Origin of the sequence: Quisquiliibacterium transsilvanicum, assembly GCF_014202215.1 — a bacterium.
Taxonomy (GTDB): domain Bacteria; phylum Pseudomonadota; class Gammaproteobacteria; order Burkholderiales; family Burkholderiaceae_E; genus Quisquiliibacterium; species Quisquiliibacterium transsilvanicum.
On the sequence record NZ_JACHGB010000007.1, the window covers coordinates 171,889 to 226,412 of the forward strand.

The following is a 54,524-nucleotide window of genomic DNA, read 5'->3' on the forward strand; positions in this document are numbered from 1 at the left end:
TCAGCCCGCGGGCGGGTCGGCGCGAAGTCCGCGCCGCCGTCCTGCGGCGCCCAGGAGCGCCGTTGCGCCCAGCGCGAACAAGGCCAGCGAACCGGGCTCCGGGACGCTCGAGGGCCGCAGGAAACCGCGGATCTCGCCCGCCAGAAACAGGTTGGTGTGGATGTTGAAGTAGGCCCTGCCTTCGGCCACGCCGGTGAACAGCGCGGCCGTGGCAGATCCGGGCGTTCCGCCGCTCGCCGTGAGGTAGGCGGGATTGAAGCTCGACGCCAGGGTCAGGTCGAAGGTCTCGTCGTAGCTGCCCGCGGTCACTCCGCTGGGGAATCCGGTAAACGTCGGTGTCGTCGTCGCGACGCCCGCGGTGCCGGTCATCGGAACCACGGTGCAGCAGTGGATGTGGGCAGCCGTGACCACGCCCAGCAGCCCGCTGAACTGCGCCTCGACGCGCATCGTCAACGCCGTGTCGTCATAGGTGACGGTGGCCCAGCCGGTGCCAGGCGAAGCGTTGGGCGGCTGCTCGTTCGGGCCCGACAGCGCAGCTTCGTAAACGAAGACCGCCGCGTGTGCGGCAGGGGTGGCGAGCAGCAAGGGGACCGTTGCCGCGAGCGCGGCGACCAGGGAACTCGGCTTCATGATCTTCCTCCAGGGGGCGGCTGCCCGGTCGGCCGTGTGCGCCGGGATTCGTCGGTGCTGCCCGGGAGCGCATGCACGAAGCGGGCCGCTGCAGAGCATTGGCTGCAATTTCAACGGCTTGCGTGCTTGCCGCGCAGGCGCCGGCCGCGCGGCTGTAAAGGGGGGCGACAGCGTTCGGCCGCTGCGCGGCCGGCAGCGGGGGCGGGCACCAGCCGTGACGGGATGGCTCGCCCGATCACGCTGCGCCGTCGTGCCCGCTCAAGCCCCGCGCCGCGTCCGGCGTGCAAGAGCCGTCATTGCGCCGAACACCAGCACCGCCGCCACCAGCCCCAGCACGTCGGCCAGCAGGTCGGCCCACTCGGGCTGACGCCAGCCGGTCATGCCCTGCAGCAGCTCGACCGCACCGCCGTAGGCGACCAGGCCGACAAGCACCGCGCCCTTGCGTTGCGGCCAGGCGAGCATTCCCAGCAGGCCCAGCGCCAGCCAGGCGAGCGCATGATCGGCCTTGTCCCAGCCGGTCTGCACCGGGGGCAGCGAGGACGGCGGCAGCAGCGAGAGGAGCAGCACCGCGGCCAGCGCGGCGATGAATCCGATGCGCAGGGCGAGCGTGCCCCGGTCGATGGAAGCGGACGGGTCGGGCATGGCGAGAGTCGATCGTGGGCGTGGGCGGATCGGAGGCGTGGGCGGATCGGAGGCGTGGGCGGATCGTGGGCGCGTGTCCGGAACGCAGCGCCCGGAACCGGGCCCGGGGCCCGGGGCAGGCCGCTGCGGTAGCATCACGGCGGAGCCCGGGTCCGGCACGCGCCAACGCAGCGCCGCGCCCGGGGGCGCGTTTCCCACAACGGATCACAGGGTAGAAGAAATGAAGACTCGCATCACCGAAATGCTCGGCATCGAACATCCCATCGTACAGGGCGGCATGCACTTCGTCGGCTTCGCCGAGCTCGCCGCGGCGGTGTCCAATGCCGGCGGCCTGGGCATCATCACCGGCCTGACGCAGAAGACCCCCGAGCTGCTGGCCAAGGAGATCGCGCGCTGCCGCGAGATGACCGACAAGCCCTTCGGCGTCAACCTCACCTTCCTGCCCACCTTCGCCACGCCCCCGTACCCGGAGTACATCCAGGCGATCATCGAGGGCGGCGTCAGGGCCGTCGAGACCGCGGGCCGCAACCCCGAGGCCTACATGGCGCAGATGAAGGCCGCCGGCATCAAGGTGATCCACAAGTGCACCTCGGTGCGCCACTCGCTGAAGGCCGAGGCGATCGGCTGCGACGCGGTCAGCGTCGACGGCTTCGAGTGCGGCGGCCATCCGGGCGAGGACGACGTGCCCAACTTCATCCTGCTGCCGCGCGCCGCCGAGGAACTGAAGATCCCCTTCATCGCCTCCGGCGGCATGGCCGACGGCCGCAGCCTGGTGGGCGCGCTGGCGCTGGGCGCCGAGGGCATCAACATGGGCACGCGCTTCATGGCCACGAAAGAGGCGCCGATCCACGAGAACGTGAAGAAGGCGATCGTTGCCGCCAGCGAACTCGACACGCGCCTGATCATGCGCAAGCTGCGCAACACCGAGCGGGTGCTGAACAACTCCGGCGTCGACCGCCTGCTGCAGATCGAGCGCGAGAAGGGCGACGCGCTGAAGATCGACGACATCGTCGACCAGGTCGCAGGCATCTACCCGAAGGTGATGATCGACGGCGACATGGAAGCGGGCGCCTGGAGCTGCGGCATGGTCGCGGGCCTGATCCACGATATCCCCAGCTGCAAGGAACTGGTCGACCGGATCATGTCGCAGGCCGACGAGATCATCAACAAGCGCCTGGCGGGCATGAGCCGCGGCTGATCCCGGCATGGCCGGCGTAGGCGCTGGCAGGGCGGGGCGGCCCGTCGTCCTGTTCGGCGCCTTCGACCGGCACAACTTCGGCGACCTGCTGTTCCCGCACCTGGCGGCGGCGATGCTGCTGCCGCCTGGCGAGGCCGCCCATGTCATCCCCTACCTGGAAGCACGGCCGGCGGTACGGCGCGCCTGGGTGCGCCGGACCATCGGCGCCGGCTCCGCCGTTCCCTTCCTGGCGCCGCGGGCACTGCTGCCGCCCGGCTCGCGCGTGCTCTACCACGCGGTCGGCGGCGTCGATCTCCCGCACTGCGCCGCTGCACTCCGCAGCCAGGCGGCAGCCCGGCTCGCTGAGGCCGACCTCGTCACGGTGCGCGACTCCCGGACACTTGCCTGGGCGCAGGCCGCAGGCGTCGACGCCCGCCTGGCGCCGGACGGTGCGCTGCTCGCCGCCCGTCTCTTCGGTCCGCGGATCCGCCGCCACGCCCTGCGGGGCGAGCTGGCGCGGCTGCGCGAAGCCGTCCCCGGCGGTTACCTGTCGGTGCAGTTCGCCGCCGAAGCGGGCGACGACGCCTCGCTGGATGCGCTGGCCGCGGTGCTGCGGCGCGTGGCGTCTGCCACCGGTCTCGGCATCGCCCTGTTCCGCGCGGGCATGGCGCCCTGGCATGACGAGCTTTCAGCACTGCACCGGCTGGCCTTGCGCCTGGCAGGGCTGCGCGTGCGGGTGTTCGAAGGCGCGGGTCTGTGGGACATCTGCGCGCTGATCGCGTCCAGCCGCGGCTACTTCGGCAGCAGCCTGCACGGGCGGATCCTGGCGATGGCCTTCGCGCTGCCGCGGGTGGGGCTGGAGCCTGGCAGCGCCCGGCGCCCGGGCAAGCACGCATCCTTCGCGCGCACATGGGAGCCGGCGCCGCTCGACCGTGTCGCTGACATCGACGCAGCCGGCGACGCCCTGCTGGCCGCGCTGGGCGAGGCTCCCGCGCTTCGCAGCCGTACGGCCCGCCGGCTCGCGGCGGAATGCGCGCGGGGCTACGCGGCGCTGTCCGCGGCCGCCTGAGCGGCGCGCGGCTGGCCCCGCCAGCGCATCCCGCGCCCGGGGGCGCAGCAGGCGAGCCGGCGCCGCGGCCGGAAAACGGCCAGCCTCAGCCGGCGCGCCCGACGATCTGCGCGGTCGCCACCAGCTCGCGCAGCAGCGCCAGCGAGGCCTGGCCCGACACCGCGAACGGGTCGAGCTGCGGCTTCTCCGAGTACTTGAGCAGCAGCGAGGGGTTGATGCGGTCGAGCCGCACATGGCCCATCGTCCAGCTGCCGAAGCGGCGCTCCGGAAGTTCCTCGTAATGCAGCAGCATCACCTGCCGGTGGCGCGGATCGCGCACGATCGCGTTGTAGAGCTCGTTGACCTGCGTGCGGCCGCCCTCGAGTACCTGCATGAAGACGTCGCCCGCGTGGCAGAGCACGCCGGTGATGCCGATGCCCGGGTTGCGGGCGAGCGACTGATGGAGGATGGAATCGATGGTCGCGGCAGTGACCGGCGAGGCGGCACGGCTCGCGTAGAGCAGGTGGACGAGCATCGGCGCTCTCCTCAGTCTTGGTTGCGCTTGAGCAGCGAGAGGAACTCGCGCCGCAGGTTCGCGTCCTTCAGGAAGGACCCGCGCATCACGCTGTTGATCATCTTCGACTCGGTGTCCTTCACGCCGCGCCAGTGCATGCAGAAGTGGTCGGCTTCCATCACGATCGCCAGCCCGTCGGGCTGCACGCGCTCCAGCAGCAGGTCGGCCAGCCGGGCCACCGCTTCTTCCTGGATCTGCGGGCGGCTCATGATCCAGTCGGCGAGCCGCGCGTACTTGGACAGGCCGATCAGGTTGGAGTGCTCGTTGGGCAGCAGCCCGACCCAGAGCCGGCCCATGATCGGGCACAGGTGGTGCGAGCAGGCGCTGCGGATGCGGATCGGCCCCACGATCATCAGCTCGTTGAGGCCCTCCACGTTGGGGAACTCCGTCACCGGCGGCATCCGTTCGTAGCGGCCGGCGAACACCTCGCGCAGGTACATCTTCGCCACCCGGCGCGCGGTTTCCTGCGTGTTGTGGTCGCTGTCGGTGTCGATGACGAGGCTGCGCAGCACCTCGAGCAGCTTCTCCTCGACTTCGGCCTGCAGCAGCGGCACCTCCTCCGGCTCGATGAAGTCGGCGATGTTGTCGTTGGCATGAAAGCGCACGCGGGCGGCCTGCAGGCGCTCGCGGATGCGCTGCGAAAGCGGCACGCCGGGATCCTCGTCGGATCGCTGCGCAGTCGGTATGGGGTCGGTCATGTCCTGCCCTGTCCAATGGTCCGGCGACATCGTAGAGGGTTTCGGGGCCGGCTGCCGGGGCGGGCGCAGGGCCGGCAGGGGAATCGGCACTCGCCGGCCGGCGCCCGCACGCGCGCGGCGTTCCGCGCCGGGGCCGAGCTTCGCCGCCAGCGCGGCCACGGGCGCCCGCGCGCGCGGCGTTCCGTTGCGGGTGCTGTCGACATCGACAAGCGCCGCCCGGCGCTCTACGGTGCAGGGACGTGCAATCCGCCCGGCCAGCCGCCGACGCGCACGAGCTCCTGCGCGCCGGACGGCAGCCGTCCGCCGGGGGCTCGGGCCGGGCCCACCGAGGATCCCCGATGCGCAGCTACCTGAACCTTCGACAGATCGCCCTCGCCGCGCCGGCGCTGCAGCCCGCGGAGGAGGCGGTGCGGGCGGTGTTCGGCCTGGAGGTCTGCCACCGCGATCCCGGGGTCGCCAAGTACGGGCTGGAGAACGCGCTGTTCGTCTTCGGGCACGCCTTCCTGGAGATCGTGGCGCCGACCCGCGAGGACACCGCCGCCGGCCGCTTCATCGAGCGCACGCGCGGCGTGGGCGGCTACATGGCGATCTTCGACTGCGACGATCCGCTGGCGCGCCGGGCCCGCGCCGAGCGGCTGGGCGTGCGCATCGCGCATGTTCTCGACTATCCGGGCTTCGTCGGTTCCCAGTTCCATCCGCGCGACTGCCGCGCCACCATGCTCGAATTCGATCACAGCGACGGCGGCGAAGACCTCGACGGCCCCTACTGGCCCGCGGGTCCGCACTGGCGCGATGCCCAGCGCCTGGACCGTGTGCAGGGCATCCCGCTGGTGGAGGTCGAGGGTCCGGACCCTGCGGGCCTGGCCGCGCATTGGTCGAGCCTGATGGATGTCCCCGTCAGCGACGACGCGGGCCGGCCCCGGCTGGACTTCGACCTGGGCGCGGTGCGCTTCGTGCCGGCGCCGGCCGGCGCCGTCGAGCACCTTGCCACCGCCTGCGTGCAGGTCGCCGACCCCGCGGCCGTGCTCGACGCGGCCGCGCGGCACGGGCTGCCTGCCGACGGCCCGGGCTTCCGGATCGCGGGCATGCGCTTCATTCCGGTGGCGTCCGCCCCCTGAATTTCGCTGCGGCGGGTCCCGGCCCGCCGCGGCCGCGTTGCCGGCTTCACGCCTGGACCACCCGGAGGCAGTTTCGCTGCCTCCGCAACCACGAGACACAGAGTCGAGGAGAGCAAGGACGATGGAGACGAACGCAGCGAGCGCAGAGACCGTGGAGGTCCGCCGCGCATCGGAGGTCGAGCATTTCGACGTGCTGATCGTGGGCGCGGGAATTTCCGGCATCGGCGGCGCGTACCACCTGAGCACGCAATGCCCCGGCAAGCGCTTCCTGGTGCTCGAGGCGCAGGACGACTTCGGCGGCACCTGGCACACCCACCGCTACCCGGGAATCCGCTCCGACAGCGATCTCTACACCTTCGGCTATCGCTTCAAGCCCTGGACCGGCGCGCCGATCGCCACCGCCGCCGAGATCCGCAAGTACATGGGCGAGGTCATCGAGGAGAACGACCTCGCGCGCCATATCCGCTACGGCCACCGGATCAGCGCCGCCAGCTGGTCCGGCGAGGACCGCCGCTGGACGATCGAGGCGACCCGCGCAGCCGATGGCGCGCAGGTGCGCTTCTCGGCGAGCTTCCTCTGGATGTGCCAGGGCTACTACCGGCACGACGCGGGCTATGTGCCGCAATGGCCGGGGATGGAGCGCTTCGGCGGACGCATCGTCCACCCGCAGGCCTGGCCGGAGGACCTCGCGCTCGAAGGCAAGCGGGTGGTGGTGATCGGCTCCGGCGCCACCGCTGCCACACTGTTGCCGGCGATCGCCGGCGCCTGCGCCCACGTCACCATGCTGCAGCGCTCGCCCACCTATTTCATGACCGGGCGCAACGCCAACGAGCTGGCCGACACGCTGCGCGAGCTCGAGATCCCGGAGGAGTGGATCCATGAGATCGTGCGGCGCAAGATTCTCAAGGACCAGGCCAAGCTCGCCAGGCGCGCGTTCGAGGAGCCGGAGGCGCTCGCCAGGGAACTGATCGCAGGCGTGCGGGCCCACCTGCCGGCCGACTTCGACGTCGAGCGCCACTTCACGCCGCGCTACCAGCCCTGGCGGCAGCGGATCGCCTTCGTGCCGGACGGCGACCTGTTCCGCGCGGTCCGCGAGGGCAAGGCCTCGGTGGTCACCGACGAAATCGAGGCCTTTACCGAAGCCGGCATCCGGCTGAAGTCCGGCGCGACGCTCGAGGCCGACGTGGTGGTCGCCGCCACCGGCTTCGACCTGAGCGTGCTCGGCGACATCAGCGTCACGATCGACGGCCGTCCGCTCGACTTCGGCGACACCGTGACCTGGCACGGCACGATGTTCACCGGGGTACCCAACATGGCCTGGGTGTTCGGCTATTTCCGCGCCAGCTGGACGCTGCGCGCAGACCTCATCTCGGACTTCGTCTGCCGGCTGCTGCGGCACATGGACGAGCGCCACGCAACGCGGGTGACCCCGACGCTGCGTCCGGCAGAGGCGGGCATGCCGCTCAAGCCCTGGTTCGACCTGGACAACTTCAACCCGGGCTACGTGCTGCGCGGCGCGCACCTGATGCCCAGGCAGGGCGACCGGCTGCCCTGGCGGCACACCCAGGACTACTGGACCGACCGGGGCGACCTGCCGGCCGCGGACCTGAACGACGGCAGCCTGGCCTTCGACTGAACCGGCTCAGGCGTTGAAGAGCACGCTGCCGCAGCCGGCCACGTCGTAGCCGGTCAGCGCCCGGGCGTGCCGTGCGAAGGCGCGGGTGCGGGTGAAGGCCAGCAGGGCCTGCATCGGCGGCTCGAAGACGCTGCGCCGCCAGACGACGAGATCGGCGCTCTCCCAGGCCAGCGGCACGAAGCCAAGGTCGTCCCGGTGCGCGGCGGCGCGGATGCCGAAGCCGGCATCCGCCAGGCCCGCCTTCACGGTCTCGGCCACCTCGGTCTCGGTGCTGGCCAGCGCCGCGCGCCCGCGCAGGCGGGCGGCGTCGATTCCCGCCTCGCGCAGCATCTTCGCCAGCAGCAACTGGCTGCCGGCGCCCGGTTGGCGCAGCACCAGCCGGTGCCTGCGGCGGGCCAGATCGGCCAGCGAGCCGATGCCCAGCGGATTGCCCGCGGCGACGATCAGGCCCTGCTCGCGCCGGGCCCAGTGCAGGCATACGACCGGCATCCGGCCGAAGCGCTGCCGCACCACTTCGCCGTTGAACCCGTCGCCTGCGCTGTCGGGGACGTGGAGCAGCGCCGCGCAGGCGCCGCGGGCGGCGAAGCGTCCGAGGCCCTCGAGGCTGCCCACCGTGGCCAGCGCCAGGCCGGAGCCGCTGTCGCGGACCGCGCGCTCGAGCAGCGGGTCGTGGCTGCCGGCGATGGTCGCGGGGGGCTCCGCGCCGCCGGGGTCCGGCGTGCCGGCGGACCGGGACGCCAGCCACGCGTGCAGCTGCGCCGGGTCGAAGAGCAGCCGGCCGTGCGCGCGGGCGTGCGGCACCAGGCCCTTCTGGACCAGGTGGTAGAGCGTGCGCGGCCGCATCCGCATCAGCTCGGCGGCTTCGCCCGTGGTCAGCCATCGCTCCTGCGTCATGCGCACCAGTATGCAGAATTTCCGCGCATTCCGCGGTGCCTGCCAGGCTTGCTAGATTCGCGGCAATGAACGATCTGAGCGAAAGCCTGCGGCTCGCCCTCGACCTGCTCGCGGGCGCCGACCCCAGCTTGTGGGGCATCGTCCGGCTGAGCCTTGCGGTGAGCGGGACCGCGACCCTGCTGGCTGCCGCGGTGGCGCTGCCGCTGGCCGCCTGGCTGGCGCTGGCCCGTTTCCGCGGCCGCGGCGCGGTGGTGGCGACGCTCGACGCGCTGATGGGCCTGCCATCGGTGGTGGTCGGTCTGCTGGTCTACCTGCTGCTGTCGCGGGCCGGCCCGCTTGGCGAGCACGGCCTGCTGTTCACGCCGGTGGCGATGGTGATCGCGCAGACGGTGCTGGTGCTGCCGCTGCTGACCGCGCTCGCGCGCCAGACCCTGGAGGACGTGCTGGCTGAAGTTGGACCCTACCTTCGCTCGCTGAAGGCGGGGCGCGTGCGGACCGTGGCCACGGCGCTGGTCGAGGCGCGCTGGTCGCTGCCCACCTCGCTGCTCGCGGGGTTTGGCAGGGCCACCGCCGAAGTGGGCGCGGTGATGATCGTCGGCGGCAACATCGATGGCGTGACGCGGGTGATGACCACCGCGATCGCGCTGGAAACCAGCAAGGGCGACCTGCCGCTCGCGCTAGGTCTGGGCCTGGTGCTGGTGCTGGTGGTGCTGGCGGCGAACCTGCTCGCGCATGCGGCGCGGCACGTGGCGATGCGGCACGCCGACCCCGGGCCCGCCGGTGCGTGACGCGGACCTGCTTTCCCGCGCCGGGTCCGCTGGCGCCGGCGGGCCCGCGCCGGCAGGCACGGCCAGCTCCGCCGCTGCCAGCCTCGCAGGCGTCGACCGGCTGGAGTTCAGCGCCATCCGCCTGCGCCGGGGCGCGCACGCCCTGCTCGACGGGCTGGACCTGCGGCTGCCGGTGCGGATGCGCACCGCGGTCCTGGGCGCCAACGGCGCCGGCAAGACCACCCTGCTGCAGCTCGCGCACGGACTGATCGCGCCGGATTCGGGCGCGATTGCCGGGCGGGATGCAGCCGGCGCGGCGGTCGCCTGGCGCTTCGGTTTCGTCTTCCAGAAGCCGGTGATGCTGATGCGCAGCGCCCGGGCGAACGTGGAGCACGCGCTGGCGGTGGCCGGCGTGCCGCGGGCGCGGCGCCGGGCCCGCGCGGACCGGGCGCTGTCCGAGGTGGGCCTGCTGGACGCGGCTCAGCGCCCGGCGCGCCGGCTCTCCGGCGGCGAGCAGCAGCGCCTGGCGATCGCGCGGGCCGACGCCGCCGCTCCCGACTGCCTGCTGCTCGACGAACCCACCTCGAGCCTCGATCCGCATGCTGCCGCAGCCATCGAGCGCCACCTGCTGGCGCTGTCGGCCGCCGGCCGGGGCATCGTCTTCGCCACCCACGACTTCGCGCTGGCCCGCCGGCTCGCCCAGCGCGTCGTCTTCATGCACCTCGGCCGCGTCCTCGAGTCCGGCGACGCGGCCACTTTCTTCGCCGGGCCGCGCAGCATCGAGGCCCGACGTTTCCTCTCGGGAGACCTCCTGCAATGACCCGCATCCGCCGCGCCGCCGCCGCGCTCCTCCCGTCCTCAGCAGTCTTCGCCGCCTTCGCCGCCTTCGCATTGTTCGCCGCGGCGTTGCCGTCCTCCGCGTTCGCGCAGGCGGCGCGCGCCGGCGCTCAGGTCATCGTGATGGCTTCGACCACCTCCACCGAGCAGTCGGGGCTGTTCGCGCACCTGCTGCCGGCCTTCGGCGCCGAGACGGGGATCGAGGTCCGGGTGGTGGCGCAGGGGACGGGGCAGGCGCTCGAGACCGCGCGCAGGGGTGACGCCGACCTGGTGTTCGTGCACGACCGGGCCGCGGAGGAGCGCTTCGTCGCCGAGGGCTTCGGGCTCGCGCGTCGCGACGTGATGTACAACGACTTCGTGCTGGTCGGCCCGAAGCGGGATCCGGCTGGCGCCGGCGCAGCCACCGACGCGTCGCAGGCGCTTGCGCGCATCGCGCAGGCAGGCCAGCCCTTCGTCTCGCGCGGCGATCGCAGCGGCACGCATGCGGCCGAGCTTCGGCTGTGGCAGGGCGCCGGCGTCGACGCCCAGGCGGGCAAGCGCGCCGGCTGGTATCGCGAGAGCGGTTCAGGGATGGGGGCGACGCTGAACATCGCCTCGTCGATGGATGCCTACACGCTGACCGATCGCGGCACCTGGCTGGGCTTTCGCAATCGCGGCGGGCTGGCGATCCTCTTCCAGGGCGATCCGCGGCTGTTCAACCAGTACGGCGTGATCGTCGTCGATCCCGCCCGCCATCCGCACGTCAAGGCCGCGGCGGCGCAGCGCTTCGCCGACTGGATCGTGTCGCCCGCAGGGCAGCGGACCATTGCCGCCTTCAGGACCGGCGGCGAGCAGGCGTTCTTCCCGAATGCGCGGCCCTGAGCGCGGCCCTGAACGCGGCCCTGAACGCGGCCCTGAACGCGCCCCTGAACGCGCCCCTTGGCGCGCCGCCCGTCCGCGCATGCATGGGCGCGGCCCACGCCGCCGCGTGATAGATTGAAGCTTCAATGGTTGCCCGCCACGCCCACTCCGGCCCGCCCAGCACGCTGTTCTCCGCGATGGAGGTCCGCGCGCTGGGCGAGGCTGCGCTGCTGCCCTGGGCGCTGCCGATGCTGATGTCCGCGCCGCGCGGCGACGGTCATCCGGTGCTGCTGCTGCCCGGCTTCATGGGCGACGAGAAGTCGCTCATCGGGCTGGAGGTCTTCCTCAAGTCCCGCGGCTATCAGGTCGAGAGCTGGGGCTTCGGGCGCAACGTGGGCTTCCAGCGAAAGCATGCCGAGGCACTCGAGCAGAAGCTGCGCTACGTTCATCACCGCTCCGGGCGCAAGGTGAGCCTGGTCGGCTGGAGCCTGGGCGGCGTGTTCGGCCTGTACGCGGCGCACCGGGCGCCGGAGTGCGTGCGCACCCTGATCACCCTGGGCAGTCCCGTTTCGGTCGACCCGACCGGCAGCGCATCGCCGGCGCTCGTCAAGGCGCTGTACCGGCTGGTCGCCCACCCGATGGGGCCGTCGGCGCATGCCGCCCAGCCCCGCGCGAAGCAGCTGCGCGAGCGCCCGCCGGTGCCGACCAGCTGCCTCTACTCGCTGAGCGACGGCGTGGTGCCGCCCCAGGAGGCCACGCTGGACGGCGATCCCGCGATGCACGAGAACATCCGGGTGCCCGGCAGCCACATGGGGCTGGGCTTCAACGCGATGGTGCTCCGGATCGTCGCCGACCGGCTCGCTCAGCCGGAGGGCGAGTGGCGGCCGTACGTGCCCGAGGGCTTCGCCGGGATGCTGCATCGGGCGCTGACGCACCAGGTCTTGCCGATCTGAGCACACGGTCGGGCGGGGCTTCGGGCCCGTCCGTCGGCGCAGCCGCGCGTCGCCTCGGGCGGCGCGGCTTCGCATCCGCCAGTTCCAGCAGTTCCTGGAAGCTGTCGCGCAGGCACTGGGCGAACACTTCCGGATCCGGCATCTGCTCGCGGCAGGCGGTCGGGGAGATCACGATCTTCCCGTCGTAGCTGGTCACCGCGAACACCAGGCCCATCCCGTCGCTGATCGGCATGATCGCCGAGAAGTAGGTCATGCGCGCGCCGTCCAGATACAAGGGGCGCGACGGCCCGGGCACATTGGTGATCGCGCAGCTGGCCAGTGGCGCGCGCCGGCCGATGCCCTGCGCCGCCCGCGCCAGCATCCGGCTCGCCACGGCCAGCGCTGCGGCCGGCGCGTGCATTCCCGTGGCCGCGAATTCACGCACGTCCAGCGCCTGGGCCAGCGTCTCCGACGAGGCGGTCTGGCCATGGATGAAGGCCAGCCGCTCCACCGGGTCGGCGATCTGCGTTCCGAGCCTGATCCGCAGCCAGGACATCTCCGGGCGCTGCTGCCTGGGATCGCTCTCGCGCATCAGCACCGGACCCATCGCCGACAGGCTCTCGCCGGGCAGCTCGTCATGGGACTGCAGGTAGCGCCGCAGGCCGCCCGCGCAGACCGCCACCACCGCGTCGCTCACCCGGGCGCCCGGCACCAGCCCGCGGATGCGGCGGAACGATTCCAGATCGAAGCGCCGGGTCTCGAAGACCCGGTGCGGCGTGACCACGCTGTTGAAGCGGGTCACTGGCAGCCGCTCGGGGCGCAGCATCGCCTCGCTCGCGAGGGTCCAGGCCGCCGGCGCGAGGCGGGCGACGGCGCGCGCCAGCGGCCCTGCGATGCGCAGCGGCGAGCGCAGCGAGTGCAGCGCGCCGCGGGCGGCCAGCGCCAGGCGGATCGGTGGCCGCTCCGGGAACCAGGGCGCCGGCGGCCCTTCGTCGACGGGCTCGGGGCTCTCGTCGTGGAGCAGCCGGGTGATCTCGTTGCCGCCTTCGACGTCCACCGCGGCATGGTGCACTTTCGCGAGCACCGCGAAACTGTCCGGTGGCAGGTCCAGGAAGGAGTCGAGGCGCTCGATGACGTACAGCTCCCAGAGCGGCCGGCTCAGGTCCAGCGGCCGTGCGTGGATGCGTGCAGCCTGCAGGCAGAACTGCCGCCAGTCGCCGGGAGCGGGCAGTGCGATCTGCCGGACGTGGTATTCGAGGTCGAAATGCTCGTCCTCGACCCACCAGGGGTAGTCGAGTTCCAGCGGAACCCTGAGCAGCCGCTGCCGGAACACCGGCGAGCGCTCCAGCCTGCGCGCGACGTGGGCGAGGATCCGCTCGAAGCTGACCCGGCCGCCGGGCGCCGTCGACGGGTCGTAGATGTGGAGCAGCGTGACGTTGGAGTGGGCGTGCGGGCTGTCCGCGTAGATCAGGCTCGCGTCATGTCCGTTCAGTTGGCGCATTGGTGGGTCCTGGGCAGGGCTCGCGCGTCGGGAGTGCCCGAAGGGCATCTCTTGAAGCATGACACACGGCCTCGCGCCGTGGCGATCCGTGTTTCCGTGTGTAACAGGCCTGCGCATCTGTAACAGCTGCGGCCGCCGGGCCGGCTTCCTGCGAAAATGGACTGTTCGCGCAATGCACGCGCGCATGCGTCCGGAGTCGATAATGCATACCCTCATCGGCAGGCGTCTGCTGGTCGCGGCGGCGCTGGCAGCCGCGTGTGCCAGCGGCGCCGCCTGGGCCGACGGTCGCCGCGGCTCGGTCGGCGTCCAGGTCGCCGTTCCCGGCGTCGCGGTCGAGTACCGGTCGTCCCCGCGCGCCTATCCGGCCCCGCGTCATTACCGTGCGCCCTCCTACCAGCATTACGCGCCGCGGCTACGCTACGTGCCGCCGGCGGTCTGGGTGTCACCGCTGCCCTACTGGGGACCGACCATCCACTACGGGCCTTCCTGGTACGGCGGCTACTACTACGGCCCGGCCTATCCGCGCATCGACCCCGAGCCTTCCGGGCCCCAGGTGTGGATCGAGCGCGCGCCTGACGAAGGCGCACAGGCTGGCGGCGGCGCAGGCGCCGGGTCAGCGCCGCAGGGCTGGTGGTACTGGTGCGAAGATCCGCAGGGCTACTATCCCGATGTCCGCGAGTGCTCCGGCGCCTGGGTGCCGGTCGCGCCGCAGCCGGCGCAGCAGCGCTGAACCACGAGGATGAAGATGAACTCGAACACCCGCCTCCGCGCCCTCGGCGCCCTCGGCGCGCTCGCAACGCTGGCCGCGTGCTCCTCGATCCCGGAGGGGCCGAGCATGCTGGTGCTCCCCGGCACCGGCCGGACCTTCCAGCAGTTCCAGGCGGACGACGCGATGTGCCGGCAGTACGCGCTGCGCCAGTCCGGCGGTTCGCCGCAGCAGGCGGCGGACGCGAGCGGCGTGCGCAGCGCCGCGCTGGCCACCGCGGTCGGTGCGATTGCAGGCGCGGCGGTCGACGGCTCGCGCGGGGCGGCGGTGGGCGCCGGCAGCGGGCTGGTGCTCGGCACGATGTCCGGGACCGGGTCGGGCCAGGCCTCGGGCTCGGCCCTGCAGCGCCGCTACGACCACGCGTACGTGCAGTGCATGTACGCTCAGGGTCATCGGGTGCCGGTTTCAGGGCAGCTGGGCGGGCAGTCCTATCGCTCCTCGTCCTCCCAGTACTACCAGTCGGGGCCCGCTGTGCCGCCGCCGGCCGGCATTCCGCCGCCGCCGCCGCCTGGCATCTACGGCCGCTGAAGCTGGCGGCCGCGGGTCGCGGCCGCGGCACGCAGACGCCGGCGCGGTCGGCCCGCCGGGCCGTGCCGCAATCAAATACACTGCGGGAATGACCGGACAGGCTTCCCTCTGGCGAGCCGAGCATGCCGCCTTCCGCATGCTGCTCTCGATGCTCGAGCGCGAACTCGCCGCCTTCGAGCGCGGCGCCGTGCCCGACCACGGCCTGATGGCCGACGTCGTCACCTACCTGGAACAGCACGCAGAGCATGCGCATCGCCTGCGCGAGGAGGCAGCCTTCGAGCGCCTGGTCGCGCACGATCCTTCGCTGTCGATCCTGCTGGGCCGGCTGCGGCAGGAGCACCGGGTGCTCGCTGCCTGCGCCGCAGAGCTGCTCGCGCGTCTGGGTGAGCTCGAGTCGGAGGTCGTGGTCAGCCGGGAGCCGGTCGAGTCCGCGGCGGCCACCTTCCTCGTCTACTACCGTCACCATCTTGCAGTCGAGGAGCGCGACTTCCTGCCGCGCGCGGAGGTCTTGTTCACTCCTGACGACTGGGCGGCAGTGTTCGCCGCTGCCGGGTCCGAGGCCGACCCGCTGTTCGGCGATCCGCCCGGACATCGCTTCGCCGAACTGCGCCGCCGGATCGACCGCGAAGCCGGCGCAGGCTGATGCATCCGGACTGCCGGGTCGAGGCGGACGCCGGGGGCTGGCGGCTGCATCTGGAGGGCGTCTGGCGCCTGCCGCGACTGGTCGAGCTGCGTCGCTCGCTCGAGGCCCTGCCGCTGGCAGCTTCCCGGGCTGCCTCGGCCCGCGTTCGCGCGGGAGCGGGAGCGGGAGCGGGAGCGGGAGCGGGAGCGGGAGCGGCCGAAGGTGCGGGTGGCGCAGGGCTGGCGCTGGACGGCAGCGGGCTGGAGGCGATCGACACCGCCGCCGCGCTGCTGCTGCTGCGCCATCTCGAGGACGCCGGAATCGCCGCTGACGCGATCCTCCTGGAGGGGTTCTCGGACAGTCACAGGCGCATCGTCGAGGTGGTGCGGGAACGGCTCCCGCTGGCAGGCCCGCAGCACGCGCTGGTGCCCCGCGGGCTGCTAGGCCAGTTGGGCGCGGCCAGCGTTGCGGTCGGCCGCCTGATCGGCGGGCACGTCGCCTTCCTTGGCCTGGTGACCGTCGAGGTCGGGCGCCTGCTGGTGCGTCCGGCGGCGCTCCGGCCCAGGGAGCTGGGCTCGCAGCTTCGCCAGGTCTGCGTGAGCGCGATCCCGGTGGTGGTGCTGGTCACCTTCCTGATCGGCACCATCGTCGCCTATCTGCTCGGCCAGCAGGCCGAGAAGTTCGGCGCCAACATTTTCGTGGTGGACGGTGTCGTGCTGGGGATGGTGCGGGAGTTTGCGCCGATCATCGTCGCCACCATCGTGGCCGGCCGCTCGGGCGCGGCCTTCACCGCGCAGCTGGGCACGATGAAGCTGAACCAGGAAATCGACGCGATCCGCACGCTGGGCCTGTCGGCCGAACAGGTGCTGGTGGTGCCAAGGGTGCTCGCGCTGATGATCGCGCTGCCGCTGCTGGTGTTCGCCGGCGACGTTGCCGGGATCGCCGGCGCGATGACGGTCGCCGACCTGATGCTGGGGATCACTCCCACCACCTTCCTGGAGCGGATGCAGTCGGCGCTGACCGAGCGCCATTACCTGATCGGTCTGGCGAAGGCGCCGGTGTTCGCGCTGGTCATCGCGGTGATCGGCTGCCGGATGGGGCTCGACGTCAGCCGGGACACCCGCTCGATCGGCCTGCACACCACCTCGACGGTCGTCCAGTGCATCGTCGCAGTGATCCTGCTCGACGCGCTGTTCGCGGTGCTGCTGCAGGAGCTGCGCCTTTGAGCGCCGAGGCGGTCATCGAGGTCGAGGGGCTGCGCACCCGGATCGGCTCGCAGCAGATCCACGACGGGCTCGACCTCCGGGTGCGCCGCGGCGAGCTGGTCGCCCTGATCGGCGGCAGCGGCACCGGCAAGACCGTGCTGCTGCGCGAGATGATCGGGCTGATGCGGCCTTCCGGCGGCACGGTGCGGCTGCTGGGCACCGATGTCTGGTCCGCCTCCGAGCCGCAGCTGCGCGCGCTGCGGCGGCGCGTGGGGGTGATGTTCCAGGACGGCGCGCTGTTCTCGTCACTGGACGTCGCGGCCAACGTCGCGACCCCGCTGCGCGAGCACACAGACCTCCCGGAGGATCTGATCGACGACCTGGTCGGGCTCAGGATCGCGCTGGCCGGACTCCCGCCGGATGCCGCGCACAAGATGCCCAGCATGCTGTCGGGCGGCATGAAGAAGCGGGCAGCGATCGCGAGGGCACTGGCGCTGGAGCCCGAGCTGCTGTTCCTGGACGAGCCGACCTCCGGGCTCGACCCGGTCACTGCCCGTTCGCTGGACCGGCTGCTGCGCTTCCTGTGCGACGACCTGGGGATCACGGTGCTGCTGGTCACGCACGACCTGGACACGGTGACCGGGATCGTCGACCGCGTGATCGCCCTCGGCAAGGGCAGGGTGCTGGCCGACGGTACACTGGACGAGGTGCGCGCGGTGGACGACCCGTGGATCCGCGACTGGTTCGCGGGCACGGGCATTCGCGCGGCGCACGGAGGTTGACAGCATGGAACCGGAAACCCGCTACCCCGTGATCGGCGCGATCGTGCTGCTGCTGGCGCTGGGCGCGGCGTTCGCGTTCACCTGGTGGGCACGCGATGGCGCCGCCGACGCGCCGTACTACGTGGTGGTCTTCGATCGGCAGTCGGTCGAGGGCTTGCAGGTGGGCAGCGACGTCAGCATGCGCGGAGTCAAGGTCGGCAGGGTCGAGCGCTTCACGCTGGGCAGCGAGAACATCAACCGGGTCAAGGTGCTGGTGCGGGTCGACCGGCAGACGCCCGTGAGCGAGAACAGCTCGGCGGTGGTGGCGCGCAATTTCCTCACCGGGCTGGCGCGGATCAACCTCGTGACCCCCGGCGAACCCGGGCCGCAGCTCACCCACGTCCCGCCTGGCGAGGACTACCCGGTGATCCCCGAGGGCACGTCCGGAATGGACCAGATCGCAGAATCCGCCAACCGCCTGGCCCTGTCCGGCGAGGAGGCGCTGGCCAACCTGAACCGCCTGATGACGCCGGAGAACCGCGAGGCCTTCGGACAGACGCTGGCGGCGACGCGCGACATCGCCGTCGGCCTGAGCGAGCGCCTCGACGGGCTCGACCGCACCCTGGCAGGCGTCGACGCATCGGTGCGCGCCTTCGGCGAGACCAACCGCAGCATCGCCGCCGCCGCGCAGCAGGCGAACGTCCTGATGCGCGACGCGGGCACGACGCTCGGCGAGGCGCGGACCACGCTGTCGGAAGGCACGGTCGCCATTCGCGATGCCCGCGGCAGTCTCGCCGAGTTCACCCGGCTGGCCCGCACCCTGGAGCGCGAGGCCGGCGAGTTCGGCGCGCGCGCCAGCGGCGCTGCGGACACCGGCCTGCTCGAGCTGCGCGCCACTGCCCAGGAGACCCGGCGGGCCGCGGAGCTGCTGTCCCAGGCGCTCGAGCGCCTGTCCGAGCCGCGCTCGGCGCTGATCGGGCCGGGCGCCCGCGAACTTGGGCCCGGGGAGCGGCTGCCATGACTGCAATTTCCGCGCGCAAGGCCCGCAGGGCTGTGGTGACCGGGCTGCCGGCGCTGGCTGCGATGCTTGCCGGCGGCTGCGCCGTGCTGGGCGGCAACCCCGAGCCGCGCCAGTGGCATCGGCTCGAGGACCTCGCAGCGCTCGCACGGGCGCCGGGGCCGGCGATTCCCCGCGTGCTGCTGGTGGAGATGGTGTCGACCGCCTCGCTGCACGACGGCGCCGCGCTGGTGTACTCCAGGGATCCGGGACTGCTGGCCCACTATCGCTTCGCGGACTGGGCCGAGCCGCCGGCGCGGCGAATCGCGCACCTGGTCGAACGCCGGCTCGACGGCCGCGGGCGTTTCCGGGCGGTTGGCCAGTCCACTGCCGGGCTGGGCGGCGACCTGCTGTTGCGGGTGGGGCTGGACGAGTTCTTCCACGACGCGTCCACCGAGCCAGGCGTGGCGCGGCTGGCGCTCGACGCCGACCTGATCGACTGGCGCGCCCGCACCCGCGTTGCGCGGCGCCGCTTCGTGCGCACCGAAGCCCTGGCCTTCGCGAACGCTGCCGGCGCGGCCGCCGCGCTGAGCCGGGCGCTCAGTGCCGCACTGGACGAACTGGCCCCCTGGGTGGAGGCGGCGGCCGCAGGCTGACCGGGTCCCCCGGGCAGCGGCTTCAGGCGGCCGCTGCCACCGGGTTATGGGTCGCGATCCGTGCGGTGATGTGCTCCAGCGCCTCTTCCACCTGATCGATCAGGATCAGGCAGAGATCGCCGGGGCGCAGCGCCTCCAGCGCGACGTCGATCGCCAGGAATTCGCCATGCACTTCCTGGACCGAGCGGGTGCGCGCGGCCCCTTCCAGCCCCTGGCGCAGCAGCGCGAGCACTTCGCCGTCGGCGCGGCCGCGCTGGCACTGGTCCTGGTAGAGGATCACGTCGTCGAAGACCTGGCCGAGGATCTCGGTCTGCTGGCGGATGTCCTCGTCGCGGCGGTCGCCTGCGCCGCTGATGACCACGCTGCGCCGCTGTGCGGGCATCGCCTCGACCGCGCGCGCCAGCGCGAGGATCGCGTCCGGATTGTGGCCGTAGTCGGCGATCACGGTGGCGCCGCGGTGGTTCATCACGTTGAAGCGGCCCGGGACCTTGCCGGCGTCGTTGACGAAGGACGCGAGACCGGCCTCGATGATGCTCCAGGGCAGGCCGAGCGCCCAGCCGGCGCCGACCGCAGCCATCGCGTTCTCGACCTGGAAGCCGATGGTCCCGCTGCGGGTGATCGGCACGCCGGCCAGTGGCAGGCGGTGCTCGAACTTGCCCTCGGCGGCGACGATCGCGCCGCGGTCGACGTAGACGACGCGCCTGCCGCGTGCCCGGTGTCCGGCCATCACGGGCCCGCTGCAGTCGACCGCGAAGAATGTCACCGCGCCGGGGCAGCCTTCGGCCATTCGGGCGACGATCGGGTCGGCCGCGTTCAGCACCGCCATGCCGTCCGGGGCGACGTTCTGCACCACCACCCGCTTGAGCACCGCGAGATCCTCGACGGTGGTGATGTAGTTCAGGCCCAGGTGGTCGCCCTGGCCGATGTTGGTGACCACCGCGACCTGGCAGCGGTCGAAGGCCAGTCCTTCGCGCAGCAGGCCGCCGCGCGCAGTCTCGAACACCGCGGCATCGACATCCGGGTGCATCAGCACGTTGCGCGCGCTGCGCGGCCCGCTGCAGTCGCCGGTGTCGATCCGCTCGCCGGCGACGTAGACGCCGTCGGTGTTGGTCATGCCCACGCGCTTGCCGTCGCCCTCGAGCAGGTGGGCGATCAGCCGCACCGTGGTGGTCTTGCCGTTGGTGCCGGTGACCGCGACCACCGGGATCCGGCCGTCGCCGCCGTCCGGGTACATCTCCGCGATCACCGCCTCGCCCACCGGCCGGCCGCGGCCGAAGGAGGGGGTGAGGTGCATGCGCAGTCCCGGCGCGGCGTTCACCTCGACGATGCCGCCGCCCTGGTCCTCGAGCGGCCGGAGCACCGACTCGCAGACCACGTCGACGCCGCAGATGTCCAGACCGACCATCCGTGCAGCCTCCACCGCGCGCGCTGCCACCATCGGATGGACGTCGTCGGTGACGTCGGTGGCGGTGCCGCCGGTGCTGAGGTTCGCGTTGTTGCGCAGCACCACCCGGGTGCCTGCGGGAGGAACCGATGCGGCGTCGTAGCCCTGCGCGGCGAGCCGCGCCAGCGCGATCTCGTCGAAACGGATCCTGGTCAGCGAGGTGGCGTGGCCGTCGCCGCGCCGCGGGTCGGTGTTGACGAGGTCGACCAGCTCGCGCACCGTGTGCACGCCGTCGCCGATCACATGCGGGGGCTCGCGCCGCGCCGCCGCCACCAGATGTTTGCCGACCACCAGCAGGCGGAAGTCGTGGCCCGGGATGAAGCGCTCCACCATCACGTCGTCGCTGATCTCGGCCGCGGCCCGGTAGGCGATGTCGAGGTGCTCGCGGGTGTCGACGTTCACCGTCACGCCCTTGCCCTGGTTGCCGTCCTGTGGCTTCACGACCACCGGCTGGCCGATCTCCCGCATCGCCTTCCATGCATCGTCCAGGTCATGCACCGGCCGGCCGCGGGGCACCGGCACGCCGGCGGCCTCCAGCAGCTGCTTGGTGAGCTCCTTGTCCTGGGCGATGGTCTCGGCGATCGCGCCGGTGCGGTCAATCTCGGCGGCCTGGATCCTTCGTTGCCGGCTGCCCCAGCCGAACTGCACCAGGCTGCCCTCGGTCAGGCGCCGGCAGGGGATGCCGCGGGCCACCGCAGCGTCGACGATCGCGCCAGTGCTCGGCCCGAGCCGGACGTCCTCGTCCAGTTCGCGCAGCCGCGCCAGCGCCGCCTCGGCGTCATAGGGCGCATCGTGCAGCGCGGCCTCGCAGAGCCCCGCGCCGAGTTCCAGCGCCAGCCGTCCGACCGCCTCTTCCGAATACTGGACGACCACCTGGAAGACTCCGCTGTCCACCGTCTGCGAAGTGCGGCTGAAGGAGACCGGGCAGCCGGCCTGCGCCTGCAGCGCGAGCGCCGACAGCGCCAGCGCGTGCGCCATCGACATCGGCTCGCGCCGGCCGATCGGCTGGAGCGTGCCAATGCCCGGGAAGCGCGCCCGCAGGCGCGCCTCGAAGGCCGCTGGATCGGCGGGCAGGCGCTCCGCGTCGTCGCAGGTGACGAGCGCCTCGATCGCCGTGTGACGGCTCCAGAGGTTGGGGCCGCGCAGGGCGCGGATGCGGGAGATTTCCATCGGGAGGACTCCAGGCGGAGCAGGGTTTGCGCCCCGGGCCGCGGCAGTGCGCGGCGCCGGGAGTGGCGGCGAAGAAGCGTTCAGCGGAAGGCCGGCGCGCTGCCGTTGGCGCGTTCGGCGGAATAGGTCCCGACGGCGGCACGGATCAGCTCTGGAGCGACGCCCAGGGCCCAGGCCGCACCGGCGGCGGCAAGCACGTTCTCGATGTGCAGCCCGTCGTCGCCGATGGCGGCGCGGATCGCGTCGACCGCCGCCAGCGGGATTTCAGCGGCGCCGGTGGCCAGCGTCACCCAGCCGTCCTTGACCAGCACCGCGCGTCCGCCGGCTGCGCGATGCGCCATGACGATCGGCAGCGCCGGATCGGTGGAGAACCAGAGCACCTCGCCGTCGCACAACTCGGCCATCTCGGCCACCCGCTCGTCCCGGGCGTTGAGCACGCCCACGCCGTCGGGCAGCACCACGTCGATCTGGGTGCGCATCACGGTGAACAGATGGCGGGGCGTCTCGATGTAGTGCTCGGGCAGGACGGCGTCCGGGTCGATGTTGGTGACCACGCCCACCGCGCAGCGATCGTAGGCCAGGCCTTCGGTGACGATGGCGCGCGGCCCGTTCTCGATCACCGCAGCCTCCACGTTGCGGTTGACCAGCACCCGCCGGGCGGCGTCGAAGCGCGCGGCGTCCTCACGGTCGATCGCGCGGCGGTCGAAGAACAGCCCGTCGGTGCAGGCCAGCCCGACCTGCCGGCCGGCAAGCTGCAGCAGGTAGGAGATGATCCGCGCGACGCCGGTCTTGCCCTTGGAGCCGGTGATGCCGACCACCGGGATGCGGCCGAGGTCGCCTTCAGGGAACAGGTTGTCGACGATCGCCTGGCCAACCGGACGCGGGCTGCCTTCGGCGGGCTTCAGGTGCATCAGCAGGCCCGGACCGGCGTTGACCTCGACGATCGCGCCGCGCTGCTCCTCGAGCGGGCGCGAGATGTCCTCGGCCACGACGTCGACGCCGGCGATGTCCAGCCCCACCACGCGCGCGGCCAGCGCGACGCGGGCGGCGACCTTGGGATGGACCAGGTCGGTGACGTCGAAGGCGACGTTGCCGTTGCGCTGGATCAGCACCGGCAGGCCGTCGGCGGGCACCGACTCGGGGTCGAAACCCTGCTGGGAAAGTTCGAGGCGGGCGGCCGAGTCCAGCCGCACCGGGTTCAGCGGGAAGTCCTCGGAGCTGCCGCGGCGCGGATCGGTATTGAGTTGTGACTCGATCAGTTCGCGGATCGTCGAGCGGCCGTCGCCAGTGATCCAGGCCGCCTCGCCGCGGGCGGCGGCGACCACCTTGCCGCCGACCACCAGCAGCCGGTGTTCCAGCCCCGGCACGAAGCGCTCGACGATGACGCCGCTGCCTTCGTCGCGGGCCACCGTCCAGGCGGCCTCGACGGCCTCGCGGGTCGACAGGTTGGTGAACACGCCGCGGCCGTGATTGCCGTCGTAGGGCTTGATCACGACCGGCAGGCCGATCTCGCAGGCGGCCTCCCAGGCGTCGGCGGCGTCCTTCACCAGCCGGCCTTCGGGTACCGGGATGCCGCAGGAGGACAGCAGCTGCTTGGTCAGGTCCTTGTCGCGCGAGATGCCCTCGGCGATGGCGCTGGTGCTGTCGGTCTCGGCGGTCCAGATCCTGCGCTGCCGGGCGCCATAGCCCAGCTGCACCAGGTTGCCGTCGTTCAGGCGCACGAAGGGGATCTTCCTCGCCTCGGCGGCCTCGACGATGCAGGCGGTGCTCGGTCCGAGCCAGCGCCGGTCGACCAGGTCGCGCAGCTCGCTGACCGCCGCGTCCAGGTCGTACGGGCGATCCTCGATCGCGGCCATCAGCAGGTCGCGCCCGGACAGCACCGCGGCGCGGGTGATGTCCTCGTGGTGCGCGTGGATCACCACCTTGTAGACGCCGCGGGTGGAGGTTTCGCGAGCCCGGCCGAAGCCGCCCGGCAAGCCTGCCAGCGTCTGCAGTTCCAGCGTGACGTGCTCCAGGATGTGCCCGGGCCAGGTGCCTTCCTCGAGTCTGCGCAGGAAGCCGCCGCGCTCGTCGTAGCTGCAGCGGTGCTCGACCAGTCCGGGAAGCCAGGCCGACAGCCGCCCATACAGGCCGGGGATCAGGTTCGACGGGAAATCCTCCAGCTCGCCGATGTCGATCAGCACCTCGAGTGCCGGGACGTAGGTCCACAGGTTCGGCCCGCGCAGGTGCGTGATGCCAAGGATCTCGATGTCTTTCTTCATGACGGCCGCGCGAGGAAGGGGTGCGAGCATGGCTGGCTTCTGCGGGTTTCGGTGGAACTCAAACGCGGCAGCGGCGAAACGGTTTACCGCCGCCGGTCATCGTTTTCGCCGGCCGCGCGTTGAAAAGGCACAGAATCCTTTCCAACCGGGCCTCCAGCCCTCCGGACCATCGCTTGAACACATCCCTCCGACCCCTGCCGGGGTCCGGCAGCACCCCCCAGGACGCCGGCGAGGATCGCGGCACCCCGGCGGCCCGGGCCGCCACGATCGACCGGCTGCAACGTGAACTCCCGGCCCGGCTTGGCCCGGGCGAGGAACTGCTCGCCACGGTCCCGGTCGACCTGGACGCCCACCTGCGTTACAGCGCCGGGCTGCTGGGGCTGACCAGTCGGCGCCTTCTCGCCTGGACGGACGAGACCGGGGGCTGGCGCGAATGGGCCTGGCGCGACGGACTTTCGCTGCACCGCAGCGACCATGCGGGCGTGGGCTGCATCGAGCTCGCCGGGCCGGGCGAGCGGCTGGCGCGCTGGCGCTACACCCTCGAGCATGACGGCGCCGCGCTGCGGCTGGTCGACCGATTCCAGGCCGGTCCGGAGCCCGGGGCCGGCGGGGCGCAGCCTGTCGAGGCGGCAACCTGCCCGCGCTGCCATCTGCCGATTCCCCCGGGCGAGTACGACTGCCCTGCCTGCTCCGGCGAGGAGCAGGAGAAGCCGCCGTCGACCTGGACGCTGCTGCGGCTCTGGCGCTTCGCCCGCCCCTACCGGGGCCGCCTGCTGGCGGGCTTCCTGCTGACCCTGGCCTCGACCGCGGCCACGCTGGTGCCACCTTATCTGACCATGCCGCTGATCGACGACGTGCTGATTCCCTTCCAGCAGGGGGTGCCGATCGACGTCGACCTGGTCCGGATGTACCTGGGCGGGCTGCTGGCGGCGGCGCTGCTGGCCTGGGGACTGGGCTGGGCCCGCACCTGGCTGCTCGCAGTGGTCAGCGAGCGGATCGGCGCCGACCTGCGCACCGCCACCTACGAGCACCTGCTGGGGCTGTCGCTGGAGTACTTCGGCGGCAAGCGCACCGGCGACCTGATGGCGCGGATCGGCTCCGAGACCGACCGGATCTGCCTGTTCCTGTCGCTGCACCTGCTCGATTTCGCCACCGACGTGCTGATGATCGTGATGACCGCGGCGATCCTGTTCTCGATCGACCCCGGGCTGGCGCTGGCGACGCTGCTGCCGCTGCCCTTCATCGTCTGGATGATCCACCTGGTGCGCGACCGGCTGCGGCACGGCTTCGAGAAGGTCGACCGGATCTGGGGCGAGGTCACCAACGTGCTGGCCGACACCATTCCCGGCATCCGCGTGGTCAAGGCCTTCGCGCAGGAAAAGCGGGAGGCCGCGCGCTTCCGGGAGGCCAACCGGCACAACCTGACGGTGAACGACCGGGTCAACCGGGTCTGGTCGATGTTCTCGCCCACGGTGGGGCTGCTCACCGAGATCGGACTGCTGTTGGTGTGGGCCTTCGGCATCTGGCAGGTGGCCAACCAGAACGTCACCGTGGGCGTGCTCACCGCATTCCTCGCGTACATCGGCCGCTTCTACACCCGGCTCGATTCGATGAGCCGGATCGTGTCCTTCACACAGAAGGCGGCGGCCGGCGCCAAGCGGATCTTCGACATCCTCGATCACGTCTCCAGCGTGCCCGACGCCGCCAACCCGGTCAGGGTCGGACGGCTGGAGGGCGGCATCCGGATGCGTTCGGTGGGCTTTCGCTACGGCAACCGGGCCGTCATCCGCAACCTGGACCTGGACATCGCGCCGGGCGAGATGGTGGGCCTGGTCGGCCACAGCGGCTCCGGCAAGAGCACGATGGTCAACCTGCTCTGCCGCTTCTACGACGTCGCCGACGGCTCGATCTCGGTCGACGGCCATGACATCCGCTCGCTGGCGGTCGCCGACTACCGGCGCAACATCGGCCTGGTGCTGCAGGAGCCCTTCCTGTTCTTCGGCACCATCGCCGAGAACATCGCCTATGGCCGGCCGGAGGCCACCCGCGCCGAGATCGTCGCGGCGGCGCGCGCCGCCCATGCGCACGACTTCATCCTGCGCCTGCCGCATGGCTACGACTCGCTGGTGGGCGAGCGCGGCCAGGCGCTGTCGGGTGGCGAGCGCCAGCGGATCTCGATCGCGCGGGCGCTGCTGATCGACCCGCGCATCCTGATCCTGGACGAGGCCACTTCCTCGGTGGACACCGAGACCGAGAAGGAAATCCAGAAGGCGCTGGACAACCTGGTGCGCGGGCGCACGACGATCGCGATCGCGCACCGCCTGTCCACGCTGCGCAAGGCCGACCGGCTGGTGGTGATGGATCGCGGCCAGGTCGTCGAGGTCGGCGGGCACGACGAGCTGATGGCCCGCGAGGGCGCCTACTTCCGCCTGTACCAGGCGCAGGCGCGCAACGTCGACACCGAGGACGGCTGGGCCGGCGCCCAGACCGAGGGCGCAGGGGTCATCGCCGCGGCGGCCACTGCCGGCGCGGTCCGCACTGCCGAAAGCTGAGGAACCCGAGATGACCGCCCACGCATTCCGCCTGACCCGCAACTCCTTCGGCCGGCTGGTGCTCGAGATGCCGGACGGAAGCGTCCACGAGGCCGTCGTGCCGGTGCGCGCGTTTCCGATCGGCGCGCCCGACGACGGTCTGGCCCTGGTGGGCTCGCATGGCCACGAGCTCGCCTGGGTGGATCGACTGTCGGACCTGGCGCCGGCCACCCGCGCGCTGATCGAGGAGGAGCTTGCCAGCCGCGAGTTCATGCCCGAGATCCGGCGCATCGCGGACGTGTCGGGCTTCGTCACCCCATGCACCTGGGAGGTGGAGACCGACCGCGGGCCGACCCGCTTCCTGCTCAGGGGCGAGGAGTCGATCCGGCGCCTGCCGCCCCCGGCGCTGCTGGTCGCAGATGCGCACGGAATCCAGTACCTGATCCGAGATCCGCAGGCGCTGGACCGGCGGAGCCGGAAGCTGCTCGACCGCTTCCTGTGAAGCGCAGTTCGACGTGGCGGTGGAACAGCGCGCCGCCCGCCACGCAGGCTGCCCAGGCCGCCAGCAGCCCGGCCGCATTGGCCAGCGGCTGGCCGGGGAAGATCCGCCACACCAGCGCCCCGATTGCGATGCTGATCGGGAAGTGCACCAGGAACACCGAGTACGAGATTCTGCCGAGCCAGGCCAGCAGGGCAGAGCGAGGCCAGCGCTCCAGCAGGCGGGTGCGCCGCGCGATGCCCAGCACGAGCGCAACGGCCAGCGCCACCGCGATTCGCAGCCGCCAGTCCAGCGCCAGCGCCGCCGCGCCGGCCAGCGCGAGCGCCGCCAGTCCGTGGATGCGGGCACCGGGGCGGCCGGCCCACCAGGCGCAGGCGCCCAGCGCGTACGCGCCGAAAAAATAGGGCGCCCACGCGTCCAGCTCCGGCAGCCGGTTGAAGACGAACAGCGAGGCCAGGCCCAGCCCGGCGACCAGCGAGATCGCCAGCGGCCGTGCCGGCGACCCCGCGCCGCGGGCGAGCCAGAGCAGTCCGAGCGTCAGCGCGAACAGCTGGAAGTCGATGGCCACGTACCAGACGCCTGCCGACAGCGCGTCGATGCCGAGCACGTCCTGCAGCAGCAGCAGGTGCGCGAGCAACTGGCCCGGGCTCGGCGCCAGGGGGATCGCCGGGTTGGGGTTCAGCCAGCTGGCGAGCGCCGACAGCACGACGGCCAGCATGATCGCGGCCATCAGCGGCGGCGCCAGCCGCAGGTAGCGTCGCAGCAGCAGCGGGCCCGGTGGTCCGAACTCCGGTGCGCCGGCCGGGGCCAGCGTGCGCGCGGCCATGAAGCCGCCGCAGACCAGGAAGGCCTGCACCGCCACCCGTGCATGCTCCGACAGCCAGGCGAAGACCGCGGGCGCCAGCCCCTCCACCGCGTCCGACATCGGGCCGTAGAACGCGAGATGGTGCAGCACGATGAGCTGCGACGCCACCGCCCGCAGCGCGTCGATCAGCGGCATCCGCGACGCCGCCGGCGAGATGCTCATCCGATCGTCCGCGCTGCGAGAATCAGCCGGTCAGCGGATCAAAGACCGCGGAACTTCGTGAAGGCCTCCAGCGGCGCCCGGTCGGCGTACAGCCTGTTCGCCGGTTCGCCCGGATCCGCCTGGCCGATCGCCATGCCGCAGAACAGCATCTGCTCGGGCGGCAGCTCCAGGAACTCGCCGATGGTCTTGGGGTAGATCGCCCAGCACTCCTGCGGGCAGCTGTCCAGGCCCTCGGCGCGCAGCATCAGCATCACGGTCTGCAGGAACATCCCGCAGTCCGACCACTGCGGCGGCCCCATGCGGCGGTCGATCGTGCAGAACAGTGCCATCGGCGCACCGAAGAACTGGAAGTTGCGCGCGAACCAGCGCTTGCGCCCCGCCTTGTCCTCGCGCGGAATGCCGATCTGGGCGTACATGTCCTCGCCGAGCTTGAAGCGGTAGTCGCGGTGGGGCGACACCAGTTCCTTCGGGTAGATGTCGTATTCGCTGCCGTCGCCGCCCGGCAGCTCCTCGACCTTCTTCAGCATGGTCGCCTTGAGCTGGGCCAGCGGCTCGCCGGCCACGACCTGGATCTGCCAGGGCTGGACGTTGCCGCCCGAGGGCGCGCGCGAGGCGATCGCGAGCACACGGCGGATGGTTTCCGTGGGCACCGGGGTGTTCAGGAAGCCGCGCACCGAGCGGCGGCTGTTGATGGCCTCGACGAGATCCATGCGTTCCTCTCCTTGGGTCGAATTCTGGACAACCGCGCAGCCTAGCACCGTCGGGGCGGCCGGGCCTGCGGCCCGGTACCTTGCGCGTTCCGGAATGCCCGGGCGTTCCGGAAACCGCCGCGGCGGTGGCTTATCATCTCGCGCGCGCCGCGGGCACCGAGTTCGCGGCACGCTCTCCTCCAAAAAACAGACAGAGGGTCCGCATGCACTTCAAGAAGATCACCCGCCGCACGGCGATCGCCGGCGCGGCCGCCGCCGCAGCGCTCGCCGGCTTCTCCACCGGCGCGCTGGCGCAGAAGAAGTACGACACCGGCGCCACCGACAAGACCATCAAGATCGGCCACATCGTTCCCTACTCGGGTCCGGTCTCTGCCTACGGCACGATCGGCAAGTCCATCGTCGCCTACTTCGCCAAGGTCAACGAGGAAGGCGGCATCAACGGCCGCAAGGTCGAGGTGCTCTCGCTGGACGACGCCTACAACCCGGCCAAGACGGTCGAGGTGGCGCGCAAGCTGGTCGAACAGGACGAGATCTTCCTGCTGTTCGCGCCGCTGGGCACCGGCCAGAACACCGCGATCGTCAAGTACATGAACGCGAAGAAGGTGCCGCACCTGTTCCTGGCCACCGGCGCCACGCGTTGGGGCGACTACAAGAATTTCCCCTGGACCATGGGCTGGCAGCCCACCTACCAGGCCGAGGGCAAGATCTACGCCGAGCACATCCTGAAGAACCACCCGAACGCGAAGATCGCGATCCTTTATCAGAACGACGACTTCGGCAAGGACAACCTCAAGGGCGTGCTCGACGGGCTGGGCGACAAGGTCAAGACCATGGTCGTCTCGCAGCTCAGCTACGAGGTCACCGATCCGACGGTCGACAGCCAGCTGACGATGCTCAAGGGCACCGGCGCCGACGTGTTCGTCAACCTGTCGACGCCCAAGTTCGCGGCGATGATCATCAAGAAGCTGCCGGAGATCGGCTGGAAGCCGGTGCACTACCTGTCCAGCGTGTCGCAGTCGATCCAGTCGGTGCTGACGCCGGCGGGCCTGGACAACGCCTCCGGCGTGATCACCAGCGTGTACCTGCGCGATCCGAACGATCCGCGCTTCAAGGACACCAAGGAAGTCGCCGACTACCGGGCCTGGATCCAGAAGTACTACGCGGCGGGCAACCCGGGCGATTCGCTCAATGTGATCGGCTACTCGAGCGCGCAGACGCTGCACAAGGTGCTCGAGCGCGCGGGTGACAACCTGACCCGCGCGAACGTGATGAAGATCGCAGCCGGCCTCGACCTGCAGCTTCCGATGCTGTATCCGGGCATCAACCTGAAGACGGCCGCGGACGACTACTACCCGATCGAGCGGATGCAGCCGGTGCGCTTCAACGGCAAGACCTACGAACCGATGGGACCCGTCCTGGGCCGCTGAGCCCGGCTCGCCCGAATCCGGACCGGCGGCTGAGCCCCTGCGTTGCCGCCGGTCCGGTCCGCGTCACAATGCGATTCCCCGCGAACTGAAGGAGCAGGACAGATGACGACGAACGAACGGGTCAGGGTCACCGTCGGCGCCGACGGCGTGGCCGAGGTGCGGCTGAACCGTCCCGACAAGATGAATGCGCTCGACGCCGCGATGTTCACCGGCATCGTCGCCGCTGGCGAGCAGGTGGCGCGCGACCCCCGCGTGCGCGCAGTGGTGCTGTGCGGCGAGGGCCGCGCCTTCTGCGCCGGCCTGGACATGGGCCGCTTCGGCAACATGGCTGAGGGCAAGAGCTCGACCGGCAACGCCGCCGACCCCATCGACCGGCTCACCGCCCGCTCGCACGGCATCTCCAATGCCGCGCAGCAGGTCGCCATGGTCTGGCGCGAGGTGCCGGTGCCGGTGATCGCTGCGGTCCACGGCGTCTCCTTCGGCGGCGGTTTCCAGCTTGCGCTGGGCGCGGACATCCGCTTCGTCACTGCCGACCTGAAGATGTCGGTGATGGAGATCAAGTGGGGTCTGGTGCCCGACATGGCCGGCATTGCGCTGATGCGCGAGCTGGCCCGCAACGACGTGGTCCGCGAGCTCACCTACAGCGGCCGGATCTTCTCCGGCGAGGAGGCGCTGCAGCTCGGGTTCGCCACGCGCGTCTGCGCCGACCCCTACGCCGAGGCGATGGCCTTCGCGCGCGAGGTCGCGGGCAGGAACCCGGATGCCATCCGTGCCGACAAGCGCCTGCTCAACGCGGCGATGGCCGAGGATGCAGCGGCGCTGCTGATGGCCGAGTCGGTCGAGCAGACGAAGCTGATCGGCAGCCCGAACCAGGTCGAGGCGGTCAAGGCCCAGCTGGAGAAGCGCGCGCCGAACTTCAGCGACCCGGTGGCGGGCTGATCCGCCGCGCCAGGCCTGACCGTCCGGTGCAGCCGGTGGCCCGGCTGCACCGGATCACTGCTCGCGCCGGGCCACCAGCACGTCGCACCTGGCGTCCGACAGGACGTGCCGCGTGACGCTGCCCAGCATCATTTCCTCCAGCCCCGACTCGCCGTGCTTGCCGAGCACGATCAGGTCGGCGCCCAGGTGCTCGGCCTGCTCGAGCACGGTCCGGCCGGCATGGCCCTGCTGGACCACGCGCGAGATCCGCATCGGGTCGAGCCCCGCCTCGACGGCGGCGCGCTCGATGCCGCGCATCGCATCCAGGCGCGCCTGCGCGCGGTAGTGCTGGATCTCGTCGTCGCGGATGCCGGCGGCCAGCAGCTTGCCCTCGAAGGGCAGGTCGAAGGCATGCACCGCGGCCAGTTCGGCGCCCGGCGCCAGCCGCGCCGCTGCGCGCAGCGCGGCCACCGAATCCGGCGAAAAGTCCATTGCCACCGCCACCTGCCGGTAGGGCTCGCGCGCCGGCTGCCTCGCCACCAGGATGGGCCGCGTCGACTTCGCCAGGATCCGTTCGGCAGTGGTGCCCAGGATGAGATCGCGCAGCGGGTTCGAACCACGCGGGCCGAGCACCAGCAGGTCGTGCTGGGCGGCGGCTGCCAGCACCTCGTCCACGATCTTCCCCACTCGGACTTCGCAGGCGATCTCGCCGTCCAGGTTGCCGAGCATCGTGGCCAGCGACCGCAGCGACTGTCGGGTCTCCTCGATCATCCGGCCCTCGGTGTCCTGCCGGTCGCTGCCGCCGAACATCGCGCGCAGTGCGCCCAGCATCGGCGCGCTGACCACGTGCAGCAGCGACAGCCGCGCCGGCAGCCCCGCGGCGAGCATCGCCGCCCGCGCCACCGCATGCCCGGCGTCCTCGGAGAAGTCGGTGGCGACCAGGACGGACAGCGGCTGCGGCGCGGTCATCGGTCCTGCTCCGGGCCGCCGGAGCCGCCGGCGTGTGTGCGGGCGGCGCCGCTGCCGACCAGGCGCCGGATCGCCTCTGCATCCAGGCCGGCCTCGGCCAGCACTTCGAGCGTGTGCTCGCCCAGCGACGGCGGCATGCGCATCGGCACCTCGCTGTCGGCCAGGCGCACCGGGTTGCGCACCAGCCGGCAGGCGCTGCCGTCGTCGCCATGCACCGTCGGAAACAGCCCGACCGCCTTCAGGTGCGGGTCGTGCTCCATGTCCTCCAGCCGGTTGACCGGCGCGGCAGGGATCTCCAGCCGCTTGCACAGCTCCAGCCACCAGGCGGTGTCGCGGTGGGCGACGATCTCGCCGGCGATCTCGTAGAGCTCGGCGATGTGCCGGGTGCGCGAGGCGATGTCCTGGAAGCGCGGGTCGCTGGCCAGCTCGGGGTGGCCGGTGTGCTCGAAGAACAGCTGCCAGTGCGCGGTGGTGTAGGGAAGGATGCAGACATGGCCGTCAGCGGTGCGCTGCGGCCGGCGCCAGGGCGTGAGCAGGCGCGGGTAGCCGGCGCTGTGCGCCTGCGCTGCGTCGCCGTCGCCGTCGCCGTCCGCGCCGCGCGCCGGGCCTGGCGCCGGGTCGGGTTCCCCTTCCCGCGCCAGGTGCCGGCCGTAGAAATGCTCGAGCAGCATGAACGAGGTCATGCTCTCGAACATCGGCACCTCGACGCACTGCCCGCGGCCGGTGCGCTCGCGCTGGAACAGCGCCGCCAGCACGGCGTGCGCCGCCACCTGGCCGCAGGCCTTGTCCGCGGCGATGGTGGGGAAGTAGCGCGGCGTGCCGGTCTGGCGCTCCATCAGGTCGGCCACGCCGGACAGGCCCTGGATGATGTCGTCATAGGCGGGCTGGCCCGCGTAGGGGCCATCCGAGCCGAAGCCGTGCAGCCCCGCATAGATGAGGCGCGGGTTGCGCGCCATCAGCGCCGCCGGGCCCAGCCCCAGCTTCTCGAGCTTCTGCGGGCGCACGCTGTGCACGAACACGTCCGCGGTGTCGACCAGCGCCAGCAGCGCTTCGCGGGCTGCCGGCTGCTTGAGGTCGAGCACCACGCTGCGCTTGTTACGGTTCGCAGCCAGGAAGATCGCCGCGCGGCCATGGTCCAGAGAGGGCCCGGTCCAGCGCGTGGTGTCGCCCTCCGGGGCCTCCACCTTGATGACGTCCGCGCCGTAGTCCGCGAGGATCTGGGTGCAGTAGGGGCCGAAGATGACCGCGGTGAGGTCGACGATGCGCACGCCCGCGAGGGCGCCGCCGATGGGGGCTTGGGAGGTGCTCATTCGCGAATCATCCTTGCCGGGGATGCGAGCTGTCCAGTCGGGCGGTCCGATCATGGGCCGTTTCCGTGGACAATACACATCGCCATGACCAGACAACTGAACCCCGATGCCCCGGACCTGTCCGGGCTGATCCGACCCGGCGACACCGTCCTCTGGAGCCAGGCCGACGCCGAGCCCGTCGTGCTGACCCGCGCGCTCGCCGCGCAGCGCGCCGCGGTGGGCGGCCGCTTCACCGTTTTTCCCGGCATCGCGCTGTCCGATGCGCTGGCGCCCGAACAGGCCGACTGCATCGACTTCGTCTCCTATTGCGGCACCGGCCGCAACCGCGCGCTGGCCAAGGCCGGCGTGCTCGACATCCTGCCCTGCCATTACTCCGAGTTCCCGCCGATGATCCGCAGCGGGGCGCTGAAAGTGGACGTGCTGATGCTGCAGCTGGCGCCGCCGGACGAGCAGGGCCGCTACAGCCTGGGGCTTGCGCACGAGTATCTGGTTGCCGCCATCGGCAAGGCGCGCACCATCATTGCCGAAGTCAACGACCAGTGCCCCTGGACCCACGGCGAGCGCCACCTGCGCGAGGAGGATCTCGCCGCGGTGGTGCGCACTTCGCGCCCGCCGCTCGAGAGTCCGAAGGTCGAGCCCGGCCCGGTCGAGGACGCGATCGCCGCCCACGTCGCCGGGCTGATCCCGGACGGGGCCACGCTTCAGTTCGGCCTGGGCGCCATTCCCGAGGCCATCCTGAGCCGGCTCGGCGGCCACCGCGACCTCGGCGTGCACTCGGGCACCATCGGCGACGGGGTGGCCCGGCTGGTGGAGGCCGGCGTCATCACCAACGCGCGCAAGTCGATCGATCCCGGCGTGATCGTCACCGGAATGGTGATGGGCAGCCGGCGCGCCCATGCGTTCGTGCACCGCAATCCGCTGGTGCAGTTCCGCGGCACCGACTACACGCACGGCGCCGACGTGCTGGCGCGCGTCGAGCGCTTCGCTGCGCTGAATTCCGCGGTCGAGGTGGACCTCACCGGCCAGGTCAATGCCGAGCTGGTCGGGGGCACCTACGTGGGCGCGGTGGGCGGTGCGCTCGACTTCCTGCGCGCCGCGCGGCGTTCGCCCGGCGGGCTGCCGATCGTCGCGCTGCCGTCGACCGCAGGCGCGAACAGCCGGATCGTCGCGCGCATCGGCGCGGCCACGGTCAGCACGCCGCGCAGCGACGCCGGCATCGTGGTCACCGAGCACGGCGCTGCCGACCTGCGCGGCCTCACGCTGCGCCAGCGCGTCGCCCGGATGATCGCCATCGCCGCGCCGGCGCACCGCGAACAGCTCGAGCGCGAGGCGCACGCGGGCCTGGGCATCTGAACACCCGCAACACCGATACCAACCACAGGGAGATCGAAATGAGAAGAGCGGCAATCGTCAGCCCGGTGCGCACCGGCGTGGGCACCTTCGGCGGCAGCCTGCGGCCGGTGCCGGTCGAGGAACTGGGCGCCATCGTCGTCAAGGCGCTGATCGAGCGCACCGGCATCGATCCCGGGCGCATCGAGGACCTGGTGTTCGCGCAGTCCTACGCCAGCAGCGAGACGCCGTGCGTCGGGCGCTGGGTGGCGCTGCAGGCCGGCCTGCCGGTCGAGGTGCCCGGCATGCAGCTGGACCGCCGCTGCGGCGGCGGCCTGCAGGCGATCGCCACCGCCGCGATGATGGTGCAGAGCGGCGCCGCCGACGTCGTGGTCGCGGGCGGCGTCGAGAGCATGAGCAACATCGAGTACTACACCACCGACATGCGCTGGGGCGCGCGCTCCGGCTCGGTGCGGATGCATGACCGCCTCGAGCGCGGCCGCGAGCGCTCGCAGCCCGAATCGCGCTTCGGCTACATCTCCGGGATGATCGAGACCGCGGAGAACCTGGCGAAGCAGTACGCGATCCCGCGTGCCGACGCCGATGCCTACGCGATGCGCAGCCATCAGCGGGCCGCCGAGGCCTGGGCGGCCGGCCGCTTCGACGCCGAGGTGGTGCCGGTGGAGATCCCCCAGAAGAAGGGCGATCCGCTGAAGTTCGCGAGCGACGAAGGCATTCGCGCGCAGACCACGATGGAGTCGCTCGGCAAGCTGCGTCCGCTGATGAAGGACGGCAGCGTCACCGCCGGCAACTCCAGCCAGCAGAACGACGCGGCGGCGGCCTGCCTGATCGTCGCAGAGGACAAGCTGAAGGAACTCAGGCTCGAGCCGATGGCGTTTCTCAAGGGATGGGCAGTGGCCGGCTGCGAGCCCGGCTGCATGGGCATCGGCCCGGTGCCGGCGGTGAAGAAGCTGTTCGCCAAGACCGGCCTGTCCTTCGATCAGATGGACCTGGTCGAGCTGAACGAGGCCTTCGCCTGCCAGGTGCTGTCGGTGCTCAAGGGCTGGGGCTGGAACGATCCCGACCGTCTCAACGTCAACGGCTCGGGCATCTCGCTGGGCCACCCGATCGGCGCCACCGGCGTGCGCATCCTGGCCACGCTGCTGCACGAGATGGAGCGGCGCAAGTCGCGCTACGGGCTGGAGACCATGTGCATCGGGGGCGGGCAGGGCATCGCCGCGGTGTTCGAACGGCCCTGAGCGTTCGCGCCCGCAGGCGCGAGGGCCTTCCGGGGCGCGCGCCCGCGCGCAGGCGCGGGCGCATGTGCAGGTCAGGCTTGCAGCCCGCGTTCGCGCCTGCAGGCGCTCACCCCTTCGCTGGCGCGACCCCGTGCGCAGGCACGGGGCCGTGTCCCGCTCAGGCGTTCCGGATCGTCAGGCCGCCGTCGACCGGGATGGTCGCGCCGGTGAGGAAGGACGCGGCCGGCAGCGAGATCGACAGCGTCATCTGCGCCACTTCCTCCGGGTCAGCGTAGCGGTTCAGCGGCACCCGGCGATGCGCATACTTCGCGCGCTGCTCGGCCGGAATGCGCGCGGTCATCGCGGTGTCGATCGGGCCGGGGCAGATGCAATTGACCGTGATGCCCTCGGCGCCGAGTTCCACCGCGAGCGAGCGCGTCAGCCCGATCACGCCGTGCTTGGCCGCCGTGTAAGGGCTGATTCCCTTGGTGGCGCCGAGGCCTTCGGTGGACGCGATGTTGACGATTCGCGGCGAGGTCGACTTGCGCAGCCAGGGCAGCGCGGCGCGCACCGTGCGGGTGTGCGCGGTGAGCAGCACGTCGAGGCCGCGCGCCCACATCGCCTCGTAGCCATCGGAGTCGATCGGCGCGGGCGTCGAAATGCCGGCGTTGTTGATCAGGATGTCGATGCCGCCGAAGCGCTCGGCCACCTCGGCGATCACCTGCTCGACGTTCTGCTGGCTGGAGACGTCCAGCTGCCAGGGGTGCGCGATGGCGCCGGCGGCGTTGATGGTGTCGGCGACTTCCTGCTGTCCCTTGACGTCGGTCACCGCGACCTTCGCGCCCTCGTCGGCGAACAGGAAGGCGGTGGCGCGCCCCATGCCGCTGCCGGCTCCGGTGACGATGACGACCTTGCCCGCGACGGAGCGCGAGAGCTTGGTGATGCGAGGCATGTGGGAGGCTCCTGTCTGCTTGGCCTCGAGCGAGGCCGGGAGAGCATTGTAGGGACGGGCGGCGCCAGCGCGGCGACGCCCGCGATCCGTTTCGGAACGCGGGCGTCTCGTTCGCTTCCGGGGCGGGAACGCCCCGGTTTCAGCGTGTGGAGCCCGAGCAGTGCCCGGCGCCCGCCACCTTGCCGCTGCCCAGCGCGAACGCGGGAGGCTCGGCGAAGCGGTCGTGCGCGGCGGACAGCCCGCGGTCGGCCGCGATGAAGCCCAGCAGGACGATCCAGAAGGCGGCTGCGATGATGGTTCTGCGCATGCTCACCCCTTGAAGCCGACGCGCTCGCGCAGCCGCACGCCGACCAGCGAGCCCGCGAAGGCGCAGGCGAACCAGACCCAGCCATGCAGGCTGCCCGTGGAGATGCCGGAGAAGAACGCGCCCACGTTGCAGCCGAAGGCCAGGCGCGCGCTGTAGCCGAGCACCAGGCCGGCTGCGACCGACCAGAGCCACTGCCGGCCGGTGATGCGGCCGACGTCGGGGCAGGCCGAGCGGCGGCGCCAGGCAAGCAGGAAGCTGCCGGCGAGCAGCCCGAGGTTGGTCACCGAGGTGACGTCGTCGAGCAGCGAGGCCGCGATCTGCGCCTGCTGGGCATCGCGCCCCCAGAACGCGTTCGCAGAGAGGTCGAAGCCCGCCCAGGTGACGATCTTCGCGCCCCACAGCCCGAGGCCGTAGACGATGCCCCAGGGCTGGCCGGCCACCACCAGGTTGGCGATCGCGAGCACCGCCATGATGACCGCCGCGACGTAGATGCCGCGGCCGGTCCAGCGGCTGGTCGTGGTGCGGCGGCGCGACCAGAGCAGGGCCCCGATCGCGGCAAGTACCGCGAGTTCGAGCGCCAGCGCGACCGCGGGCCCGAGCGCGTCGATCAGCGACACGGCGGGCAGCGAGCCGAGCGCGAGCCAGGCATCCAGGTGCGCTGCGCCGAGGAAGCTGCCGGCCACGAAGGACGGGAACACGGCCAGGCTTACCGGATGCCCCAGTCCGGCCTTGTACAGCGTGCCAGAGCCGCAGCCGTCGGCCAGCTGCATCGCCGCGCCGAACACGAAGGCGCCGATCACCAGGCTCCACGAGAGCGGCGCAGCGGCGCCGGACAGCTCGGTGCGGCTGGCCAGCAGCGGGATCGCGACCGCCGCGGTCAGCCCGATCGCCAGGAACTGCGCGAGCATCCCGGTGGGGTCGCGGTGCCGGATCCAGACCCGCCAGCCGGTGGTGAAGCCGAAGGCGGCGCCCGAGAGCACTGCGCCGAATCCGGCGCCGATCAGGAACAGCAGTCCCTGCCTGAGGCCGGCCAGCCAGGTGACCGCCACCCATCCCGCCAGCACCGCGAGGATCGCGATCGCGTGTCCGGACAGCCGCGCGGCGCGCCCCTCGCCCGGGGGCAGCGCGCCTGCGGAAAGCGTGCCGCTCATGCTCATTTACTTTGTCGCCAGTTTCAGGTCGATCAGCAGCTGCTTCAGGCGGTTCGGGACGTTGGCCATCGGCAGGCCGGCGGCGGACCACTCCACCATCGACTCCGGATACATCTTCACATTGCGGTCGCCGAGCACTTCGGAGAGCACGAACCAGTTGGTGGCCGCCCAGTGGCCAGTGTTGCAGAAGGAGACGGTGGTCGTGTCGTCCTTGCCGGTCTCGATGCCGTTGCGCTGGGCCACGCGGCGCACCTCGTCGGCGGGCAGCATCGCGCGGCCGTCCTTGCCGAACCAGACTGCGTGGCTGACGTTGGTCGCGCCCTGGATGGTGCCGGGCACCTTGGCGGCGACGTGACGGGTCTCGCCGGCGAAGAAGTCCGCCGGGCGCGCGTCCAGCAGCCTGGAACTGGAGCTGGCGACCGCCTTCTCGACCTCGGCGCGGGTGGCGACCAGCCGCGGGTCGATCTTCGCGACGTAGGTCGACGGCGCCACGCTGGGCGCCTCGGTCGAGAGGGGTTTCCCAGCGGCCTGCCACGCCTGGACGCCGCCGTTGAGGATCGACAGCTTCGACAGGCCTGCGGTCTTCAGCGTCCAGTAGACGCGCGCCGCAGCGCCGAAGTCGGTGGCGTCCTTGCCCTGATGGACGACCACCACTTCGGTGTTCGCGTCCAGGCCGAGGCGCTGCAGCAGTGCGGAAAGCTTCGCCGTATCCGGCAGCTTGCCGGGGTTGTCCGCCGTGCCGCGCCATTGCGAGTAGGGCGCATGCACCGCGCCTGGCAGGTGGCCGAGCTCGTAGGGCGTCTTGCCAGCCTCGTTCTTGCCGTCGCGGATGTCCAGGATCCTGACGGCCGGGCTCGAGACGCGCTCGGCGAGTTCGGCCGGGGTGAGCAGCGGCGCCGCGAACGCGGCGGGCAGACCAAGGCCCAGGGCCGAGGCGAGGATCAGGGAGGCGGTGAAGCGTCGCATGGCGTGTCCTGCGGAGGTGGTGATCGATGGCAACGCAGTTTCCGCGCGGCGCGCAACATCGTCGATCAAATGCGCTGCGACCCGGACGCATATTCGAGGAGGGAATATCGGCGGCGCCGAAAGTGGCTCGACTGTAATGAGTCCGCTGGCGCGGGATGACAGAATGCGGGGTCTCAGAACCCATTCCAGGAGTGATGCACATGAGCGCCGAGAGCCCCGTGCTGTGGAGCGTCGAGAACGGCGTTGGCCGGATCACGCTGAACCGTCCCGAGCGGGCCAACGCGGTCGGGCTCGAGTCGAGCCGCGCGCTGGCCGCCGCCATCGACGCGGTGGTCGCCGCTGCGCCGCGCGTGGTGGTGCTGACGGGCCGCGGCCGCCTCTTCTGCGCGGGCGGCGACATCGGCGAATTCGTCGCCGACCAGGAGAACATGGCAGGCCTGATCGACGACATCCTGGCGCCGCTGCATCCGGCGCTGCTGCGCCTGGCCACGATGCCGGCGCCGGTGATCACCGCGGTCAACGGTCCGCTGGGCGGCGCCGGGATCGCGCTTGCGCTGTGCGGCGACATCGTGCTGGCCGCCGACACCATGAAGCTGCGCGCTGGCTACTCGGCGATCGGACTCACGCCGGACGCGGGCGCCTCATGGTTCCTCAGCCGTCGGGTGGGCGCCTCCAAGGCCAAGGAACTCTTTCTGCTGAACGACTCCATGTCAGCCGACGAGTGCCTGCGGCTGGGCATCGTGAACGCGGTGTGTCCCGCGGCCGAGCTCGAGCAGCGCACGCAGGCGCTGGTCGACCGGCTGCTGGCGGGCGCGGCGGGTGCCTTCGCACGGATCAAGATCCTGTGCGACGGCGCCGAGCACCGCGACCTGGCCGACCACCTGGCGCTCGAGCACCAGATGATGCTCGCCAGCGCGGCTTCCGCGGACGCCCGCGAGGGCGTGCGGGCCTTCAGCGAGAAGCGGGCGCCGAAGTTCGGCGGCTGATCCCAGGCCGTCCTCTACGCGGCGCAGAAGCCCCTGCCGCCAGTGGTGCGGCTCCGGCGTCGGCTTGCGGGGCGATCAATACGGGACTAAAATTGTCCTCTTTCTCCGGTGGACGCAGCGATCGTGCAGCGCCCCGGAGCAGGGCCGATTCCAATGCTTCGCGTCAGCAGACTCACAGACTACGGCACCCTGGTGATGAGCCAGATGGCCGGCGATCCCGGGCAGGTGTTCAGCGCCAGCGAACTCGCCGGCCGCCTCGGCCTGGGCGCAGCCACGGTGAGCAAGATCCTCAAGAGCCTGGCGCGGCACGAACTGGTGGTGAGCGTGCGCGGCCAGCGCGGCGGCTACTCGCTGAGCCGGCCGCCGCAGCGGATCACACTGGCGGAAATCGTCGACGCGCTCGAGGAACAGCCCTTCGGCCTGACCGAATGCAGCGCCCACGCCGGGTTGTGCGGAATCGAAGGAGGCTGCCGGGTCCAGGCCAACTGGCAGCGGGTGAGCGCAGTGGTGCGCCGCGCGCTGGAATCGGTGAGCCTGGCCGACATGCTGGAGCCGGTGTCCGTGCCGATGCGCGGACCCCAGCGCAGCGGCGCGGTCGCGCTCAAGCGCGCCGCGGAGGCCGAGGCCAGCCGCACGAGATGACAGGGAGCAGTACATCATGAGCACAGCCACCGACCATATCGAGTCATTCCTGGAGCGCGGCTACAGCGCCGGCTTCGTCACGGACCTCGCGGCCGACACCATCCCCAAGGGGCTCTCCGAGGACGTCATCCGGATGATCTCGGCGCGCAAGGGCGAGCCCGAATGGCTCCTCGACTGGCGCCTGGCCGCGTACCGCCACTGGCTGACGATGAAGCTGCCCGAGTGGGCGGCGGTCAGCTATCCGCCGATCGACTTCCAGGACATCGTCTACTACTCGGCGCCCAAGGGGATGAAGGACGGCCCCAAGAGCCTCGACGAGGTCGACCCGGAGCTTCTGCGCACCTACGAGAAGCTGGGCGTTCCACTGCACGAGCGTGCCCGCCTCGCGGGCGTGGCGGTGGACGCGGTGTTCGACTCGGTGTCGGTGGCCACCACCTTCAAGAAGCAGCTCGGCGAGCACGGGGTGATCTTCTGCTCGTTCTCCGAGGCCGTGAAGGAACACCCGGAGCTGGTGCGCAAGTACCTGGGCACCGTGGTGCCGCAGGGCGACAACTACTACGCGGCGCTGAACTCGGCGGTGTTCTCGGACGGCTCCTTCGTCTACATTCCCAAGGGCGTGAAGTGCCCGATGGAGCTGTCGACCTACTTCCGGATCAACGCGCGCGACACCGGTCAGTTCGAGCGCACGCTGATCGTCGCCGACGAGGGCGCCACGGTGAGCTACCTGGAAGGCTGCACCGCGCCGATGCGCGACGAAAACCAGCTGCATGCCGCGGTGGTGGAGCTGGTGGCGCTCGAGGGCGCGAACATCAAGTACTCCACGGTGCAGAACTGGTACCCGGGCGACAAGGACGGCGTCGGCGGCATCTACAACTTCGTCACCAAGCGCGGCGACTGCCGGGGGGCGCGCTCGCGCATCTCCTGGACGCAGGTGGAGACCGGCTCGGCGATCACCTGGAAATATCCCAGCGTGATCCTGCGCGGCGACGACTCGGTGGGCGAGTTCTACTCGGTGGCGCTCACCAACCACCGTCAGCAGGCCGACACCGGCACCAAGATGATCCACATGGGGCGCAACACGCGCAGCACCATCATCTCCAAGGGCATCTCGGCCGGGCGCGGCAGCAACACCTTCCGCGGGCTGGTGCGGATCACGCCCAAGGCGGCCGGGGCGCGCAATTACACGCAGTGCGACTCGCTGCTGATCGGCGACCAGTGCGCGGCGCACACCTTCCCGACCATCGAGGCGCGCCACCCCGGCGCGCATGTCGAGCACGAGGCCACCACCTCGCGGATCGGCGAGGACCAGCTCTTCTACGCGATGCAGCGCGGCCTGTCGGCCGAGGACGCGGTGTCGATGATCGTCAGCGGCTTCTGCAAGGAAGTCTTCAAGGAATTGCCGATGGAGTTCGCGGTCGAAGCGCAGAACCTCCTCGGCGTCAGTCTCGAGGGGAGCGTCGGCTGAGGCCGCACGCCGCTCGAAGGAGAAACTACTCAATGCTCGAAATCAACGACCTGCATGCCTCGGTGGAGGGCAAGGCCATCCTGCGCGGCCTGAGCCTCTCGGTGCCCTCGGGAGAGGTGCACGCGATCATGGGCCCCAACGGCTCCGGCAAGAGCACGCTGTCGCAGGTGCTCGCCGGCCGCGACGCCTACACCGTCGAAAGCGGCAGCGTCAGCTGGGACGGCCGCGACCTGCTCGCGCTGTCGACCGAGGAGCGCGCCCGCGAGGGGCTGTTCCTCGCCTTCCAGTACCCGGTGGAGATCCCCGGGGTTTCCAATGCCTATTTCCTGAAGGCCGCGGTCAATGCGGTGCGCCGCCACCGCGGCCTGCCGGAGCTCGACGCGATGGACTTCCTCAAGCGCGTGAAGGCCGAGATGAAGGCCGTCGGCATGCGCGAGGAGTTCCTGTACCGCGCGGTCAACGAGGGCTTCTCGGGCGGCGAGAAGAAGCGCAACGAGGTGCTGCAGATGGCGCTGCTCGAGCCGCGCCTGGCGATCCTGGACGAGACCGACTCCGGTCTGGACATCGACGCGCTGCGCGTCGTGGCCGACGGCGTCAACCGGCTGCGCAGCCCGGACCGCTCGATGATCGTGATCACCCACTACCAGCGCCTGCTCGAGTACATCGTCCCGGACCGCGTGCATGTGCTGGCCGGCGGTCGCATCGTGCACTCCGGGGGGCCGGAGCTGGCGCTGGAGCTCGAGGAGCGCGGTTACGGCTGGATCACCGACGCCCAGGCCGGAAAGCCTGCCGTCGCCGCCGCCGCCGCTGCCGCTGCCACCGCGAGGGGAGCGGCGCGATGAGCTCGGCCCAGTCTCGCCTGGCGGCGTTCCCGTCGGTTGCCCCCGGGCTGCCGGGCGCGGCGCTGCCCTGGCTGGCGTCACTGCGCGGCCGGGCGATCGAGCGCTTCGCGCAGGCCGGCTGGCCCACCAACCGCCTCGAAAACTGGCGGCACACCTCGCTGGCGGGCCTGGAGCAGGCGCAGTTCGCGCCCGGCGCCGAGGCCCGCCCGGAACTGCTGGTCGAGCGGCTGCGCGCCGGCGAAGGCGGTCACTGGCTGGTGTTCGTCGACGGCGCGCATGCCCCGGCGCTGTCCGCGGTCGGCAGCCTGCCCGCCGGCGCAAGGGTCGACACGCTGTCTCAGCTGCTGGCCTCCGATCCGGCCGCGGTCGAGGCGCTGTACGGCAGCGCCGAGGACGGCGAGAGCCCGTCGGCGCTGAACGCTGCGCTGGCCAGCGACGGCGCCGTGATCCGCCTGGCGCGCGGCGTGGCGGTCGACGAGACCATCCACCTGGTGTTCGTCGGCGGCATGCGCCGCGGCGAGAGCCATGTGCGCAACCTGGTGTCGGCGGAAGCCGGTGCCCGTGCCACCGTCGTCGAGCACTACATCGGCGAGGGCGAGGCGGCCACGCTCACCACCGCGGTCACGCGGGTGCTGGCGGGCGCCGATGCGCGCATCGTCCACGTGAAGCTGCAGCAGGAGGCGCCGCAGGCGGTGCACCTGGCGGCGATCGACGCCTTCCAGGCGCGCGGCGCCGGCTTCGACTCGCATTCGCTGGCCTTCGGCGCGCGGCTGTCGCGCACCGACATCCGCGCCCGCTTCGACGGCGAGGGCTGCGAGGCGCTGCTCAACGGGCTCTACCACGTCGACGGGCGCAGGCACGTCGACCATCACACGCGCATCGATCACGCCCAGCCGCGCGGCACCAGCCGCGAGTTCTACCGCGGCATTCTGGACGGCGCCGGCCGCGGCGTGTTCACCGGGCGCATCGTGGTGGCGCCCGGCGCCCAGCGCACCGACGCGCAGCAGCGCACCGACAGCCTGCTGCTGTCGCCGCAGGCGCAGGCCGATGCGCGGCCCGAACTCGAGATCTACGCGGACGACGTGAAGTGCGCCCACGGCGCCACCGTCGGCCAGATCGACGACGAGAGCCTGTTCTACCTGCGCTCGCGCGGCATTGACGAAGCGCATGCGCGCAACCTGCTGACCTGGGCCTTCGCCGCGCAGGCGCTGGCGCGCATCGAGGTCGAGCCGCTGCGCCGCCGCGCCGAGGCCGCGATCCGGTCCCGGTTGCCCGGCGGCGCGCTGATGGAAACGCTCTGATGAAGCCGTTCGCAGCCGATTTTCCGATCCTGTCGCGGCCGGTGCACGGCCGGCGGCTGGTCTACCTGGACAACGCCGCCACCACGCACAAGCCCGACGCGGTGATCGAAGCGGAGCGCGCCTTCTACCGCGAGTCCAACGCCAACATCCATCGTGGCGTGCACTGGCTGTCGCAGCACGCCACCGACCTGCACGAGGCGGCGCGCGAGAAGGTGCGCGGCCTGCTGAACGCGGCCCGCGCCGACGAGATCGTCTTCACCCGCGGCACCACCGAGGCGATCAACCTGGTGGCGCAGAGCTGGGGGCGCGCGAACCTGAAGCCGGGTGACGAGATCCTGGTCACCGGCATGGAGCATCACTCCAACATCGTTCCCTGGCAGCTGCTCTGCGCGCAGACCGGCGCGGTGCTGCGGCACGTGCCGATCACTGACAGCGGCGAGCTCGAGCCGGGCGCCTACGAGTCCCTGCTCGGGCCACGCACCCGGCTGGTGGCGGTGGTGCATGTCTCGAACGCGCTGGGCACCGTCAATCCCGTCGAGGAGATGACGCGCAAGGCGCACGAGGCTGGCGCGCTGGTGCTGGTCGACGGCGCGCAGGCGGTCGCGCACCAGCGGGTCGACGTGCGCGCGATCGGCTGCGACTTCTACGCGTTCTCAGGCCACAAGCTGTACGGGCCCACTGGCATCGGCGCGCTCTACGGGCGGCGCGAACTGCTGGCGGCGATGCCGCCCTGGCAGGGCGGCGGCGACATGATCCGCACCGTCGCCTTCGAGGGCAGCACCTGGGCCGAGCCCCCGGCGCGTTTCGAGGCGGGCACGCCCAACATCGCCGGCGCGGTGGCGCTCGGCGCGGCGATCGATTACGTCCAGGGTGTCGGGCTGGAGCGCATCGCCGCGCATGAGCACGCGCTGCTCGCGGTGGCCACCGAAGCGGTGCAGCGGCTGCCGGGCGTGCGCCTGTACGGCACGGCGCCGGACAAGGCCGGCATCCTGTCGTTCACGGTGCAGGGCATCCATCCGCACGACCTGGGCACCATCCTGGACGCAGAAGGCGTGGCGATCCGCGCCGGTCATCACTGCGCGATGCCGGTGATGACACGCTTCGGCATTCCCGGCACCGCGCGCGCCTCGTTCGCGCTCTACAACGACGAGCGCGACGTCGATGCGCTGGTGGCGGCGATCGGCAAGGCGCAGCGCCTGTTCAATGGAGAACGAGTCCAATGAGCGACCTCCGCGAGCTCTACCAGGAAGTGATCTTCGATCACAACCGCAGCCCCCGGAACTTCCACGAGATGAAGGACGCGGACCATTCCGCCGACGGACACAACCCGCTGTGCGGCGACCAGCTTACCGTGTTCCTGCGCATCGAGGACGGGAAGGTGGCCGACGCGAGCTTCGTCGGGCATGGCTGCGCGATCTCCACGGCGTCGGCCTCGCTGATGACCGAGGCGGTCAAGGGCCTCGGCGTGGACGAGGTCGAGTCGCTGTTCGAGGACTTCCACGCAATGCTCACCGACGCGGCGCCGGCTGGGCGCGATTTCGGCAAGCTCGAGGTCTTCTCGGGCGTGAGAGAGTTCCCGGCGCGCGTGAAGTGCGCGACGCTGGCCTGGCATACCCTGCACAACGCGCTGGCCGGCGTGCGGGACACCGCGAAGACAGAGTAAGGAAAAGGCGATGGGCGGCAGGCACGGAGAGATCCAGGAAGTCACCTTCGAGCGCGACTGCCCTGCAGTTGCAGTGCCCTGGGGCACGCCCGCCACGATCGAGGCGGGACGCATCGGCTACATCAGCCAGCGGCTCGGCGGAACCTTCACGATCATGGTGGAAGGCAACCTGTACCGGGTCGACGGCAAGGATGCGGACGCGCTGGGCCTCGAGGACGAGGTCGAGGGCGCCGCGGTCCAGGACGAGGACGACGGCGCCCCGGTGACCGCGGAGTCGATCGAGGAGGCCGCCTGGAAGCAGCTGGCCACCTGCTACGACCCCGAGATCCCGGTGGACATCGTCAACCTCGGCCTGGTCTACGGGTGCGACGTCACGCCGCTGGACGACGGCCGCTTCAGGCTCGATGTCCGGATGACGCTGACCGCGCCGGGCTGCGGCATGGGTACGCTGATCGCCGACGAGGCGAAGCAGAAGCTGGAGTCGATCCGCGGCGTCGCCGAAGTGGCGGTCGACCTGGTCTGGGATCCGCCCTGGAGCCGGGAGATGATGAGCGAGGCGGCCCGGCTGGAGATGGGGCTGATGTGACGGCGGCGCGGCGGTGATTCAGCCGCGGAAGTCGCCGTCCAGGTAGTACCAGCGCCCGTCCTCGCGAACGAAGCGGCTGGTTTCGTGCAGCCGGTGGGCGCGCCCGCCCAGCTTGCTGCGCGCCACGAATTCCACGGTGGCGTGCGCGTCGTCCTGCTGCTGGTGGCGGCGCAGTTCCAGTCCTAGCCAGCGCAGTCCAGGCTCGTCCGGCGCCAGCGACGCCGGCCGGGTCGACGGATGCCAGGTCTGCAGCAGGTAGTCGCGCAGGCCGAACACGAAGGCACAGTAGCGCGAGCGCATCAGCGCCTGAGCGGTGGGCGCGCACAGCCGCAGAGGGCCGTCGTGCCAGCGGCCGCAGCAGCCCGCATAAGAGGCGCCGCTGCCGCAGGGGCAGGGCGCGGTGCCTGGCGGACGGGGCGCAATGCCGGGCAGGCCGGGCAGCCGGGGCACGGTGTCGGGCACGTTGGGCACGGTGTCGGGCAGGTCGGGCACGGCGTCGGGCAAGCCCGTCAGGCCCGCAGCTCGTAGAAGGCCATCGCCGGACTGCGCACCGGCAGCACCGCGAAGTGCGAGAACCCCGCCTCGGCGGCGAGTTCGCGCGCGCGCGTCGGGCCCCAGCAGGCGCCCAGCCCGGGGCCGCCCTGCGCCAGCGACTGCGGCACGCAATGCAGGCAGCTGATCGCGAAGAGCATTCGTCCGAACGGGTTCTCGCGATTCTTCTCCAGCAGGTCGTCCACCTTCGGCTCCACCATCAGGTAGGTGCCGCCCTCGGCCAGCGCGCCGCGGATGCGCTGCAGCACACCCAGCGGATCGGGCAGGTCGTGCACCACGTCGAAGGTCGTGACCAGGTCGTAGCCGGGCTGCCCGGAGAGCGCCTCGGCCGACGCGTTGACGAAGCGCACCCGGTCCTGCAGGCCTTCGCGCTCGGCGTAGGAGCGCGCGATGGCGATCGAGCGGGCATCGAGGTCGAGCCCCTCGATGCTGGCCTGCGGGAACGCGCGCGCCAGCAGCAGCGGGACCACTCCGGTGCCGCAGCCGACGTCGATGGCGCGCCCGCCCGCCTGCAGCCGCTCCACCGCCGCGGGCACCGCAGGCAGCCAGGTGCGCACCAGCCGGCTCTCGTAGACCGAGCGGTTCATCTGCTCGAGCGCCACCGGCAGCGCCTCGCCGAACTCGGCGAAGGGCACGCCGCCGCCCGACCTGAAGGCGTCGGCGAGCCTGGGCGCCATCGCCATCATCGCGGGCAGGCCGGTGAACATGCCCAGCAGCCAGGCCTCGGACTGCGGGTCGGTCAGGTACATCGCATGCTCGTCGGGCAGCTCGAAGCGGTCCGTGGCCGGGTCGTGCTCGACGTAGCCGGAGCAGGTCATCGCCCCCAGCCACTCCTGCGCGTAGCGCGGATGCACGCCGCTTCTCTGCGCCACCTCGTCGGCCGACAGAGGCCCGGCGCCGGCCATCGCCCGGAACAGTCCCGTGCTGTCACCGACGAGCACCAGTGCGCCCGACAGCGTGGTGGCGACGTCGCCGATCACCTTGTGCATGAAGCGCTGCGCGCGTTCCTTGTCCATCTGGGGGCTCCTGTGGCGGGTCGTCGATGGCCGTCAACGCAGGCCGTCAGCGCACCAATGAAAACGCCGCGCATGCGCGCGGCGGAACGGCGTTTCCCGAATTGGGCAGTCTGCGTCAGCGGGTCAGTCGAGTTCCGTCCTGGAGCACGACGGCCGCGACACCTGCGACCGCGCCATCCGCGGGCGCACCCGGAGCCGAGGGAGCCGCCGTCTGCGATCCGTTGACGCCAAGCTTGTTGGCGCCAAGCCGGTTGGCACCAAGCCGATTGGCACTGAGCTTGTTGGCACTGAGCTTGTTGGCACCGAGCTTGTTGGCACCGAGCTTGTTGGCACCGAGGCGGTTGACCGCGATGCGGTTCGTCACTGGTTCCTTCGCTTCGCGGCTTGCAGCCTGCGTTTCGGATCGTGCCGGTGAACTGACCGCGAGCGCGATGCCGACCAGCGAAAGACAGAGAACTGTCCTGGTTGCTGACATGGGAACCTCCTCATCAAAAGAGGCGTCAAGGCCTGAGCGAGCGCCGCAGACCTTAACGAGAACTGTTATACAGCAGCGCCTCCCCAGTGTAAACGCCGTACTTCGGCGGCAGGCAGGCCTGCTCGCCGAGGTGTCCGCGCAAGCGCGGGCATTCCGTTGCGAGCTGATCGAGCGTCATGTTCTCGGTCACGCGGGTATGCGCGACGCACACGGCGCCTGCGGGGCCCCAGGCGGCCTCGAACCGCAAGCCATGGGTCTTCGGATCCGGGTCCGGCTGCTGGATGCCAAGCCGATCGTAGATGTCGATCAGCATCCCGTCGCGGGTCGTTCCCTTGCCGCCGCAGTAATCGGCGCGGACGAGTCGAACGCATGCCTGATGGTACGGGGCGAGGCTGGTGCCGTCCGCGCGAGTCTTCCAGGGCTTGTAGCCGAACCGGACGCACTTCCCGAGCGCCCAGTCCGCGCAGGCGAGAGTGAAACCGCGGTCGGTCAATCGATTGCCTTCGCGGTCCCATTGCCCCTGCAGAGGAAACACCCAGCGCTCTCCCTGTGCGTTCGGCGCGCACAGGCTCTCCGAGCGCCCGGTGCGCGGATCCACCGCGCTCATCTGGTAGAGCAGGGTCTCGCGCTCCGGGTCGCGGGGATCCACCGCAACTGCATCGATGCGCACGTGCTGCGGCACCGTTCCGTGCGGGGCGACCAGGGTGAGACTGGCGCCGGTCAGGTCCGCTCCGGAGAGGCGCCGGCCGCTGGCGAGCCGGACCTCCAGCGCGGTTCCTTCCACCGCCACGGAGACGATTCGACCTCTTGACTGGGACTCGCCCTGGACCTCGCCCGGAATGCCGCCACCGGCGACCAGGAGCGTGCACACGATCCATCCGGCACGCCGGGCCGAAGTCCGGCGGCGGCGCCGTTCTGCGCGCGCCTTGCGCGCCGCAGCCCTCTGGGTGTCAGTCGCGCCGCGTCGCATGTCGAGGCGTCCTCGGTTCATCCGCCTGGGGTGGAGCTGCGCTTCCGCCGGACTGATGGAAGAAGCGATGACGAAGCAGAGGATCGCACTCACGCAGCCGCCTGAGAAGGGGGCTGGGTGGCAGGGGGCAGACGCCATGTCCCTTGCGCAATGTTGCGCTGCAATAGCGGAAAGCTATCAATAGCTTTTAGAAAATCAAATGGCAGACATGATAGAATGTGGCTATTATTCGTTCCGTACCAGGCACGAATCACTGGCACCAACCGCAACAAAGGAGCTCAAATGTCCCTGATCAACACCAAAGTCAAGCCCTTCAAGGCCACCGCCTTCCACAACGGCAAGTTCGTTCCGGTCTCCGACGAGAGCCTGAAGGGCAAGTGGTCCGTGGTGTTCTTCTACCCGGCCGACTTCACCTTCGTGTGCCCGACCGAGCTCGGCGACCTGGCCGACCACTACGACACCTTCAAGTCGCTGGGCGTGGAAATCTACTCGGTGTCGACCGACACCCATTTCACGCACAAAGCCTGGCACGACACCTCGGACACGATCACCAAGATCAAGTATCCGATGGTTGCCGACCCGACCGGCGCGATCACCCGCAACTTCGAGGTGATGATCGAGGAAGAGGGCCTGGCACTGCGCGGCACCTTCGTGATCAACCCCGAAGGCGAGATCAAGCTGTGCGAGGTTCACGACAACGGCATCGGCCGCGACGCCAAGGAACTGCTGCGCAAGGTCCAGGCGGCCCAGTACGTCGCCTCGCACCCGGGCGAAGTGTGCCCGGCCAAGTGGACCCCGGGCGAGGCCACCCTGGCCCCGTCGCTGGACCTGGTCGGCAAGATCTGACCGCTACGATCTGATCCCCGCGATCTGATCGGCGCCTGCTGAAGGCGCAGGGGCCAGCCCTCGGGCCGGCCCCGCCCCGAGCCGCTTTCCCGGGCGCCGGCCCTGCGCCGGCCACCGGGAAAGCGACCCGGGACGCGCAGGGTCCCAGACCCGCGCATCCCTCGGAACCCCCAAGAACCGCTGCAAATGGAGAGCCCCATGCTTGACGCCGCCGTGAAGAATCAACTCCAGGCCTACATGGAGAAGATCCTGCTGCCCATCGAGATCACCGCCTCGCTGGACGACAGCGACAAGTCGCGCGAGATGCTCGCGCTGCTCCAGGACGTGGCCTCGCTGTCGCCCAAGGTCTCGCTGGTCGAGAGCCGCGCCGACTCCGAGCGCAAGCCCTCGTTCCGCATCAACCGGGTCGGCGCGGACATGGGCGTGCGCTTCGCGGGCATCCCGATGGGTCACGAGTTCACCTCGCTGGTGCTCGCGTTGCTGCAGGTGGGCGGCCATCCGCCGAAGGTCGAGGCCGAACTGCTCGAGCAGGTGCGCAGGCTCGAGGGCGAGCACGTGTTCGAGACCTACATCTCGCTGTCCTGCCAGAACTGCCCTGAAGTGGTCCAGGCGCTCAACCTGATGGCGGTGCTCAATCCGCGCATCCGCCACACGATGATCGACGGCGCGCTGTTCCAGGACGAAGTCGAGGCGCGCAAGATCATGGCGGTGCCGGCGGTCTACCGCAATGGCGAGCTCTTCGGCCAGGGCCGCACCGACCTCGAGGAAATTCTGTCGAAGCTCGACAGCGGCCGCGCGGAGCGCGAAGCCGCGCGCATCGCGGGCAAGGCTCCATTCGACGTGCTGGTGGTCGGCGGCGGTCCGGCCGGCGCGGCCGCGGCGATCTACGCCGCCCGCAAGGGCATCCGCACCGGAGTCTTGGCCGAGCGCTTCGGCGGCCAGGTGCTGGACACGCTGGCCATCGAGAACTTCATCTCGGTCGAGCACACCGAAGGCCCGAAGCTGGCGGCCGCGCTCGAGCAGCACGTGAAGTCCTACGAGGTGGACATCATGAACCTGCAGCGTGCCAGGGCGCTGGTGCCGGGCGAACTGGTCGAGGTGCAGCTCGAGAGCGGGGCGACCCTGCAGGCCCGCAGTGTGATCATCGCCACCGGCGCGCGCTGGCGCGAGATGAACGTGCCAGGCGAGCAGGAGTACCGCGGCAAGGGCGTTGCCTACTGCCCGCACTGCGACGGCCCGCTGTTCAAGGGCAAGCGCGTGGCGGTGATCGGCGGCGGCAACTCCGGCGTCGAGGCGGCGATCGACCTGGCCGGGGTGGTGGCGCACGTGACGCTGCTGGAGTTCGACTCGCAGCTGCGTGCGGACGCCGTGCTGCAGCGCAAGCTGCTGAGCCTGCCCAACGTCACGGTGATCACCAGCGCCCAGACCAGCGAGGTGATGGGCAATGGCGAGAAGGTCAACGGTCTGCGCTATACCGATCGCACCGACGGCAGCAGCCATGCCGTCGAGCTCGAGGGGATCTTCGTTCAGATCGGCCTGCTGCCCAACACCGACTGGCTCAAGGGCACGGTGGCGCTGAGCCCGCGCGGCGAGATCGAGATCGATGCGCGCGGCCAGACCTCGGTGCCGGGCGTGTTTGCCGCGGGCGACGCGACGACGGTGCCGTACAAGCAGATCGTGATCGCGATGGGCGAGGGCTCCAAGGCCGCGCTGTCCGCCTTCGACCACCTGATCCGCAGCTCGGCGCCTGAAGCCGTGGCCGCCTGATTCGCCGGGGTATCCTGCACCGATGGACGCCGCGCGCACCGCTTCGCCCCCCAGCTGGCCGGAGTCGGTGCGCGCGCACGTCCGCGCGCACCCGCTGACCGCGCTCGGCTTCGGCGCCGCCACCCTCGGGGTGCTGGCGCTGCTGGTGCAGAGCCTCGTGCAGATCGTCTCGGGCGACGCGCAGGCGGTGGTGCGATACGCGTTGCTGGGCGGCACCGCCGGTTTCGTCGCAACCGCGCTCGGCGCGCTGCCGGCCCTGGTGGTGCGCAGCATCCCGCAGCGCGTCGAAGACACGATGCTCGGCCTGGCGGCCGGAATGATGCTCGCCGCCAGCGCCTTCTCGCTGATCCTTCCCGGCCTGGAGGCTGGCGCGTCGATCCTCGGCAGCGAGCCGCTGGGCGCCGCGGTGGTGGTGCTCGGCATGGCGCTGGGCGTGCTGATGATGCTGGGGCTGGACGAGTTCACTCCGCACGAGCACCTCAGCACCGGCCCCTGCGGCGCGGGGCACGAGCGCTGCGGCCGGGCCTGGCTCTTCGTGTTCGCGATCGCGTTGCACAACCTGCCCGAGGGCATGGCCATCGGCACCAGCTTCGCGCAGGGCGACCTCTCCGTGGGGCTGCCGCTGGCCACCGCGATCGCGCTGCAGGACATCCCGGAAGGCCTGGCCGTGGCGATCGCGCTGCGTGCGGCTGGTCTTTCGCCCCGCACCGCGGTGCTGGTCGCCGCAGCCAGCGGCCTGCTCGAGCCGCTCGGCGCGCTGGTCGGCGTCGGGCTGTCCAGCGGCATGGCGCTGGCCTATCCGATCGGACTGGGGCTGTCGGCGGGCGCGATGATCTTCGTCGTCTCGCACGAGGTGATTCCCGAGACCCATCGCAACGGGCATCAGACGCCGGCCACGCTGGGTCTGATGGCGGGATTCGCCATCATGATGACGCTCGACACCACGCTGGGCTGAGAGGCCGACACCCCATGTTGCTCGACCGGTTCCCGCTCTGGCTGTTCGCCGTGTTCGCGCTGACCCTCGGCCTGGCGCCCTTTCTGCCGGAGCCGCACCTGTGGGAGAAGCTCCGGATGCTCGCTTCAGGTACCCTGTCGCGCCCCATCGACGTTTTCGACCTGCTCTGGCACGCCTTGCCCTGGCTCCTGCTCGCGCTGAAGCTGCTGCGGATGATGCGTGCGCAGCAGCCAGGCCGGGGCGCGTCCTGACACCGACAAGGCCAAGCCCAGCGCATGTTCAGCTACCGTCACGCCTTCCACGCCGGCAACCATGCCGACGTCCTCAAGCACACCATCCTGGTGCACCTGCTGGCGCACTTCGAGCAGAAGGAAACTCCCTTCTGGGTGATCGACACGCACGCGGGCGCCGGCGTCTATTCGCTCGAGGGCGAGTGGGCCACCAAGCGCGGCGAGTTCGCCGAGGGCATCGGCCGCCTCTGGGATCGCACCGACGCGCCGCCCGCAGTGGCCGCCTACCTGGAGGCGGTGCGCGCGCTCAATCCCGACGGACGGATGCGCCGCTATCCCGGTTCGCCCTTCATCGCGCTGGCGCGGCTGCGCGACCGCGACCGCCTGCGTCTGTTCGAGCTGCACGGCAACGAGAGCGAGGCGCTCGCCAACAACATCCGGGAAGCGGGCCGCGACGCGCAGCGCCGCACCATCGTCTATGCCGACGACGGCTTCGCAGCGCTCAAGGCGCTGCTGCCGCCGCCGCCGCGCCGGGCGCTGGTGCTGATCGACCCATCATATGAAGACAAGCGCGACTACGCGCGCGTGGGCGTGACGCTGCGCGATGCGCTGACGCGCTTTCCCACCGGCTGCTATGCGATCTGGTATCCGCAGGTGCAGCGGCGCGAGTCGCGCGAACTGGCTTTCAAGCTCACCCGGATGCGCGGTGTGAGCTGGCTGCATGCGAGCCTGACGGTGCGCGATCCCTCGCCGGACGGGCTGGGCCTGCATGGCAGCGGGATGTTCGTCGTGAATCCGCCCTGGACGCTGCATGCGTCGCTGCAGCAGAGCCTGCCCTGGCTGGTCAAGGCGCTGGGGCAGGATGGCGGGGCGCGCTACGTGCTCGAATCGGCCGGCTGAGCGCAGCCTGCATCCGGCAGCGCGCACTGCTCCGGATTGCCGGAGCAGCACTCCTCGGTGAGGTAGACGATCAGCTCGCGCATCAGCGCCAGGTTGGCCCGGTAGCGCTGGAAGCGCCCCTCCTGTTCGGCCGACACCAGCCCTGCCTGGCTCAGCGCCTTCAGATGGAAGGACAGGTTGGTGGGCGGCACGCCGAGCGTCGCGCCGATTTCGCCGGCGACCATGCCCTGCGGACCCATTTTCACGAGAAGGCGGTAGACGTCCAGGCGGACCCCGGACGCCAGCGATTC

General features: G+C 71.1%; 51 protein-coding genes and 4 pseudogenes (1 of these 55 running past the window's edge). 34 read left to right on the forward strand and 21 right to left on the reverse strand.

The annotated features are described in order from the left end of the window. Together HNQ70_RS17770 and HNQ70_RS17775 are read right to left on the reverse strand one after the other, a co-directional pair. Complete coding sequence (locus HNQ70_RS17770; protein ID WP_183970279.1) at positions 1-630, reverse strand: CHRD domain-containing protein; 630 nt, start codon at positions 628-630, stop codon at positions 1-3. A 258-nt stretch (positions 631-888) separates the two neighbouring features. Beyond that, positions 889-1,272 carry a VanZ family protein gene (locus tag HNQ70_RS17775; protein WP_183970281.1) on the reverse strand — a complete coding sequence of 128 codons (384 nt, stop codon included), beginning with the start codon at positions 1,270-1,272 and terminating at the stop codon, positions 889-891. Between the two features lie 220 nt (positions 1,273-1,492). On the opposite strand from HNQ70_RS17775, the gene HNQ70_RS17780 reads away from it, so the two are divergent. Next, positions 1,493-2,470: an NAD(P)H-dependent flavin oxidoreductase gene (locus HNQ70_RS17780; RefSeq protein WP_183970283.1), complete on the forward strand. Its 978-nt coding sequence runs from the start codon at positions 1,493-1,495 to the stop codon at positions 2,468-2,470. Positions 2,471-2,477: 7 nt separating this feature from the next. Further along, the gene (locus HNQ70_RS17785; protein WP_183970285.1) at positions 2,478-3,518 is read left to right on the forward strand and encodes a polysaccharide pyruvyl transferase family protein; all 1,041 of its coding nucleotides are present in this window, start codon (positions 2,478-2,480) and stop codon (positions 3,516-3,518) included. 85 nt (positions 3,519-3,603) lie between these two features. Here the strand turns inward: HNQ70_RS17785 and HNQ70_RS17790 are convergent, their stop codons facing one another. Both HNQ70_RS17790 and folE read right to left on the reverse strand, forming a co-directional pair. Further along, entirely contained in the window at positions 3,604-4,032 is a 429-nt protein-coding gene (locus HNQ70_RS17790; protein ID WP_183970287.1) for a BLUF domain-containing protein, read from the reverse strand. A gap of 11 nt (positions 4,033-4,043) precedes the next feature. Next, entirely contained in the window at positions 4,044-4,769 is a 726-nt protein-coding gene (gene folE / locus HNQ70_RS17795) for a GTP cyclohydrolase I (protein WP_183970289.1), read from the reverse strand. Between the two features lie 338 nt (positions 4,770-5,107). Here folE and HNQ70_RS17800 point away from each other — a divergent pair, with 338 nt between their 5' ends. Further along, complete coding sequence (locus HNQ70_RS17800) at positions 5,108-5,887, forward strand: VOC family protein (RefSeq protein ID WP_183970291.1); 780 nt, start codon at positions 5,108-5,110, stop codon at positions 5,885-5,887. 121 nt (positions 5,888-6,008) lie between these two features. Further along, positions 6,009-7,523: a flavin-containing monooxygenase gene (locus HNQ70_RS17805; RefSeq protein WP_183970293.1), complete on the forward strand. Its 1,515-nt coding sequence runs from the start codon at positions 6,009-6,011 to the stop codon at positions 7,521-7,523. Between the two features lie 6 nt (positions 7,524-7,529). Here the strand turns inward: HNQ70_RS17805 and HNQ70_RS17810 are convergent, their stop codons facing one another. Beyond that, entirely contained in the window at positions 7,530-8,417 is an 888-nt protein-coding gene (locus tag HNQ70_RS17810) for a helix-turn-helix transcriptional regulator (protein ID WP_183970295.1), read from the reverse strand. Positions 8,418-8,482: 65 nt separating this feature from the next. Between HNQ70_RS17810 and HNQ70_RS17815 the strand changes: the two genes are divergently transcribed. From HNQ70_RS17815 to HNQ70_RS20295, 4 genes are all read left to right on the forward strand, one after another. Then, a complete protein-coding gene (locus HNQ70_RS17815) occupies positions 8,483-9,205 on the forward strand; it encodes an ABC transporter permease (protein ID WP_183970297.1) in 723 nt (240 codons plus the stop codon). Then, positions 9,198-10,004 carry an ATP-binding cassette domain-containing protein gene (locus HNQ70_RS17820; RefSeq protein WP_221302883.1) on the forward strand — a complete coding sequence of 269 codons (807 nt, stop codon included), beginning with the start codon at positions 9,198-9,200 and terminating at the stop codon, positions 10,002-10,004. Before HNQ70_RS17815 ends, HNQ70_RS17820 begins: the two co-directional genes overlap by 8 nt. Continuing rightward, positions 10,001-10,882 carry an ABC transporter substrate-binding protein gene (locus HNQ70_RS17825; RefSeq protein WP_183970302.1) on the forward strand — a complete coding sequence of 294 codons (882 nt, stop codon included), beginning with the start codon at positions 10,001-10,003 and terminating at the stop codon, positions 10,880-10,882. Before HNQ70_RS17820 ends, HNQ70_RS17825 begins: the two co-directional genes overlap by 4 nt. A 125-nt stretch (positions 10,883-11,007) precedes the next feature. After that, positions 11,008-11,814, forward strand: coding sequence for an esterase/lipase family protein (locus HNQ70_RS20295; RefSeq protein WP_246435074.1), 807 nt, complete (start codon positions 11,008-11,010; stop codon positions 11,812-11,814). A gap of 88 nt (positions 11,815-11,902) precedes the next feature. Here the strand turns inward: HNQ70_RS20295 and HNQ70_RS17830 are convergent. Then, a pseudogene (locus tag HNQ70_RS17830) lies at positions 11,903-13,510 on the reverse strand (wax ester/triacylglycerol synthase family O-acyltransferase); the annotation flags it as partial. On the opposite strand from HNQ70_RS17830, the gene HNQ70_RS17835 reads away from it, so the two are divergent. The 7 genes and pseudogenes from HNQ70_RS17835 (at position 13,497) to HNQ70_RS17865 (ending at position 18,829) form a co-directional block, all read left to right on the forward strand. Further along, positions 13,497-14,024, forward strand: coding sequence for a hypothetical protein (locus HNQ70_RS17835; protein ID WP_183970306.1), 528 nt, complete (start codon positions 13,497-13,499; stop codon positions 14,022-14,024). The pseudogene HNQ70_RS17830 and the gene HNQ70_RS17835 overlap by 14 nt on opposite strands. 15 nt (positions 14,025-14,039) lie before the next feature. Beyond that, positions 14,040-14,588, forward strand: a complete 549-nt coding sequence (locus tag HNQ70_RS17840; RefSeq protein WP_183970308.1) for a glycine zipper family protein — start codon at positions 14,040-14,042, stop codon at positions 14,586-14,588. A 148-nt stretch (positions 14,589-14,736) separates the two neighbouring features. Then, positions 14,737-15,030 (forward strand): annotated as a pseudogene (locus HNQ70_RS20675) (hemerythrin domain-containing protein); the annotation flags it as partial. A 200-nt stretch (positions 15,031-15,230) separates the two neighbouring features. Then, positions 15,231-16,436 carry an MlaE family ABC transporter permease gene (locus HNQ70_RS17850; protein WP_183970312.1) on the forward strand — a complete coding sequence of 402 codons (1,206 nt, stop codon included), beginning with the start codon at positions 15,231-15,233 and terminating at the stop codon, positions 16,434-16,436. Then, positions 16,433-17,197 (forward strand): ABC transporter ATP-binding protein, encoded by a 765-nt coding sequence (locus tag HNQ70_RS17855; RefSeq protein WP_183970314.1) that lies wholly within the window; start codon positions 16,433-16,435, stop codon positions 17,195-17,197. The genes HNQ70_RS17850 and HNQ70_RS17855 overlap by 4 nt, the downstream gene beginning before the upstream one ends. Positions 17,198-17,201: 4 nt before the next feature. Then, the gene (locus tag HNQ70_RS17860; RefSeq protein ID WP_183970316.1) at positions 17,202-18,197 is read left to right on the forward strand and encodes an MlaD family protein; all 996 of its coding nucleotides are present in this window, start codon (positions 17,202-17,204) and stop codon (positions 18,195-18,197) included. Beyond that, on the forward strand, positions 18,194-18,829 hold the full coding sequence (locus HNQ70_RS17865) for an ABC-type transport auxiliary lipoprotein family protein (RefSeq protein ID WP_183970318.1): 636 nt from the start codon (positions 18,194-18,196) through the stop codon (positions 18,827-18,829). Before HNQ70_RS17860 ends, HNQ70_RS17865 begins: the two co-directional genes overlap by 4 nt. 22 nt (positions 18,830-18,851) lie before the next feature. Here HNQ70_RS17865 and cphA read toward each other — a convergent pair whose 3' ends face one another. Together cphA and HNQ70_RS17875 are read right to left on the reverse strand one after the other, a co-directional pair. Continuing rightward, positions 18,852-21,443 (reverse strand): cyanophycin synthetase, encoded by a 2,592-nt coding sequence (gene cphA, locus HNQ70_RS17870; protein WP_183970320.1) that lies wholly within the window; start codon positions 21,441-21,443, stop codon positions 18,852-18,854. A 104-nt stretch (positions 21,444-21,547) separates the two neighbouring features. Continuing rightward, positions 21,548-23,704, reverse strand: a pseudogene (locus tag HNQ70_RS17875) (cyanophycin synthetase); the annotation flags it as partial. A 266-nt stretch (positions 23,705-23,970) separates the two neighbouring features. On the opposite strand from HNQ70_RS17875, the gene HNQ70_RS17880 reads away from it, so the two are divergent. Next, a complete protein-coding gene (locus HNQ70_RS17880) occupies positions 23,971-26,256 on the forward strand; it encodes a cyanophycin metabolism-associated ABC transporter (RefSeq protein ID WP_343060829.1) in 2,286 nt (761 codons plus the stop codon). A gap of 10 nt (positions 26,257-26,266) precedes the next feature. Continuing rightward, the gene (locus HNQ70_RS17885) at positions 26,267-26,737 is read left to right on the forward strand and encodes a cyanophycin metabolism-associated DUF1854 family protein (RefSeq protein WP_183970324.1); all 471 of its coding nucleotides are present in this window, start codon (positions 26,267-26,269) and stop codon (positions 26,735-26,737) included. 52 nt (positions 26,738-26,789) lie between these two features. On the opposite strand, the pseudogene HNQ70_RS17890 reads toward HNQ70_RS17885, so the two are convergent. Next, positions 26,790-27,761, reverse strand: a pseudogene (locus tag HNQ70_RS17890) (acyltransferase family protein); the annotation flags it as partial. A 38-nt stretch (positions 27,762-27,799) separates the two neighbouring features. Beyond that, positions 27,800-28,471 carry a nitroreductase gene (locus HNQ70_RS17895; RefSeq protein WP_183970326.1) on the reverse strand — a complete coding sequence of 224 codons (672 nt, stop codon included), beginning with the start codon at positions 28,469-28,471 and terminating at the stop codon, positions 27,800-27,802. A 203-nt stretch (positions 28,472-28,674) separates the two neighbouring features. On the opposite strand from HNQ70_RS17895, the gene HNQ70_RS17900 reads away from it, so the two are divergent. Together HNQ70_RS17900 and HNQ70_RS17905 are read left to right on the forward strand one after the other, a co-directional pair. Then, positions 28,675-29,898: an ABC transporter substrate-binding protein gene (locus HNQ70_RS17900; RefSeq protein ID WP_183970328.1), complete on the forward strand. Its 1,224-nt coding sequence runs from the start codon at positions 28,675-28,677 to the stop codon at positions 29,896-29,898. Between the two features lie 102 nt (positions 29,899-30,000). Beyond that, the gene (locus HNQ70_RS17905) at positions 30,001-30,837 is read left to right on the forward strand and encodes a crotonase/enoyl-CoA hydratase family protein (protein ID WP_183970330.1); all 837 of its coding nucleotides are present in this window, start codon (positions 30,001-30,003) and stop codon (positions 30,835-30,837) included. 54 nt (positions 30,838-30,891) lie between these two features. On the opposite strand, the gene HNQ70_RS17910 is transcribed toward HNQ70_RS17905, so the two are convergent. Both HNQ70_RS17910 and HNQ70_RS17915 read right to left on the reverse strand, forming a co-directional pair. Beyond that, positions 30,892-31,785, reverse strand: coding sequence for a universal stress protein (locus tag HNQ70_RS17910; protein WP_183970332.1), 894 nt, complete (start codon positions 31,783-31,785; stop codon positions 30,892-30,894). Next, complete coding sequence (locus tag HNQ70_RS17915; RefSeq protein WP_183970334.1) at positions 31,782-33,095, reverse strand: CaiB/BaiF CoA transferase family protein; 1,314 nt, start codon at positions 33,093-33,095, stop codon at positions 31,782-31,784. The genes HNQ70_RS17910 and HNQ70_RS17915 overlap by 4 nt, the downstream gene beginning before the upstream one ends. 84 nt (positions 33,096-33,179) lie before the next feature. On the opposite strand from HNQ70_RS17915, the gene HNQ70_RS17920 reads away from it, so the two are divergent. Together HNQ70_RS17920 and HNQ70_RS17925 are read left to right on the forward strand one after the other, a co-directional pair. Continuing rightward, positions 33,180-34,448, forward strand: a complete 1,269-nt coding sequence (locus tag HNQ70_RS17920) for an acetyl-CoA hydrolase/transferase family protein (protein WP_183970336.1) — start codon at positions 33,180-33,182, stop codon at positions 34,446-34,448. A gap of 38 nt (positions 34,449-34,486) precedes the next feature. Next, positions 34,487-35,683, forward strand: coding sequence for an acetyl-CoA C-acetyltransferase (locus HNQ70_RS17925; RefSeq protein ID WP_183970338.1), 1,197 nt, complete (start codon positions 34,487-34,489; stop codon positions 35,681-35,683). Between the two features lie 157 nt (positions 35,684-35,840). Here the strand turns inward: HNQ70_RS17925 and HNQ70_RS17930 are convergent, their stop codons facing one another. The 4 genes from HNQ70_RS17930 to HNQ70_RS17945 form a co-directional block, all read right to left on the reverse strand. Then, positions 35,841-36,614 (reverse strand): SDR family NAD(P)-dependent oxidoreductase, encoded by a 774-nt coding sequence (locus tag HNQ70_RS17930; RefSeq protein ID WP_183970340.1) that lies wholly within the window; start codon positions 36,612-36,614, stop codon positions 35,841-35,843. A 139-nt stretch (positions 36,615-36,753) separates the two neighbouring features. Continuing rightward, the gene (locus tag HNQ70_RS17935) at positions 36,754-36,921 is read right to left on the reverse strand and encodes a hypothetical protein (protein ID WP_183970342.1); all 168 of its coding nucleotides are present in this window, start codon (positions 36,919-36,921) and stop codon (positions 36,754-36,756) included. A gap of 2 nt (positions 36,922-36,923) precedes the next feature. Then, positions 36,924-38,072 carry a YeeE/YedE family protein gene (locus HNQ70_RS17940; RefSeq protein ID WP_183970344.1) on the reverse strand — a complete coding sequence of 383 codons (1,149 nt, stop codon included), beginning with the start codon at positions 38,070-38,072 and terminating at the stop codon, positions 36,924-36,926. 6 nt (positions 38,073-38,078) lie between these two features. Further along, on the reverse strand, positions 38,079-39,038 hold the full coding sequence (locus HNQ70_RS17945) for a sulfurtransferase (RefSeq protein WP_183970346.1): 960 nt from the start codon (positions 39,036-39,038) through the stop codon (positions 38,079-38,081). A 200-nt stretch (positions 39,039-39,238) separates the two neighbouring features. Here HNQ70_RS17945 and HNQ70_RS17950 point away from each other — a divergent pair, with 200 nt between their 5' ends. The 8 genes from HNQ70_RS17950 (at position 39,239) to sufT (ending at position 46,523) form a co-directional block, all read left to right on the forward strand. Further along, positions 39,239-40,024 carry an enoyl-CoA hydratase/isomerase family protein gene (locus tag HNQ70_RS17950; protein ID WP_183970348.1) on the forward strand — a complete coding sequence of 262 codons (786 nt, stop codon included), beginning with the start codon at positions 39,239-39,241 and terminating at the stop codon, positions 40,022-40,024. A gap of 153 nt (positions 40,025-40,177) precedes the next feature. Then, positions 40,178-40,666: an SUF system Fe-S cluster assembly regulator gene (locus HNQ70_RS17955; protein WP_183970350.1), complete on the forward strand. Its 489-nt coding sequence runs from the start codon at positions 40,178-40,180 to the stop codon at positions 40,664-40,666. A gap of 16 nt (positions 40,667-40,682) precedes the next feature. Next, a complete protein-coding gene (gene sufB / locus HNQ70_RS17960) occupies positions 40,683-42,131 on the forward strand; it encodes a Fe-S cluster assembly protein SufB (RefSeq protein WP_183970352.1) in 1,449 nt (482 codons plus the stop codon). 32 nt (positions 42,132-42,163) lie between these two features. Next, positions 42,164-42,973 (forward strand): Fe-S cluster assembly ATPase SufC, encoded by an 810-nt coding sequence (gene sufC / locus HNQ70_RS17965; RefSeq protein ID WP_183970354.1) that lies wholly within the window; start codon positions 42,164-42,166, stop codon positions 42,971-42,973. Further along, positions 42,970-44,274, forward strand: coding sequence for a Fe-S cluster assembly protein SufD (gene sufD, locus HNQ70_RS17970; protein WP_183970357.1), 1,305 nt, complete (start codon positions 42,970-42,972; stop codon positions 44,272-44,274). Before sufC ends, sufD begins: the two co-directional genes overlap by 4 nt. After that, positions 44,274-45,497, forward strand: coding sequence for a cysteine desulfurase (locus HNQ70_RS17975; protein WP_183970359.1), 1,224 nt, complete (start codon positions 44,274-44,276; stop codon positions 45,495-45,497). Before sufD ends, HNQ70_RS17975 begins: the two co-directional genes overlap by 1 nt. Next, positions 45,494-45,937 carry a Fe-S cluster assembly sulfur transfer protein SufU gene (sufU, locus tag HNQ70_RS17980; RefSeq protein WP_183970361.1) on the forward strand — a complete coding sequence of 148 codons (444 nt, stop codon included), beginning with the start codon at positions 45,494-45,496 and terminating at the stop codon, positions 45,935-45,937. The genes HNQ70_RS17975 and sufU overlap by 4 nt, the downstream gene beginning before the upstream one ends. 10 nt (positions 45,938-45,947) lie before the next feature. Beyond that, positions 45,948-46,523, forward strand: coding sequence for a putative Fe-S cluster assembly protein SufT (gene sufT, locus HNQ70_RS17985; RefSeq protein WP_183970363.1), 576 nt, complete (start codon positions 45,948-45,950; stop codon positions 46,521-46,523). A gap of 18 nt (positions 46,524-46,541) precedes the next feature. Here the strand turns inward: sufT and HNQ70_RS17990 are convergent, their stop codons facing one another. From HNQ70_RS17990 to HNQ70_RS18005, 4 genes are all read right to left on the reverse strand, one after another. Beyond that, the gene (locus HNQ70_RS17990; protein WP_183970475.1) at positions 46,542-46,946 is read right to left on the reverse strand and encodes a YchJ family metal-binding protein; all 405 of its coding nucleotides are present in this window, start codon (positions 46,944-46,946) and stop codon (positions 46,542-46,544) included. An 86-nt stretch (positions 46,947-47,032) separates the two neighbouring features. Then, the gene (locus HNQ70_RS17995; protein ID WP_183970365.1) at positions 47,033-48,091 is read right to left on the reverse strand and encodes a class I SAM-dependent methyltransferase; all 1,059 of its coding nucleotides are present in this window, start codon (positions 48,089-48,091) and stop codon (positions 47,033-47,035) included. Between the two features lie 115 nt (positions 48,092-48,206). Further along, positions 48,207-48,566 carry a hypothetical protein gene (locus tag HNQ70_RS18000; protein ID WP_183970367.1) on the reverse strand — a complete coding sequence of 120 codons (360 nt, stop codon included), beginning with the start codon at positions 48,564-48,566 and terminating at the stop codon, positions 48,207-48,209. A 52-nt stretch (positions 48,567-48,618) separates the two neighbouring features. Next, complete coding sequence (locus tag HNQ70_RS18005) at positions 48,619-49,629, reverse strand: ADYC domain-containing protein (protein ID WP_183970369.1); 1,011 nt, start codon at positions 49,627-49,629, stop codon at positions 48,619-48,621. Positions 49,630-49,818: 189 nt separating this feature from the next. On the opposite strand from HNQ70_RS18005, the gene ahpC reads away from it, so the two are divergent. The 5 genes from ahpC (at position 49,819) to HNQ70_RS18030 (ending at position 54,234) form a co-directional block, all read left to right on the forward strand. Continuing rightward, the gene (gene ahpC, locus HNQ70_RS18010) at positions 49,819-50,382 is read left to right on the forward strand and encodes an alkyl hydroperoxide reductase subunit C (protein WP_183970371.1); all 564 of its coding nucleotides are present in this window, start codon (positions 49,819-49,821) and stop codon (positions 50,380-50,382) included. Between the two features lie 198 nt (positions 50,383-50,580). Next, on the forward strand, positions 50,581-52,149 hold the full coding sequence (gene ahpF / locus HNQ70_RS18015) for an alkyl hydroperoxide reductase subunit F (protein ID WP_183970373.1): 1,569 nt from the start codon (positions 50,581-50,583) through the stop codon (positions 52,147-52,149). A 22-nt stretch (positions 52,150-52,171) separates the two neighbouring features. Beyond that, entirely contained in the window at positions 52,172-53,104 is a 933-nt protein-coding gene (locus HNQ70_RS18020) for a ZIP family metal transporter (RefSeq protein WP_183970375.1), read from the forward strand. 14 nt (positions 53,105-53,118) lie between these two features. Continuing rightward, positions 53,119-53,355 (forward strand): RND transporter, encoded by a 237-nt coding sequence (locus HNQ70_RS18025; RefSeq protein WP_183970376.1) that lies wholly within the window; start codon positions 53,119-53,121, stop codon positions 53,353-53,355. A gap of 24 nt (positions 53,356-53,379) precedes the next feature. Next, complete coding sequence (locus tag HNQ70_RS18030) at positions 53,380-54,234, forward strand: 23S rRNA (adenine(2030)-N(6))-methyltransferase RlmJ (RefSeq protein WP_183970378.1); 855 nt, start codon at positions 53,380-53,382, stop codon at positions 54,232-54,234. On the opposite strand, the gene HNQ70_RS18035 is transcribed toward HNQ70_RS18030, so the two are convergent. Beyond that, positions 54,210-54,524: the 3' portion of an ArsR/SmtB family transcription factor gene (locus HNQ70_RS18035; protein ID WP_183970380.1), read on the reverse strand. It continues 30 nt past the right edge of the window; only the last 315 of its 345 coding nucleotides appear in the window; its start codon lies off the right edge, out of view; its stop codon occupies positions 54,210-54,212. The two genes, HNQ70_RS18030 and HNQ70_RS18035, sit on opposite strands and share 25 nt — an antisense overlap.

What these genes read in the sequence shown, in the direction of transcription:
- HNQ70_RS17770 (WP_183970279.1), bottom strand. Translation starts at nt 630, where the DNA reads ATGAAGCCGAGTTCCCTGGTCGCCGCGCTCGCGGCAACGGTCCCCTTG.
- HNQ70_RS17775 (WP_183970281.1), bottom strand. Translation starts at nt 1,272, where the DNA reads ATGCCCGACCCGTCCGCTTCCATCGACCGGGGCACGCTCGCCCTGCGC.
- HNQ70_RS17780 (WP_183970283.1), top strand. Translation starts at nt 1,493, where the DNA reads ATGAAGACTCGCATCACCGAAATGCTCGGCATCGAACATCCCATCGTA.
- HNQ70_RS17785 (WP_183970285.1), top strand. Translation starts at nt 2,478, where the DNA reads ATGGCCGGCGTAGGCGCTGGCAGGGCGGGGCGGCCCGTCGTCCTGTTC.
- HNQ70_RS17790 (WP_183970287.1), bottom strand. Translation starts at nt 4,032, where the DNA reads ATGCTCGTCCACCTGCTCTACGCGAGCCGTGCCGCCTCGCCGGTCACT.
- folE (WP_183970289.1), bottom strand. Translation starts at nt 4,769, where the DNA reads ATGACCGACCCCATACCGACTGCGCAGCGATCCGACGAGGATCCCGGC.
- HNQ70_RS17800 (WP_183970291.1), top strand. Translation starts at nt 5,108, where the DNA reads ATGCGCAGCTACCTGAACCTTCGACAGATCGCCCTCGCCGCGCCGGCG.
- HNQ70_RS17805 (WP_183970293.1), top strand. Translation starts at nt 6,009, where the DNA reads ATGGAGACGAACGCAGCGAGCGCAGAGACCGTGGAGGTCCGCCGCGCA.
- HNQ70_RS17810 (WP_183970295.1), bottom strand. Translation starts at nt 8,417, where the DNA reads ATGACGCAGGAGCGATGGCTGACCACGGGCGAAGCCGCCGAGCTGATG.
- HNQ70_RS17815 (WP_183970297.1), top strand. Translation starts at nt 8,483, where the DNA reads ATGAACGATCTGAGCGAAAGCCTGCGGCTCGCCCTCGACCTGCTCGCG.
- HNQ70_RS17825 (WP_183970302.1), top strand. Translation starts at nt 10,001, where the DNA reads ATGACCCGCATCCGCCGCGCCGCCGCCGCGCTCCTCCCGTCCTCAGCA.
- HNQ70_RS20295 (WP_246435074.1), top strand. Translation starts at nt 11,008, where the DNA reads ATGGTTGCCCGCCACGCCCACTCCGGCCCGCCCAGCACGCTGTTCTCC.
- HNQ70_RS17835 (WP_183970306.1), top strand. Translation starts at nt 13,497, where the DNA reads ATGCATACCCTCATCGGCAGGCGTCTGCTGGTCGCGGCGGCGCTGGCA.
- HNQ70_RS17840 (WP_183970308.1), top strand. Translation starts at nt 14,040, where the DNA reads ATGAACTCGAACACCCGCCTCCGCGCCCTCGGCGCCCTCGGCGCGCTC.
- HNQ70_RS17850 (WP_183970312.1), top strand. Translation starts at nt 15,231, where the DNA reads ATGCATCCGGACTGCCGGGTCGAGGCGGACGCCGGGGGCTGGCGGCTG.
- HNQ70_RS17860 (WP_183970316.1), top strand. Translation starts at nt 17,202, where the DNA reads ATGGAACCGGAAACCCGCTACCCCGTGATCGGCGCGATCGTGCTGCTG.
- HNQ70_RS17865 (WP_183970318.1), top strand. Translation starts at nt 18,194, where the DNA reads ATGACTGCAATTTCCGCGCGCAAGGCCCGCAGGGCTGTGGTGACCGGG.
- cphA (WP_183970320.1), bottom strand. Translation starts at nt 21,443, where the DNA reads ATGGAAATCTCCCGCATCCGCGCCCTGCGCGGCCCCAACCTCTGGAGC.
- HNQ70_RS17885 (WP_183970324.1), top strand. Translation starts at nt 26,267, where the DNA reads ATGACCGCCCACGCATTCCGCCTGACCCGCAACTCCTTCGGCCGGCTG.
- HNQ70_RS17895 (WP_183970326.1), bottom strand. Translation starts at nt 28,471, where the DNA reads ATGGATCTCGTCGAGGCCATCAACAGCCGCCGCTCGGTGCGCGGCTTC.
- HNQ70_RS17900 (WP_183970328.1), top strand. Translation starts at nt 28,675, where the DNA reads ATGCACTTCAAGAAGATCACCCGCCGCACGGCGATCGCCGGCGCGGCC.
- HNQ70_RS17905 (WP_183970330.1), top strand. Translation starts at nt 30,001, where the DNA reads ATGACGACGAACGAACGGGTCAGGGTCACCGTCGGCGCCGACGGCGTG.
- HNQ70_RS17910 (WP_183970332.1), bottom strand. Translation starts at nt 31,785, where the DNA reads ATGACCGCGCCGCAGCCGCTGTCCGTCCTGGTCGCCACCGACTTCTCC.
- HNQ70_RS17915 (WP_183970334.1), bottom strand. Translation starts at nt 33,095, where the DNA reads ATGAGCACCTCCCAAGCCCCCATCGGCGGCGCCCTCGCGGGCGTGCGC.
- HNQ70_RS17920 (WP_183970336.1), top strand. Translation starts at nt 33,180, where the DNA reads ATGACCAGACAACTGAACCCCGATGCCCCGGACCTGTCCGGGCTGATC.
- HNQ70_RS17925 (WP_183970338.1), top strand. Translation starts at nt 34,487, where the DNA reads ATGAGAAGAGCGGCAATCGTCAGCCCGGTGCGCACCGGCGTGGGCACC.
- HNQ70_RS17930 (WP_183970340.1), bottom strand. Translation starts at nt 36,614, where the DNA reads ATGCCTCGCATCACCAAGCTCTCGCGCTCCGTCGCGGGCAAGGTCGTC.
- HNQ70_RS17935 (WP_183970342.1), bottom strand. Translation starts at nt 36,921, where the DNA reads ATGCGCAGAACCATCATCGCAGCCGCCTTCTGGATCGTCCTGCTGGGC.
- HNQ70_RS17940 (WP_183970344.1), bottom strand. Translation starts at nt 38,072, where the DNA reads ATGAGCGGCACGCTTTCCGCAGGCGCGCTGCCCCCGGGCGAGGGGCGC.
- HNQ70_RS17945 (WP_183970346.1), bottom strand. Translation starts at nt 39,038, where the DNA reads ATGCGACGCTTCACCGCCTCCCTGATCCTCGCCTCGGCCCTGGGCCTT.
- HNQ70_RS17950 (WP_183970348.1), top strand. Translation starts at nt 39,239, where the DNA reads ATGAGCGCCGAGAGCCCCGTGCTGTGGAGCGTCGAGAACGGCGTTGGC.
- HNQ70_RS17955 (WP_183970350.1), top strand. Translation starts at nt 40,178, where the DNA reads ATGCTTCGCGTCAGCAGACTCACAGACTACGGCACCCTGGTGATGAGC.
- sufB (WP_183970352.1), top strand. Translation starts at nt 40,683, where the DNA reads ATGAGCACAGCCACCGACCATATCGAGTCATTCCTGGAGCGCGGCTAC.
- sufC (WP_183970354.1), top strand. Translation starts at nt 42,164, where the DNA reads ATGCTCGAAATCAACGACCTGCATGCCTCGGTGGAGGGCAAGGCCATC.
- sufD (WP_183970357.1), top strand. Translation starts at nt 42,970, where the DNA reads ATGAGCTCGGCCCAGTCTCGCCTGGCGGCGTTCCCGTCGGTTGCCCCC.
- HNQ70_RS17975 (WP_183970359.1), top strand. Translation starts at nt 44,274, where the DNA reads ATGAAGCCGTTCGCAGCCGATTTTCCGATCCTGTCGCGGCCGGTGCAC.
- sufU (WP_183970361.1), top strand. Translation starts at nt 45,494, where the DNA reads ATGAGCGACCTCCGCGAGCTCTACCAGGAAGTGATCTTCGATCACAAC.
- sufT (WP_183970363.1), top strand. Translation starts at nt 45,948, where the DNA reads ATGGGCGGCAGGCACGGAGAGATCCAGGAAGTCACCTTCGAGCGCGAC.
- HNQ70_RS17995 (WP_183970365.1), bottom strand. Translation starts at nt 48,091, where the DNA reads ATGGACAAGGAACGCGCGCAGCGCTTCATGCACAAGGTGATCGGCGAC.
- HNQ70_RS18000 (WP_183970367.1), bottom strand. Translation starts at nt 48,566, where the DNA reads ATGTCAGCAACCAGGACAGTTCTCTGTCTTTCGCTGGTCGGCATCGCG.
- ahpC (WP_183970371.1), top strand. Translation starts at nt 49,819, where the DNA reads ATGTCCCTGATCAACACCAAAGTCAAGCCCTTCAAGGCCACCGCCTTC.
- ahpF (WP_183970373.1), top strand. Translation starts at nt 50,581, where the DNA reads ATGCTTGACGCCGCCGTGAAGAATCAACTCCAGGCCTACATGGAGAAG.
- HNQ70_RS18020 (WP_183970375.1), top strand. Translation starts at nt 52,172, where the DNA reads ATGGACGCCGCGCGCACCGCTTCGCCCCCCAGCTGGCCGGAGTCGGTG.
- HNQ70_RS18025 (WP_183970376.1), top strand. Translation starts at nt 53,119, where the DNA reads ATGTTGCTCGACCGGTTCCCGCTCTGGCTGTTCGCCGTGTTCGCGCTG.
- HNQ70_RS18030 (WP_183970378.1), top strand. Translation starts at nt 53,380, where the DNA reads ATGTTCAGCTACCGTCACGCCTTCCACGCCGGCAACCATGCCGACGTC.